Source organism: Streptomyces zaomyceticus (assembly GCF_014656215.1).
Taxonomy (GTDB): domain Bacteria; phylum Actinomycetota; class Actinomycetes; order Streptomycetales; family Streptomycetaceae; genus Streptomyces; species Streptomyces zaomyceticus.
Map to the genome: position 1 here is coordinate 1 of NZ_BNBZ01000034.1, position 56,223 is coordinate 56,223.

The 56,223-nt window shown below is 72.6% G+C and carries 53 protein-coding genes, 1 tRNA gene and 1 riboswitch (1 of these 55 only partly in view); of the genes, 33 read left to right on the top strand and 21 right to left on the bottom strand.

The features are described 5' to 3' along the window. From IE311_RS30650 to IE311_RS30665, 4 genes are all read right to left on the bottom strand, one after another. On the bottom strand, positions 1-257 hold a 257-nt coding region (locus IE311_RS30650), incomplete at its 3' end, for a hypothetical protein (RefSeq protein WP_373314009.1). A gap of 74 nt (positions 258-331) precedes the next feature. After that, complete coding sequence (locus IE311_RS30655; RefSeq protein WP_189835171.1) at positions 332-1,465, bottom strand: sensor histidine kinase; 1,134 nt, start codon at positions 1,463-1,465, stop codon at positions 332-334. A 64-nt stretch (positions 1,466-1,529) separates the two neighbouring features. Then, positions 1,530-2,276, bottom strand: a complete 747-nt coding sequence (locus IE311_RS30660) for a response regulator transcription factor (RefSeq protein WP_229902263.1) — start codon at positions 2,274-2,276, stop codon at positions 1,530-1,532. 201 nt (positions 2,277-2,477) lie between these two features. After that, positions 2,478-3,182 (bottom strand): VanZ family protein, encoded by a 705-nt coding sequence (locus tag IE311_RS30665; protein ID WP_189835111.1) that lies wholly within the window; start codon positions 3,180-3,182, stop codon positions 2,478-2,480. Positions 3,183-3,303: 121 nt separating this feature from the next. Here IE311_RS30665 and IE311_RS30670 point away from each other — a divergent pair, with 121 nt between their 5' ends. Continuing rightward, positions 3,304-3,723, top strand: coding sequence for a PPOX class F420-dependent oxidoreductase (locus IE311_RS30670; protein ID WP_189835112.1), 420 nt, complete (start codon positions 3,304-3,306; stop codon positions 3,721-3,723). Then, the gene (locus IE311_RS30675) at positions 3,720-4,226 is read left to right on the top strand and encodes a GNAT family N-acetyltransferase (RefSeq protein ID WP_373314010.1); all 507 of its coding nucleotides are present in this window, start codon (positions 3,720-3,722) and stop codon (positions 4,224-4,226) included. The genes IE311_RS30670 and IE311_RS30675 overlap by 4 nt, the downstream gene beginning before the upstream one ends. Before the next feature lie 6 nt (positions 4,227-4,232). Here the strand turns inward: IE311_RS30675 and IE311_RS30680 are convergent, their stop codons facing one another. Next, positions 4,233-4,670: a VOC family protein gene (locus IE311_RS30680; RefSeq protein ID WP_189835113.1), complete on the bottom strand. Its 438-nt coding sequence runs from the start codon at positions 4,668-4,670 to the stop codon at positions 4,233-4,235. Between the two features lie 87 nt (positions 4,671-4,757). Between IE311_RS30680 and IE311_RS30685 the strand changes: the two genes are divergently transcribed. The 6 genes from IE311_RS30685 to IE311_RS30710 all read left to right on the top strand — a co-directional run bounded on the left by IE311_RS30685 (position 4,758) and on the right by IE311_RS30710 (position 10,303). Beyond that, entirely contained in the window at positions 4,758-5,417 is a 660-nt protein-coding gene (locus IE311_RS30685) for a TetR/AcrR family transcriptional regulator (RefSeq protein ID WP_189835114.1), read from the top strand. A 307-nt stretch (positions 5,418-5,724) separates the two neighbouring features. Continuing rightward, positions 5,725-7,011 carry an enoyl-[acyl-carrier-protein] reductase FabV gene (gene fabV, locus IE311_RS30690; RefSeq protein WP_189835115.1) on the top strand — a complete coding sequence of 429 codons (1,287 nt, stop codon included), beginning with the start codon at positions 5,725-5,727 and terminating at the stop codon, positions 7,009-7,011. A 165-nt stretch (positions 7,012-7,176) separates the two neighbouring features. Beyond that, positions 7,177-8,199, top strand: coding sequence for an AraC family transcriptional regulator (locus IE311_RS30695; protein WP_189835116.1), 1,023 nt, complete (start codon positions 7,177-7,179; stop codon positions 8,197-8,199). Positions 8,200-8,328: 129 nt separating this feature from the next. After that, positions 8,329-9,057, top strand: a complete 729-nt coding sequence (locus tag IE311_RS30700) for a DUF2625 domain-containing protein (RefSeq protein WP_189835117.1) — start codon at positions 8,329-8,331, stop codon at positions 9,055-9,057. Positions 9,058-9,074: 17 nt separating this feature from the next. Then, positions 9,075-9,566: a GNAT family N-acetyltransferase gene (locus IE311_RS30705; protein ID WP_308439840.1), complete on the top strand. Its 492-nt coding sequence runs from the start codon at positions 9,075-9,077 to the stop codon at positions 9,564-9,566. A 227-nt stretch (positions 9,567-9,793) separates the two neighbouring features. Next, entirely contained in the window at positions 9,794-10,303 is a 510-nt protein-coding gene (locus tag IE311_RS30710; protein WP_189835119.1) for a hypothetical protein, read from the top strand. Here IE311_RS30710 and IE311_RS30715 read toward each other — a convergent pair. Then, a complete protein-coding gene (locus tag IE311_RS30715; protein WP_189835120.1) occupies positions 10,293-12,722 on the bottom strand; it encodes a YfhO family protein in 2,430 nt (809 codons plus the stop codon). The genes IE311_RS30710 and IE311_RS30715 overlap by 11 nt on opposite strands. A gap of 126 nt (positions 12,723-12,848) precedes the next feature. On the opposite strand from IE311_RS30715, the gene IE311_RS30720 reads away from it, so the two are divergent. The 3 genes from IE311_RS30720 to IE311_RS30730 all read left to right on the top strand — a co-directional run bounded on the left by IE311_RS30720 (position 12,849) and on the right by IE311_RS30730 (position 15,600). Next, positions 12,849-13,868, top strand: coding sequence for a glycosyltransferase family 2 protein (locus IE311_RS30720; protein WP_229902264.1), 1,020 nt, complete (start codon positions 12,849-12,851; stop codon positions 13,866-13,868). An 80-nt stretch (positions 13,869-13,948) separates the two neighbouring features. Beyond that, positions 13,949-14,593, top strand: coding sequence for a SurA N-terminal domain-containing protein (locus tag IE311_RS30725; RefSeq protein WP_189835122.1), 645 nt, complete (start codon positions 13,949-13,951; stop codon positions 14,591-14,593). Positions 14,594-14,634: 41 nt separating this feature from the next. Then, entirely contained in the window at positions 14,635-15,600 is a 966-nt protein-coding gene (locus tag IE311_RS30730) for a nucleoside triphosphate pyrophosphohydrolase (RefSeq protein WP_189835123.1), read from the top strand. A 16-nt stretch (positions 15,601-15,616) separates the two neighbouring features. On the opposite strand, the gene IE311_RS30735 is transcribed toward IE311_RS30730, so the two are convergent. After that, on the bottom strand, positions 15,617-16,816 hold the full coding sequence (locus IE311_RS30735; RefSeq protein ID WP_189835124.1) for a globin domain-containing protein: 1,200 nt from the start codon (positions 16,814-16,816) through the stop codon (positions 15,617-15,619). Positions 16,817-16,914: 98 nt separating this feature from the next. Here IE311_RS30735 and IE311_RS30740 point away from each other — a divergent pair, with 98 nt between their 5' ends. The 9 genes from IE311_RS30740 to IE311_RS30780 all read left to right on the top strand — a co-directional run bounded on the left by IE311_RS30740 (position 16,915) and on the right by IE311_RS30780 (position 27,718). Further along, the gene (locus IE311_RS30740) at positions 16,915-18,270 is read left to right on the top strand and encodes a cytochrome P450 family protein (protein ID WP_189835125.1); all 1,356 of its coding nucleotides are present in this window, start codon (positions 16,915-16,917) and stop codon (positions 18,268-18,270) included. A gap of 129 nt (positions 18,271-18,399) precedes the next feature. Then, positions 18,400-19,473: a LysM peptidoglycan-binding domain-containing protein gene (locus IE311_RS30745; RefSeq protein ID WP_189835126.1), complete on the top strand. Its 1,074-nt coding sequence runs from the start codon at positions 18,400-18,402 to the stop codon at positions 19,471-19,473. 258 nt (positions 19,474-19,731) lie between these two features. After that, positions 19,732-19,906, top strand: a riboswitch (cyclic di-AMP (ydaO/yuaA leader). Positions 19,907-19,909: 3 nt separating this feature from the next. Further along, positions 19,910-20,614 carry a LysM peptidoglycan-binding domain-containing protein gene (locus tag IE311_RS30750; RefSeq protein ID WP_189835127.1) on the top strand — a complete coding sequence of 235 codons (705 nt, stop codon included), beginning with the start codon at positions 19,910-19,912 and terminating at the stop codon, positions 20,612-20,614. Between the two features lie 480 nt (positions 20,615-21,094). Next, positions 21,095-22,381 (top strand): phosphopyruvate hydratase, encoded by a 1,287-nt coding sequence (gene eno / locus IE311_RS30755; protein ID WP_189835128.1) that lies wholly within the window; start codon positions 21,095-21,097, stop codon positions 22,379-22,381. Positions 22,382-22,471: 90 nt separating this feature from the next. Next, positions 22,472-22,942, top strand: a complete 471-nt coding sequence (locus tag IE311_RS30760) for an FtsB family cell division protein (protein WP_189835129.1) — start codon at positions 22,472-22,474, stop codon at positions 22,940-22,942. A 40-nt stretch (positions 22,943-22,982) separates the two neighbouring features. Beyond that, on the top strand, positions 22,983-23,528 hold the full coding sequence (locus IE311_RS30765) for a DUF501 domain-containing protein (RefSeq protein ID WP_189835130.1): 546 nt from the start codon (positions 22,983-22,985) through the stop codon (positions 23,526-23,528). Further along, positions 23,525-24,439, top strand: a complete 915-nt coding sequence (locus IE311_RS30770; protein ID WP_189835131.1) for a Ppx/GppA phosphatase family protein — start codon at positions 23,525-23,527, stop codon at positions 24,437-24,439. The genes IE311_RS30765 and IE311_RS30770 overlap by 4 nt, the downstream gene beginning before the upstream one ends. 369 nt (positions 24,440-24,808) lie before the next feature. Continuing rightward, positions 24,809-26,188: an NAD(P)/FAD-dependent oxidoreductase gene (locus tag IE311_RS30775; protein WP_189835132.1), complete on the top strand. Its 1,380-nt coding sequence runs from the start codon at positions 24,809-24,811 to the stop codon at positions 26,186-26,188. Positions 26,189-26,398: 210 nt separating this feature from the next. After that, on the top strand, positions 26,399-27,718 hold the full coding sequence (locus IE311_RS30780) for an SAM-dependent methyltransferase (RefSeq protein WP_189835133.1): 1,320 nt from the start codon (positions 26,399-26,401) through the stop codon (positions 27,716-27,718). A 61-nt stretch (positions 27,719-27,779) separates the two neighbouring features. On the opposite strand, the gene IE311_RS30785 is transcribed toward IE311_RS30780, so the two are convergent. Both IE311_RS30785 and IE311_RS30790 read right to left on the bottom strand, forming a co-directional pair. Next, positions 27,780-30,311 (bottom strand): ABC transporter permease, encoded by a 2,532-nt coding sequence (locus tag IE311_RS30785; RefSeq protein WP_189835134.1) that lies wholly within the window; start codon positions 30,309-30,311, stop codon positions 27,780-27,782. Between the two features lie 54 nt (positions 30,312-30,365). Continuing rightward, the gene (locus IE311_RS30790; RefSeq protein ID WP_189835135.1) at positions 30,366-31,136 is read right to left on the bottom strand and encodes an ABC transporter ATP-binding protein; all 771 of its coding nucleotides are present in this window, start codon (positions 31,134-31,136) and stop codon (positions 30,366-30,368) included. Positions 31,137-31,510: 374 nt separating this feature from the next. Here IE311_RS30790 and IE311_RS30795 point away from each other — a divergent pair. Both IE311_RS30795 and IE311_RS30800 read left to right on the top strand, forming a co-directional pair. After that, positions 31,511-31,595, top strand: a tRNA-Leu gene (locus IE311_RS30795). A 208-nt stretch (positions 31,596-31,803) separates the two neighbouring features. Then, positions 31,804-32,706: a Bax inhibitor-1/YccA family protein gene (locus IE311_RS30800; RefSeq protein ID WP_055599391.1), complete on the top strand. Its 903-nt coding sequence runs from the start codon at positions 31,804-31,806 to the stop codon at positions 32,704-32,706. 102 nt (positions 32,707-32,808) lie between these two features. Here the strand turns inward: IE311_RS30800 and IE311_RS30805 are convergent, their stop codons facing one another. Then, positions 32,809-33,039 (bottom strand): DUF4287 domain-containing protein, encoded by a 231-nt coding sequence (locus IE311_RS30805; protein ID WP_189835136.1) that lies wholly within the window; start codon positions 33,037-33,039, stop codon positions 32,809-32,811. 109 nt (positions 33,040-33,148) lie between these two features. Here IE311_RS30805 and IE311_RS30810 point away from each other — a divergent pair, with 109 nt between their 5' ends. Next, on the top strand, positions 33,149-33,478 hold the full coding sequence (locus IE311_RS30810) for a hypothetical protein (RefSeq protein WP_189835137.1): 330 nt from the start codon (positions 33,149-33,151) through the stop codon (positions 33,476-33,478). 74 nt (positions 33,479-33,552) lie between these two features. Here the strand turns inward: IE311_RS30810 and IE311_RS30815 are convergent, their stop codons facing one another. The 3 genes from IE311_RS30815 to IE311_RS30825 form a co-directional block, all read right to left on the bottom strand. Beyond that, positions 33,553-34,386 (bottom strand): hypothetical protein, encoded by an 834-nt coding sequence (locus IE311_RS30815; RefSeq protein WP_189835173.1) that lies wholly within the window; start codon positions 34,384-34,386, stop codon positions 33,553-33,555. 234 nt (positions 34,387-34,620) lie between these two features. Continuing rightward, on the bottom strand, positions 34,621-35,841 hold the full coding sequence (locus tag IE311_RS30820; protein WP_141299469.1) for an acetyl-CoA C-acetyltransferase: 1,221 nt from the start codon (positions 35,839-35,841) through the stop codon (positions 34,621-34,623). A gap of 112 nt (positions 35,842-35,953) precedes the next feature. Further along, positions 35,954-37,015, bottom strand: coding sequence for an SGNH/GDSL hydrolase family protein (locus tag IE311_RS30825; protein WP_189835138.1), 1,062 nt, complete (start codon positions 37,013-37,015; stop codon positions 35,954-35,956). 121 nt (positions 37,016-37,136) lie between these two features. Here IE311_RS30825 and IE311_RS30830 point away from each other — a divergent pair, with 121 nt between their 5' ends. Next, positions 37,137-38,528 (top strand): cystathionine beta-synthase, encoded by a 1,392-nt coding sequence (locus IE311_RS30830; RefSeq protein ID WP_189835139.1) that lies wholly within the window; start codon positions 37,137-37,139, stop codon positions 38,526-38,528. Positions 38,529-38,924: 396 nt separating this feature from the next. Next, positions 38,925-39,770: a MurR/RpiR family transcriptional regulator gene (locus IE311_RS30835; protein ID WP_189835140.1), complete on the top strand. Its 846-nt coding sequence runs from the start codon at positions 38,925-38,927 to the stop codon at positions 39,768-39,770. 45 nt (positions 39,771-39,815) lie between these two features. Here IE311_RS30835 and IE311_RS30840 read toward each other — a convergent pair whose 3' ends face one another. The 6 genes from IE311_RS30840 to IE311_RS30865 form a co-directional block, all read right to left on the bottom strand. Continuing rightward, positions 39,816-40,187 (bottom strand): hypothetical protein, encoded by a 372-nt coding sequence (locus IE311_RS30840; RefSeq protein WP_189835141.1) that lies wholly within the window; start codon positions 40,185-40,187, stop codon positions 39,816-39,818. Positions 40,188-40,244: 57 nt separating this feature from the next. Beyond that, the gene (locus IE311_RS30845; RefSeq protein WP_229902265.1) at positions 40,245-40,637 is read right to left on the bottom strand and encodes a roadblock/LC7 domain-containing protein; all 393 of its coding nucleotides are present in this window, start codon (positions 40,635-40,637) and stop codon (positions 40,245-40,247) included. A 41-nt stretch (positions 40,638-40,678) separates the two neighbouring features. Then, positions 40,679-41,455 carry a transcriptional regulator gene (locus tag IE311_RS30850; protein ID WP_189835143.1) on the bottom strand — a complete coding sequence of 259 codons (777 nt, stop codon included), beginning with the start codon at positions 41,453-41,455 and terminating at the stop codon, positions 40,679-40,681. Then, the gene (locus IE311_RS30855; protein ID WP_189835144.1) at positions 41,452-41,862 is read right to left on the bottom strand and encodes a roadblock/LC7 domain-containing protein; all 411 of its coding nucleotides are present in this window, start codon (positions 41,860-41,862) and stop codon (positions 41,452-41,454) included. The genes IE311_RS30850 and IE311_RS30855 overlap by 4 nt, the downstream gene beginning before the upstream one ends. A 139-nt stretch (positions 41,863-42,001) precedes the next feature. Further along, on the bottom strand, positions 42,002-42,481 hold the full coding sequence (locus IE311_RS30860) for an SRPBCC family protein (protein ID WP_189835145.1): 480 nt from the start codon (positions 42,479-42,481) through the stop codon (positions 42,002-42,004). A 98-nt stretch (positions 42,482-42,579) separates the two neighbouring features. Continuing rightward, a complete protein-coding gene (locus IE311_RS30865; protein ID WP_189835146.1) occupies positions 42,580-43,911 on the bottom strand; it encodes a type III PLP-dependent enzyme domain-containing protein in 1,332 nt (443 codons plus the stop codon). Between the two features lie 95 nt (positions 43,912-44,006). Here IE311_RS30865 and hutU point away from each other — a divergent pair, with 95 nt between their 5' ends. Genes hutU through hutI form a run of 4 tightly spaced genes read left to right on the top strand, consistent with a single transcriptional unit; the run spans position 44,007 to position 49,499 of the window. Then, the gene (gene hutU / locus IE311_RS30870; protein ID WP_189835147.1) at positions 44,007-45,689 is read left to right on the top strand and encodes a urocanate hydratase; all 1,683 of its coding nucleotides are present in this window, start codon (positions 44,007-44,009) and stop codon (positions 45,687-45,689) included. Positions 45,690-45,706: 17 nt separating this feature from the next. Then, on the top strand, positions 45,707-46,903 hold the full coding sequence (locus IE311_RS30875) for an allantoate amidohydrolase (RefSeq protein WP_189835174.1): 1,197 nt from the start codon (positions 45,707-45,709) through the stop codon (positions 46,901-46,903). Then, complete coding sequence (locus tag IE311_RS30880) at positions 46,894-48,234, top strand: formimidoylglutamate deiminase (protein WP_189835148.1); 1,341 nt, start codon at positions 46,894-46,896, stop codon at positions 48,232-48,234. Before IE311_RS30875 ends, IE311_RS30880 begins: the two co-directional genes overlap by 10 nt. Positions 48,235-48,251: 17 nt before the next feature. Continuing rightward, on the top strand, positions 48,252-49,499 hold the full coding sequence (gene hutI / locus IE311_RS30885) for an imidazolonepropionase (RefSeq protein WP_189835149.1): 1,248 nt from the start codon (positions 48,252-48,254) through the stop codon (positions 49,497-49,499). 33 nt (positions 49,500-49,532) lie between these two features. Here the strand turns inward: hutI and IE311_RS30890 are convergent, their stop codons facing one another. Then, positions 49,533-49,901: a VOC family protein gene (locus IE311_RS30890; protein ID WP_189835150.1), complete on the bottom strand. Its 369-nt coding sequence runs from the start codon at positions 49,899-49,901 to the stop codon at positions 49,533-49,535. A gap of 132 nt (positions 49,902-50,033) precedes the next feature. After that, positions 50,034-50,690 carry a phosphotransferase gene (locus IE311_RS30895; protein ID WP_189835151.1) on the bottom strand — a complete coding sequence of 219 codons (657 nt, stop codon included), beginning with the start codon at positions 50,688-50,690 and terminating at the stop codon, positions 50,034-50,036. Between the two features lie 166 nt (positions 50,691-50,856). Here IE311_RS30895 and IE311_RS30900 point away from each other — a divergent pair, with 166 nt between their 5' ends. From IE311_RS30900 to IE311_RS30915, 4 genes are all read left to right on the top strand, one after another. Continuing rightward, positions 50,857-51,933 (top strand): GNAT family N-acetyltransferase, encoded by a 1,077-nt coding sequence (locus IE311_RS30900; protein ID WP_189835175.1) that lies wholly within the window; start codon positions 50,857-50,859, stop codon positions 51,931-51,933. Positions 51,934-52,122: 189 nt separating this feature from the next. Then, positions 52,123-53,523 carry a glycosyltransferase family 2 protein gene (locus IE311_RS30905; protein WP_189835152.1) on the top strand — a complete coding sequence of 467 codons (1,401 nt, stop codon included), beginning with the start codon at positions 52,123-52,125 and terminating at the stop codon, positions 53,521-53,523. A gap of 50 nt (positions 53,524-53,573) precedes the next feature. Beyond that, a complete protein-coding gene (locus IE311_RS30910) occupies positions 53,574-54,329 on the top strand; it encodes a polysaccharide deacetylase family protein (protein ID WP_189835176.1) in 756 nt (251 codons plus the stop codon). Positions 54,330-54,448: 119 nt separating this feature from the next. Continuing rightward, positions 54,449-56,223, top strand: partial view of a hypothetical protein gene (locus IE311_RS30915; protein ID WP_189835153.1) — the 5' portion only. The gene runs 415 nt beyond the window's last position; only the first 1,775 of its 2,190 coding nucleotides appear in the window; its start codon is at positions 54,449-54,451; its stop codon lies off the right edge, out of view.

The following is a 56,223-nucleotide window of genomic DNA, read 5'->3' on the forward strand; positions in this document are numbered from 1 at the left end:
CGGGAGGCTCGGCCGGGAACGGCGGCGGGAGCGGGTGCGGCCGTCGGCTTCGCGACGGCCGGGGCGGGGGCGGGAGCGGCGGCCGGAGCCGGGGCCGCGTCCGGGGCGGTGACCTTCGGCGCGGCCGGGGCGGGCTTGGCGCCGGCGTCGGCGAAGGCCTGCGCGGCGAAGCCGCCGCCGAGGAGCAGCGCGACACCGGTGACGACACCCAGGACCCGGGGGCGGGGGCGGAGGTTCCGCTTGGCGTGGCTGGACATGGGGTTCTCCCGAGGTGGAACGGACACGGTCTGGTGGATCTGCTGAAGGGCGCCTTCAACCCACCAGACGTGCGTCACCCCCAGGGGTTGCGACCCGGACCGGGAAAGTTTCCGCCGGACCCCGGCGGCCGGGGACCGGCCGGAAGCCGGACCGTGACGAGAAGACCGCCGGCGGGACGGGGGACGAGGTCGAGGGTGCCGTCGTGGGCGCGGACGACGCTGTGCACGATGGCCAGACCGAGGCCGACACCGGCGTGCTCGTCGGCGCGGACGCGATCCGTTCCGCGCCGGAAGGGTTCGGTGAGGGTCGGGACCAGTTCCGGAGGAAGCGGGAGGCCCGTGTTCTCGACCCGCAGCACGCTCGTGTCGCCGTGCGTCCCGGTGCGGACCGTCACGGTGCCGTCCCCGGGAAGGTTGTGGACGACGGCGTTCTGGACGAGGTTCGTCACCATCCGGAGCAGCAGCTCCGCGGAGCCGTCGACCGGGGCCGCCCCGCCTGTGACGTCGAGGGTGATCCGGCGCCGTTCGGCGAGGGGAAGCAGCGTCTCGGCGGCCTCCTCGGCGAGGAGGGAGAGGTCGACGCCCTCCCGGGTGAAGGTGCCGCGGTCGCCGCGGCTGAGCAGCAGCAGGGCCTCGGTGAGCTCGATCGCCCGGGTGTTGACGGTGTGCAGGCGCTCGATGAGCTCGTCCCGGTCGCGGCTCGGGTCCTCGCGGGCGACGTCGAGGAGGGCCCGTGAGATCGCCAGCGGGGTGCGCAGTTCGTGGGAGGCGTTCGCGGCGAACCTCTGTTGCTCGGCCACATGGGCCTCCAGTTGCCCGAGCATCGAGTCGAACGCGTCGGAGAGCTCGCGGAATTCGTCCCGGCGGCCCCGCATCCGGATCCGGTGGGACAGCGACCCGCTCCCGGCCCGCCGCGCCGCGTCCCGGATCCGGGTGAGTGGCGCGAGCATCCGGCCGGCGAGGATCCAGCCCCCGGCGAGGCCGAACACGAGCAGGAAGGCCATCGCCACGGCCGCGGCGGGGAAGAAGGTGCGCACGAGGAGGTAGCGGTTGGGCGAGACGCCCAGCAGCCCCTGGGAGTTGTCGGGCACGTAGCGCAGCAGGAACACCCACACCACGGCGAGCAGCAGCGCACCGGCGACGGCGAGGAACCCGGCGTAGCTGAGGGCGAGCTTCAGCCGGACGCCGGGTCCCGGGCGTCTGTCCACGGGGCCTCGCTCGGAGCTGTCCACGGGGCTCTCCGCGGCGCTGTCCCTGGAGCTGTCCATGGGTCTATCCATGAGGGGGACCGGGCGGGAGGGCGCCTGCTGCGCCGGTGTCCGTACCCGTACTCGTACCAGCGCCCGTACCCGCGCCCGTACCCGCGTCGATCCGGTAGCCGACGCCGGGAACCGTGGCGATGATCCACGGTTCGCCGAGCCGTTTGCGCAGGGCGGAGACGGTGATGCGTACGGCGTTGGTGAGGGGGTCGGCGTTCTCGTCCCAGGCCCGTTCGAGCAGCTCCTCGGCGCTGACGACCCCGCCCTCGGCGGCGACGAGGACCTCCAGCACGGCGAACTGTTTGCGGGTGAGCGCGACATGGCGCCCGTCGCGGAAGACCTCCCGGCGGAAGGGGTCGACCCGCAGGCCCGCGATCTCGCGGACCGGGGGCCGGGCGTACGCGCGTCGGCGGTCGAGCGCCCTCAGCCGCAGGACGAGCTCCCGCAGCTCGAACGGTTTGGTGAGGTAGTCGTCGGCGCCGAGCTCGAACCCGGAGGCCTTGTCGTCGATCCGGTCGGCGGCGGTGAGCATGAGGATCGGGATGCCGCTGCCGGAGGCGACGATCCACCGGGCGACCTCGTCGCCGGAGGGGCCTGGGATGTCGCGGTCGAGGACGGCGAGGTCGTAGGAGTGCACGCCGAGCAGTTCCAGGGCGGAGTCGCCGTCGGCGGCGATGTCGGCGGCGATCGCCTCCAGGCGCAGACCGTCACGGACGGCCTCGGCCAGGTAGGGCTCGTCCTCGACGATCAGTACGCGCATGTGCGCAGCCTAAGCAGCACGGCGTATCGCCGGCGTATGCGACGCATTCGGCGGATACGGCGGATACGGCGGATACGGCGGATACGGCGGATACGGCGGATACGGCGGATACGGCGCTTACGGCGCGAGCGTCGAAGCGGGCGCCACGGGCGACGCGAGACACCCGGCCGTACGACGGCGCGGGCGCACCGGACGCCCGACTCAGCCCGCCGGTGCCGCGGCGGGGCGGGGCCCGTCGGACGGCTCCTGCGCCGCCGTGCGCCACCAGCGGCGCGACGCCAGCCCGGCCAGCGCGGCGCCGGCGGCGTTGACCAGGACGTCGTCCACGGAGGACACCCGGTCGAGCCGCAGGACGTACTGCGCGGTCTCGACCAGGACCGAGCAGCCCGCCCCGAGCGCCAGGATCCGCGGCACGGACGCCAGGGCCGTGAACCTCATCGGGGCGAAGAACCCCACCGCCGCGAAGACCAGCAGATTGCCGACGATCCCGAGCGCCCCCATCGTGACCAGATCCCGCAGCGGGACCAGGCTGACCCGGGCGGGGGCGATGCCGGGCGCGGCGCCGGGCATCGTCGTCAGCCACAGGAACGGCACCGTCCCGTGGACCATGCCGACCTCGGCCAGCGAGAGCCGCCACGCCGACGGGACGCCCGCGGTACGCCGTCGGTACGCCAGGGCCCAGGCCACCAGCACCGCCAACGGCACGGTCACCAGCGTCATGAGCACCACACCGTTGAAGGTGTCGAAGCAGCCGTGCCACCGCCCGGCCATGCACGTCGGCGCGGACATCATCAGCGGCCGCCGCACGACGAACAGGGCGCTCGCCAGGCCGAGGACCGCTGCACAGAGAAGCACGATCGCGCGCGTGCGGCGGGGCGGTGCCGGCAGGGATGCGTTGTCGTTCATGTCCCCATGGGAGACGACGGGCGGTTGCGGGGGCGTATGCGATTCTCCATACGCTCGCGATACACGCGGACGGACGGGTATTCCGGTGCGCCGCCCCGCGCGCCCGATTAGCCTCCCCGGCATGCCCCTTGAGATGAACGACACCGTGCGCGGCCTGCTCGATTCCCCCTACATGGCCGTCCTGGCCACCCTCAACCCCGACGGCGGGCCGCAGAGTTCGGTGGTCTGGGTCAGCCGTGACGGCGGCGACCTGCTGATCTCCACCACGCGTGGACGGCGCAAGGCGCTGAACATGCTCCGGGATCCGCGCGTCGGCCTGACCGTCTTCGACCCCGCCGACCCCGACCTGTACGTCGAGATACGCGGCACGGCCACCGTCACCGAGGACACCGGCCGGGCGGTGGCCGTCCGTATCGCCGAGGAGTACCTCGGACCGGGCGGCGGCAAGGAGTACGAGGAGGCGCCGCCGGAGGAGGTCCGCGTGGTCGCCCGCATCACGCCGGTCAAGATCCTCGGCAGCGCCACCAGGGCCGCCTCGTGACGGACGGCCTTCCCGACGCGCCCACGGACGTGCTCACCGACAGCCGTGACCGGCGCGTGGTGCTGGAGGAGATCACGGACGCGAACTGGCGTGACGTCGCCGACGTGGCCCCCGCCGACGACCAGCGCCGGTTCGTCGCCGCCCTCGGCGCCCGCTACCTCCTGCTGTCCCTGCGGGGCGGGCTCTGGAACTCCCTCGCGGTCCGCGCCGGGAACGAGGTCGTCGGCCACATCATGTGGGCGTACGACGAAGAGGACGGCACCCACTGGATCGGCGGCATGATCGTCGACGCCGCCGAGCAGGGCAGAGGCGTCGGCCGTGCCGCCCTGCGTGCCCTGACGCGGCACCTCGCCGCGCTCCCCGCCTGCCGGGAGATACGGCTCTCCTACCACCCGGAGAACATCCCCGCCGCCCGCCTCTACGCGGACCTCGGATTCGCGCCCACCGGTGACTTCGAGGACGAGGAGGTCGTGGCCGCGCTGAGCGCCGCCGCCGTCACCTAGGTCGTCCTAGGTCTCCTCCGTGCTGGAGGTGTAGCGGGCGGCGTACTCCTCGGTGGGCGGGATCGTGGTGATGACGTCGACGAGGACGCCGTCCGGGGCGCCGAGGATGAAGTGGCGCTGGCCGAAGTCCTCGGTGCGCAGGGAGAGCAGTTCGGGGAGACCGGCCTCGCCGATCAGCCGGCGGTGCTCCGCGTCGACGTCCTCGACCTCGAAGTTGAGCAGCAGACCGCCCCGGGTGGGGACGCGATGTCCCTCGGGCAGGGTCGGGTGGTCGTGGTCGAGCAGCGCGAGCTCGTAGTGCGGCGCGTCGGGGCGGTGCAGGCTCACGTACCAGTCGGCCTCGAAGGTCGTGGTGAAGCCGAGGTGGCGGGTGTAGAAGTCGCGAGCCGCGGCGACGTCGCGGGTGCAGATCACGGGGTAGAAGCCGGTGAGTCCGGTCTTCATGGGATGCCTCCTCTGTGTCGGCGCGGACGTGCGCCCGATTTCACATACCCGGGGTATGCGAACCGTCGGGACTAACATACCTCGGGTATGCGAAATGGGAAGGGTGGTGCGGCGGTGCCGGACGGGGCGACGGGCGACCGGGCGGAACAGCGGGCGGCGGGCAACCGGGCGGAACAGCGGGAGGCGACCCGGCGGGCGCTCCTCGCGGAAGGACGACGACGGTTCGCCGAGGACGGCTACCACGGAGTCGTCCTCGCGGAGGTGGCCCGGGCCGCGGGAGTCACCAAGGGCGCCGCCTACCACCACTTCGACAGCAAGGCCGGGCTCTTCCGGGCGGTGGTCGCCGAGGTCCAGGGGGAGTTGGGGGACCGGGTCGCGGCGGCGGCGGAAGAGGAGACCGACCCCTGGGAGCAGTTCCGCGCCGGATGCCGGGCCTTTCTGGCGGCCGGCGCGGACCCCGCCGTACGGCGCATCGTGCTGGTCGACGCGCCGACGGTCCTGGGGTGGGAGGAATGGCGGGCCCTGGACGAGGAGTCCTCGGCACGGCACCTCACGGAGGCGCTGGAGGGCCTGGTGGAGGCCGGAGTCGTCACCGCGCAGCCGGTCGAGCCCCTGGCGCGCCTGCTGTCCGGGGCGATGAACGAGGCGGCACTGTGGCTGGCCAGGAGCGACGAACCGGAGGCGCTGGAAAGGACGGTGGTCGCGCTGGACGGCCTGCTGGCGGGGATCCGACGCGAGAAGGAGTGAGCGGGGACGGCGGCAGGAGCGGGGGCGGAGGCGGGAACGGGGGCGGAGGCGGGAACGGGCGCGGGGTGGAGGCGCGAACGGGGGTCGGTGCGGCTCGGTGGCCCGAGCGCTTCCGCCGGGAAGGTGAACGACCCCGGACCGCTTCCCGCCGGAAACCCGGCCGCGGGTCGTGGGAACACTCCAAGACCGGCTCATGATCATTGTCGCCGGCGGGGCGACCACGCACGTGAGCGCTCGCGCAGACTGGCAGGGCGCGGGGGCCGGCCGGTCGTCGTGCCCCTGCTCCGGCGACCCAAGGACTGCCATCGTGGACGAGCGTGTTCTCACTCCCCGCAATCGGGGCTTCCTCTTTCTCGACTCCCACCCGGCCGGGTGCGGGCAGCTGGTGGCCGACATGTGGGAGGCCTGCCCCGAGCCGGTCTCCGCACCGGTCTCTGGGCCGGCCTCCGCACCGTCCTCGGCACCGGCCCCCGCGCCCGCCGACGCGGCGGAGGCCGACGGGCCCGTGGCGCTCGTCGTCGGTTCCTCCGCCGGATACGGCCTCGCCGCCACCCTCGCCGGACTCAAGCGCGCCGGCATCCGCGGGATCGGGGTCTGCTTCGAGAAGGCCCCCACCGCGCGCCGCACCGCGACCGCCGGCTGGTACCGCACCGCAGCCACCGCCGACATCGCCCGGGCCGCCGGGCGGGACCTGGTCCTCCTCAACGGCGACGCGTTCTCCGACGCGATGAAGGACCAGGTCGCCGACCTCGTCGAGAAGCGCTTCGGCGGCCGGCTGGACTACCTGATCTACTCGGTGGCCGCGCCCCGGCGTACCGACCCCGAGACCGGCACCACCTACTCCTCGGTTCTCAAGCCGATCGGCGGGGTGAACCGCACCAGGACCCTCGTCTTCGACGACGAGGGCGCTCCGGAGGTCCGCGAGGTCGAGACCGGGCCGGCCGAGGGCGACGACGTGGAGCAGACCGTGGCCGTGATGGGCGGCGCGGACTGGGAACGCTGGATCGACCACCTCGCCGCGCGGGGAGTGCTCGCCGACGGGTTCACCACCGCCGCGCTGTCGTACATCGGCTCGTCGCTGACGGCGGCGATCTACCGGCAGGGCACCATCGGCGCGGCCAAGGCCCATCTGGAGGCCACCGCCCGCACCCTGGACGAGCGGCTCGCCAGGACGGTCGGCGGACGGGCCGTGACCTCCGTCAACGGCGCCGCCGTCACCCAGTCCTCCACCGCGATCCCCGGCATCGCCCTCTACACCGGGCTGCTCCGCGGTGTCCTCGGCGAGGGCCTGGTCCCGCCGATCCACCAGCTCGCCGCCCTGTGGGACCAGCTCACCGGCGTCGCCCCGCTCGCCCTGGACGACGAGGGCCGGGTCCGGCTGGACACCTTCGAGCTGACCGACGACGTCCAGGCGGCCGTCGCCGAACGCTGGGAGGCCGCCACCACGGAGACCGTCGCCGACCTGGCCGACCTCGACTGGTTCCGTGCCGAGGTCCGGCGCCTCTACGGGTTCTCCGTGCCCGGCGTCGACTACACCGCCCCGGTCGCCACCGACGTCCCCTGGCCGGACCACACCGTGGATTCCGCCCGCTGATCGTCCCCGGGCGCCCGTCTCCCCGGGCGTCCTTCTCCAGGGATTCCGCCCGTGGATCCCGCCCGTCGCCCCCGGCGCCACGCCGGTCGCGAACCCTGTGGCAAATGGCTTCGCGCCGCTGCATTCTGACCGGCGTCGTAACGATCGGATCGGGGGAATCGAGAGATGTGGTCGGTGGTGTCGTCGGGGGAACTGCCCCGGGGGGAGCGGTTCGAGTGGTTCGCGGACATGATCTCGCGGGAGGTGATGCCCACCATGCTCACCAGCGAGCGGCCCGCCGAGTTCTCGGCCGAGGCGGCGCTCCTCGATCTGGGGGAGCTCCAGGTGTCCAAGGTCGCCTACTCGCCGCTGCGTTCGCGGCGCACACCCGCGCTGATCCGGCGGGGTGACCCCGAGCAGTACCAGCTGGGGCTGGTGACCAAGGGGGCGATGACCCTGGTCCAGAACGGGAACAGCTGCGAGGCGGAGACCGGGGACCTGGTCTTCTGGGACACCTCGCGGCCCTCGGACGCCCGGTACGTCTCCGACGGCGATCCCGGGCAGCTGGTGATCCTGCAACTGCCCCGTGACGTCCTGCCGGTTCGGGCGAGCCACCTCGACGGGCTGCTCGCCCGGCGCATGCCGGGAGGCAGCGGGGTGGCGGCGGTCCTCGTCGCCTTCCTGCGCTCGCTCGTCGCGCACGGCGGCGAGTGCGCGCCGGACGAGCTGCGCCGGCTGGGGGCCACCGCGATCGATCTCGCGGCGGCCTGCCTCGCGCAGCACACGGACACGGAGGAGCGGCTCCCCGCCGAGGTGCGGGCGCGGGCGCTGCTCCGCCGGATCCATGTCTTCATCGAGTACAACCTCGGCGACCCGGAACTGACGCCCGTCGCCGTGGCGGCCCACCACAACCTGTCGGTGCGTTCGCTCCACCAGCTCTTCTCGGGGGAGGGCGAGACCGTGCAGGCCCGTATCCGGCGCCGGCGGCTCGAACGGTGTCGCGAGGATCTGCGGAGACCCGAGTTCCTCACGTGGCCGGTGGGGGCGATCGCCGAGCGGTGGGGTTTCAGCGGTCCGGCGGTGTTCAGCCGCTCCTTCCGGCAGGCGTACGGGGTGAGCCCCACCGAGTTCCGCGCGCGGGCGCCCCGGAACCCGCGGGACGGTGCGCCGAGCGTCAAGGAAACGCGCACCGGGCGCACAGCCTGCTGATCATGACCTTCCTAGGCTCGGAGCTGTTCGTTCGAACTCGACGACCACGGGGGATCACATGAGGAAGCGGAACGATCAAGGAGTCTGGGACCTGCACTCGGGAGGCGGTGGACGTGCGAGCATGCCCGGGTGCGTGAACTGAGCGAATTGACCGAGGTCGAGGACCCGGCGTGGCCGGCCCTCGACGAGAGACTGCGAGCGGCGTCCGTCCCCGTCGAGGAGTTCGAGGCCGACGCCGGGCGCGGCGCGGCGGCGCTGTACCAGACACAGGTGACCGCGCGGTCGTTCCTGGGGGCGTTCATGCTGCACAGCGGCGGGGCACTCGTCGACGACGGCTGGCTGCGGGTGTACGGCAGCCCGGCCGACGACAACGCCCGGCGGATGCCGTCGCTCGCGCGGGTCAACGGCTACCCCGCCGAGGCCGACCCCGGCTGGCGGCCCGAGGCGGGGCTCGTCGTGGCCCATGACGTCCTGGGCGGGGTGTTCGTCCTCCAGGGCGGGCCCGCGGAGCAGGTGGGACTGCCGGGGCAGCCCGGCGAGATGGTGTACTTCGCGCCGGACTCGCTGAGCTGGGACGCGCTGGGCGCCGGGTACGCGGCCTGGCTCTCGTGGATGCTGGCGGGCGGCACGGAGGAGTTCTACGAGGGGCTGCGCTGGCCCGGCTGGCAGGACGAGGTCCGTGAGCTGGACGGCGACCGGGGCCTCACCCTGTACCCGCCGCTGTGGTCGGAGGAGGCGCACCGGGACCTGGCCGCGACCAGCCGGCGCGTCGTGACGATGGCGGAGGTCCTGGGCTTCGAGCGGGAGACGAGCACGGAGCTCGACCAGGCCGATCCCGGATTCCTGGGGAACGTGTGAGCGGGGCGGAGGCGGACGTGACCGTGCGTACGGCCCGGCTGGACCTCGAACCGCTCGTCGTCGCTCACGCCGACGAGATGGCCGGGGTCCTCGCCGATCCCGCCCTGCACGCCTTCATCGGCGGAGCCCCGCTCGCCCTGCCCGAACTGCGGGCGCGGTACGAGCGGTTGGTCGCGGGTTCGCCGGACCCGGAGACGCTCTGGTGCAACTGGGTCGTACGGCTCCGGGCCGAGGGCCGGCCGGTCGGGACCGTCCAGGCGACGGTCACGGAGGGCGGACGGGTCGCGGAGGTCGCCTGGGTGATCGGCACGGAGTGGCAGGGGCGCGGGATCGCCAGGGAGGCGGCCGAGGGTCTGGTCGGCCTGCTCGTGGAACGGGGCGCGCGGACGGTCGTGGCGCATGTCCACCCCGAGCACGCGGCCTCCGGGGCCGTCGCCCGCGCGGTCGGCCTCACTCCCACGGACCGGATGGAGGACGGCGAGATCCGGTGGGAGCGGCGGATCCTCTGACGGCCCGCGGCCCGCGGCCCGCGGCCTGTCGGGCCCGGCGGCTCGTGCCCGGCGGTGATCTGCGGACCCCGCCCGGCGGTGATCTGCGGGCCACGTCCGGCGGCGCCGGCCGGCCGGTCGCCGGTTGCTCAAGTCTTCCTCAGAGAAGCCGCGTTGGCGTCCCGCGCCCGGGAGGCGTGATCTAGCGTCGTGGATCAAGGTCGTTCACACCACGGGGAGATCAGCTGATGACCAGGCTGCGTGAGTTTCTGCTGACCGGAGCCGCACTCGGGCTTCTCGGGATCGGCGGCGTCGGATGTACCGGGCAGGGCGCGGACTCCGCCGCGGCCCCGCCCTCCGGCCCGGCGGCCACCACGCCGGCCGCACGCACCGCGTCCGCACCCTCGGACGGCGACGCGGACGCGGCGGCGCAGGAGAAGCGCGTCCGGGCCGCCCTGGACACCGCCGACCCCGACGCCCCGGAGTTCGTGGAATCCGGGACCGAGCGGGTGGCGGACGGGGTGCACCACACGTCCCATCTGACCAAGGGGGTCGCCTACCGGCTTACTCTCGTCTGCGCGGGCGAGGGGGCGGTCGTACCCGTCGTCGGCGGTGAGGAGATCCCGGCCGTGCCGTGCGACGGCGTTCCGGTGACGCACCGGATCGCGAGCGCGCCGGCCGAACTCCCCCTCTCCGTCGGCGGCCGGGCGGGCGCCTCGGGCGCGGTGGGCTGGAACATCGTCGCGGTCACGGGCTGAGCGGGGCCGGGGGCCGCGTCCTGCGGCTGGTCCGGGCGGCGAGCGCGGTGCGCAGGGCGAGCAGCAGCAGGCCGCCCGCCCCCGCCGTCAGGCCCGCCCGGAGGCCCGGGGTGCGGAACGTGCAGGTCAGGGTGGTCGTGCCCGGGGCCAGATCGATCGCGAGCAGCCCACCGTACGCACCCGCCCTCGTGTTCTCGCAGCGCCAGCCCGCGATCCGGGGAGCCGCCACCACCGCCGTGCCCGTCGTACCGGGCGGGAGCGTGGCCGTGAGACCGCCGGACGTGACCCCGACCGATGTCGCCGCCCGGGCGCGGAGCGCCGCCAGGGCCGTGCGGAGACGGTCGTGGTCCAGACAGGCGAGCTCGCCGCCGGGGGCCGGGACGAACGGTTTCGTTCCCGGCACCCGCGGGATCCCCAGGGACACCAGCGCCGCCCGCCGCTTCGGCCGACCGCCGAGCAGCCGGGTCTCGTACGTGCCCAGGCGGGCCGTGCCCGTCACGTCCGGAGCCCAGAGGAAGACCTCCGTACCGACCGGGCAGGAACCGTCCGCCGCGGGAGCCCCGTACACCCGGGAGCCGAGGAGCAGTTCCTGGTTGCGGAAGGGGGACGGGCCGTACGCCGGGGCCGGGCCCGGCGGTCGTACCGTCACCAGGGGAAGCGGCTCCGCGCGGACCAGCCGCCCGTCCCGCCATCGCGCCCCCACCCCGAACAGCGCGTCCGTCACCGGGTTGTCCAGGCTCAGCAGGTTCCGGCCCCGGGAGGTCCAGCCGCCGCCCAGCGCGGTCAGCGTCTCCGTCAGGACCGCCGGGGTGTGGCTGCTGTAGTACGCGGCACCCTGGCCGCCCAGGAGCAGCGGATCGTTCCCCGCCACCCGGGGCAGCCCCGGGTCCGTGCGGTAGGCGGGCCAGCCGTCCGCCGCGGCGAGCGCCGCCGCCCGGCGTTCCTGCTCCGCACCCCACGGCGGGTAGTCGTCGAGGCGGGCGAGCCGTTCCCGGTCCGCGTAAGCCGTCGTCGCCGCCGCCTGACCGAGCAGGGTCCCGGTCACCAGGAGCGCGGCGAGCACCCCGTACCGGCCGCGCCCCGGCAGGAGCAGCGCGCCCGCCACCGCCGCCAGGCCCACGCCGGTGAGCAGCAGCGCCCAGGGGGTGAGGAAGGGGCTCGGGAGCGATCCCGCCACCAGGGCGAGGACGACCGCCGTTCCGCCGAGGAGCGCCCGGCGGTCCGGCGGCCCGTGGGCGAGGCCCGCCCGGGCGGCCAGGACGAGGACGCCGGACAGGACGAAGGTCTGCCGGTACGGGCTGCCGTTCGGGGTGGCGAACGCGTGCCAGAGGAGGTGGGTCGGGCCCCACTGCATCGACGCCACGACCACGACGCACAGGCCGGCCCACAGCCACCGCTCCCGGCCGGGGACGTCCCGGCGGAACAGCAGCGTGCCCACGAGCAGGAGCACCGCCGTGCAGACGAAGGCCGCCGGGGTCGCGAAGCTGTACGTCACCGGGAACAGCCGGGCGAGGACGTCCGTGGCGGGCGCGGGGTCGAACTCCCGGTCCAGGCCCGGGTGGGCGTGGCGGGAGCCGAGGAGGACGGGGACGAGGACGGGGGCGGCGAGGGCGATCCCGATGCCGGTGGTGAGCCCGGCCCGCAGCATGACGCGCAGCCCTTCGCGGGCGGTGGTGCGGGTGGTGGTGCGGGCGGTGGCGGAGACGGCGGAACGGGCGGCGCCGGGGACCGTGCCACCGGTGGAGGCTCCGGCGGGGCCTCCGGCGGGGTCCGTCACCGCGAGCCGGACGAGGAGGACGAGCGCCGCGCCGAGCGTCGCCATGTACGCCGTGTCGAAGTTGGCGACCCAGCAGACCGCCACCACCAGCGGCCCGAGGAGCGGCCGCCGCCCCTCCCGCACCCACTCGCCCACTAGACAGAGCAGCGGGAAGGCGATCAGGCCGTCCAGCCACATCGGGTTGTACGCGCCCTCCGCGAGCGACCAGCCGCACAGCGCGTAGGAGGCGCCGAGGACCGATGCCCACCACCGGGCGCCGGGGCCGGGACGGCACAGCAGAAACGTCATCGCCGCGGCCGCGGCGGCCGTCTTCAGGACGGTGATCGCGTACACCGCGTACTCGATGTCCCCGCGCGGGAGGAGCGCGACCAGCGGGGCGAAGGGGCTCGACAGATAGGTGCCGTAGTCGGGGAGGAAGCTCGTGCCCCAGCCCGCCTGCCAGTCGAGCAGCGGTCCGCCGTCCGCCCGGCCGCGCAGCAGGTCCCACAGGTGCGCGTGGAACGGCACGAACTGGTTGGCGAGGTCGTTGACGGCCCGGTGGCGCGGCCCGAAGGGGAAGACCCGCGCGACGGCGTCCCCGCCGCAGACGGCGGCCGCGGTGAGGAGGGCGGCGAGCAGGTACGGGCGTTTCGTGTTCGGCATGACGGTTCGAATATGCCAGCGCCCGGCGGGGAGGACCGCGGCCCCGCAACCCCGTTCACGGAATGGCCGTCTGCAGGCCATCCCCGTGGACCGGCCGGGTCACCGCGCTCCGTTGTCGTGGGGCGCGTGCTGCTCTCGATCGTCGTCCCGTGTTTCAACGAGGAGGACGTCCTCGCCCGTTTCCATGACCATGTGGCCGACGAACTCGCCAAGCTGGAGGGTGAGTTCGAGATCGTCTACGTGGACGACGGAAGCCGGGACGGGACGCTCCCCCTCCTCCAGGAACTCGCCGCGCGCGACCCCCGACATGTCCGGTACGTCTCCTTCAGCCGTAACTTCGGCAAGGAGGCGGCGATGCTGGCCGGCCTCCGCAACGCCGCCGGCGACGCCGTCGTGATCATGGACGCCGACCTCCAGCACCCGCCGGAGCTGGTGCACCGGATGGTCGCGCTGCACGCCGAGGGGTACGACCAGGTCGTCGCCCGCCGCACCCGCGAGGGCGACCGCGTCACCCGCACCCTGACGGCCCGCGTCTACTACTGGGCGATCAACCGGCTGGTCGACGTCGAGCTCGTCGACGGCGTCGGGGACTTCCGGTTGCTCTCCCGCCGTACCGTCGACGCCGTCCTCGGCCTCGGCGAGTACAACCGCTTCTCCAAGGGCCTCTTCTCCTGGGTCGGTTTCCGGACGACGACGTTCTCGTACGAGAACGCGGTCCGTGAGCAGGGCCGCTCCAAGTGGACCTTCGGCAAGCTCCTGAACTACGGCCTCGACGGCCTCATCTCCTTCAACAACAAGCCCCTCCGGGCCGCCGTCCACCTCGGCTTCCTGCTGGTCCTCGTCGCCCTCGGCCACGCGGCCTGGATCGTCGGCGACGCCCTGGTCAACGGCGTCGACACTCCCGGCTACGTGACCCTCCTCGTCGCGATCACCGCCCTCGCCGGCGTGCAGATGGTGATGGTCGGACTGATCGGCGAGTACGTCGGCCGCATCTACTACGAGGTCAAGCGGCGGCCCCACTACCTGGTGAAGGAGACCCACGAGGGGACGAGTGGCGGGGCCTCGGAGGCGCGCGGGACGGGAGTGGTTCGGGCCGACACCCGGCGTACGGGTGAGTCGTTGTGGGAAACAGTCGCACCGAAGTAGTGGCTCCGGCCCCGGCGACTCCCTACCATCGATCACCGCAAGGTCGTTCAACTGACGCACGACCAGCCCGGGAGGCTCCTTTGCACCGCCGCACTGCGCTCACCGTCTCCGCCGCACTGCTCGCCGCGGCCCCGCTGCTCACCGCCTGCGGCAGTGACGCCCATCCAGGAGCGGCGGCCGTCGTCGGCGGTGAACGCATCGACGTCTCCAGCCTCCAGGCGCAGGTGAAGGACGTGCGCGCCGCGCAGGAGAGCTCGCCGCAGGCCGCCCAGCTCGTCCAGGCCACCGGCGACCTGCCCCGCCGCAAGCTCAACGTCATGATCTTCGACCGGGTCGTCGACAAGGTCGCCGCGGACAACGGCGTCACCGTCAGCCGCGGCGAGCTCCAGCAGACCAGGACGGCCTTCGTCCGCGAGAGCGGCGGCGAGGACCGGCTCGCCACCGTCCTGCTCCAGGAGCAGGGGGTGGCCCCCGGCCAGATCGACGACGTCGTCCGGCGCAACGTCCTCATGAACAAGATCGCCGCCAAGCTCGGCGTCACGGACACCCCCGAGGGCCAGAAGAAGCTGACGGAGGTCTTCTCCGCCGCGTCCAAGGCCCTGGCCATCGACGTGAACCCGCGCTACGGCGCCTGGGACGACGCCCAGGTCCGGCTCGCCGACAGCGACGCGCCCTGGCTGCGGCAGCTCACCCAGGACCCGGCGGCCGTCCCGGCCGGCGCGTGACCCCGTCCCGGCCGGTGCGCGGGGCGGAGTAAGTTCAAGGGGTGACTTCTGAGAGCCCCGGCCGCATCGTTCTGCTCACCGCCAGCCACCGTGTGGCGCCCGGACTGCTGTCCTGGCCCGCCTGGCAGGCGCTGCGCTCGGCGGACCGGGTGCTCTGCCCCGACGAGCACCACCCCCAGCTGCCGTACCTGCGGGAGGCCGGGGTCGCCGTCGAGCTGCTCCGGCCCACCGCCGAGGAACTCGTCGAGGCCTGCGCCGGAGGCCGGACCGTGCTGCTGCTGCCCTCCGGCGAGGGCGACCGGGCGCTGACCGACGGGCTCGCCCGGCTCGCCGGCTCGGGCCGCTTCTCGATGCCCGACCTGGAGCTGCTGCCCGGCTCGTACGACCTGCCCGGAGCCCGGCTCCTCGACCTCGTGCAGATCATGGACCGCATCCGGCGCGAATGCCCGTGGTCCTCGAAGCAGACGCACGAGGCGCTGGTGAAGTACGGCGTCGAGGAGGCGTACGAACTCGTCGAGGCGATCGAGGACGGCGACCGGGAGGCGCTGCGCGAGGAGCTCGGGGACGTCCTCCTCCAGGTCGTCTTCCACGCCCGGATCGCCGAGGAGGACCCGGAGGAGCCGTTCTCCGTGGACGACGTCGCGGGGACGCTGGCCGAGAAGCTGATCCACCGCCACCCGCACGTCTTCGGCGACGACACCGCCGAGACCCCGGAAGAGGTCAAGGCGCACTGGCTGCGGACCAAGGCGGTGGAGAAGCAGCGCGAGTCCGTCACCGACGGCGTGCCGCTCGGACAGCCGGGACTCGCGCTCGCCGCGAAGCTCGGCGGCCGGGTGCGGACGGCGGGTCTCGACGTGACCCTGCCGGCGGGGGAGGACATCGGGTACGAGCTGCTCGCCCTCGCGGTACGGGCGGAGGCGGCGGGCATCGACCCCGAGGCGGCCCTGCGCGCGGCGGCCCGGACCTACCGGGACGCGATCCGTGCGGCGGAGGGTGTCCCGGCCTGATCGGCGCGGGGACCGGCTACCGCTCGCGCGGGACCCGGTCTCCCGGGTTGTGCCAGAGCGGCGGGGGCGGGCCCAGGAGGCGTTCGGCCGCGGTGTGGGGGCGGACGGAGAAGCGGCCCACGGGCGGCAGGATGTCGTGGTGGACGCGGGCCGGATCGGTGCCGAGCTCCACGAGCACCTCGGCGACCTCGGTCAGGAAGCCGGGCGGTCCGGCGAGGTAGACGTCGTGCGAGGCCCAGTGGACGCAGGCCCGCAGCGACTGGAGGAGCCGCTCGGTCGCCTGGTCCTTGCGGTGTCCGGGCGCGGAGGTGATGTAGGTGACGCTGAGCCCACCGAGACGTTCCTTCAGCTCCTCGGCGTCCCGCCGCCCGTACAGGTACTCCTTGGCGCGCGCCACGACGAACAGCCGGCCCTTCAGCTCCGGCTCGGTCTCCGCCGCCTCCGCGAGCAGGGCCCGCACCGGCGCCCAGCCCGTACCCGCGCATATATAGGTACGGAGTCCGCCCGGCTCCGGGCGCGCGCCGAGGGCGCCGCCGGGGGAGCTGAGCCGCAGCGTCTCGCCCGGACCCGTCTCGTCGACGAGCGCCGTGCTCATCGCGCCGCCCGGGATCCGGCTCACATGGAGTTCGACGGTGCCGTCGGGGCGGGGGGCGTCCGCGAGGGAGTAGGTGCGCCAGACGCGCGGGACGCGCAGCGAGCTGACGCTGACGTACTGCCCGGGGCGGAAGGGGAACGGCTGCCGGGGCCGCAGGGTGAGGACGGCGAGATCGTCCCCGTACCTCTCGTGCCGGACCACGTCCGCGTCCCACCAGGCGGGCTCCCCGGCCCCGGCGGCCTCCTCGGCCCCCGCCAGCATGAGGTCGGCGACATGTCCGTACGCCTCGGTCCAGGCCTTCTCGGCCTCCAGCGTCCAGGCGGCCCCGGCGGCGTGGGCGAAGGCGGCGAGCAGGCTCGCCCCGACGGCGGCGTAGAGCGCGGGGGAGGCGAGGAACTTGCGGTGGTCGCGGCCGAGCCGGCCCAGGTACTCCGTGAGCCGCGGGTCCTCCAGATGGGTCACCACATGGGTGAGCGCGGCGAAGAGCCGGTCCCGCTGGGGCCGCATGTCCTCGGGGAACAGCTCGCGCATGGCGGGGTTGTTCCAGAAAAGATGCGAGTAGAAGAAGGTGACGGCGTGTTCGGCCCGTCTTTCGACGACCGCGAACGTGCTTCTGAGCATCTGAGGATCCACCGACAAGAATCTAGGGCACCGCCCCCCTCCGTGATCACAGGATCTCCACACAACTCGCCTTCCGGGTCGCCCTGTACGGTCGGGGGGTGAGCACCGCCCCCGGCACCTGCCCCGCCTCCGAGCCCGCCTCCGGACCCGCTTCCGGACCCGCCTCCGAACCCACCTCCGAGGTTCCTCCGGGCACCGGTTCCGGCCCCTCTCCCGAGTCCGCTCCCGAGCTCTTCACCTGGGAGTTCGCGAGTGATCCGTACCCCGCGTACGCCTGGCTCCGGGAGCACGCGCCCGTCCACCGGACGACGCTGCCCAGCGGGGTCGAGGCCTGGCTCGTGACGCGGTACGCGGACGCCAGGCAAGCGCTTGCCGACCAGCGGCTCTCCAAGAACCCGGCGCACCACGACGAGTCCCCGCACGCCAAGGGCAAGACGGGCATTCCGGGCGAGCGCAAGGCCGAGCTGATGACGCATCTGCTCAACATCGACCCGCCGGACCACACCCGGCTGCGCCGGCTCGTCTCGAAGGCCTTCACCCCGCGCCGGGTTGCCGAGTTCGCCCCGCGCGTGCAGGAGCTGACCGACCGGCTCATCGACTCCTTCGTGGAGAAGGGGAGCGCGGACCTCATCCACGAGTTCGCCTTCCCGCTGCCCATCTACGCCATCTGCGACCTGCTCGGCGTGCCCGAGGAGGACCAGGACGACTTCCGCGACTGGGCCGGGATGATGATCCGGCACGGCGGCGGACCGCGTGGCGGGGTCGCGCGGTCGGTCAAGAAGATGCGCGGCTATCTCGCCGAGCTGATCCACCGCAAGCGCGAGGAGCCCGGAGACGACCTGATCTCGGGGCTGATCAAGGCCTCCGACCACGGCGAGTACCTCACCGAGAACGAGGCCGCGGCGATGGCCTTCATCCTTCTCTTCGCGGGCTTCGAGACCACCGTCAACCTCATCGGCAACGGGATGTACCAGCTGCTGCGCCACCCCGGGCAGCGCGAGCGGCTCCAGGGCTCGATCGCGGCGGGGGAGACCGGGCTCCTGGAGACCGGTATCGAGGAGCTGCTGCGGTACGACGGGCCCGTGGAGATGGCCACCTGGCGGTACGCGACCGAGTCGCTCGTCATCGGCGGTCAGGAGGTCCCGGCCGGGGACCCGGTGCTCGTGGTGCTCGCCGCCGCCGACCGGGACCCGGAGCGGTTCGACGGGCCGGACACCCTCGATCTCGCCCGGCGCGACAACCAGCATCTCGGGTACGGGCACGGCATCCACTACTGCCTGGGCGCGCCGCTCGCGCGCCTGGAGGGACAGACCGCGCTGGCCACTCTGCTGACTCGCCTGCCGGACCTGCGACTTGCCGCCGATCCGGCCGAACTGCGGTGGCGCGGAGGGCTCATCATGCGTGGATTGCGCACGCTTCCGGTGGAGTTCACACCTTCCGTACGGCTCTTTTGAGGCTCCCTTGAGCTGACGAGCCATCAGAAATGTGATCTTCGCGTGATCGTGGGTCCATCGACTTGTGATGAGTGTTCGAATGCGGCTACGTTTCGCCGCAGTCTCAGCCGTCACGCGAAAGGCGCTCCTATGCGTTCCGGGAACGGACGACACCGTCGCCCCCGTCAGGCCCCCGCCATCGTCGTCGCCGCGGGCGTGACCGGATCCGCCATGGCGCTGCCTCTGCTCGCCACCGGATCCGCGTCCGCCGCCGACGCAGCCACTTGGGACCGCGTCGCCGAGTGCGAGTCCGGCGGTCAGTGGAGCGCCAACTTCGGCAACGGCATGTACGGCGGTCTCCAGTTCACCCAGGACAGCTGGGAGCGCAACGGCGGCCTTGCCTACGCCCCCAGCCCCGACCTGGCGAGCCGCGCCCAGCAGATCGCGGTGGCCGAGAAGGCCCTTGCCAAGGGCAGCACCGAGTGGGCCACCTGCGCGCCGATCGCCGGCCTGGCGAACGACGGGAAGTCCACCGGGGTGGACCCCGGCCCGACCTCCGTTCCCACGACCCCCGCGACCGCGGTCCCCGAGTCGAGCTGGAACACGGGCGTCTCCGAGGCCTCCAAGGGCCCCAAGAGCCCCGCGAGCCCCACCGAGGCCGCGCAGAAGGCCACGGGGCCGGTCTCGCCGACCGCGCCCGCCACGCCCGTCTCGCCGACCGCACCCGTCTCGCCGACGGCCCCGGTGAGCCCCACCGCGCCGACGAACCCGTCCGACTCGCTCGACCCGTCGGCGCCGACCACCCCGACCACGCCCGATACGTCCCTTACGCCCGGTACGCCGGAAGGTGACGCGACGTCGGCCACGCCCGGCACCGGCAAGCACCGGGGTGACGCAGCTCCGGAGGAATCCGGCAAGACGGACAGCTCTACCGAATCCGGTAGACATGCCTCGGGCAAGGGCAAGCTCGCGGAAACCCCCGACGTCACGCCGGTGGCTGACGAGGCGAAGAATTCGGACGCAACGGACAGTCAGGGCAACTCGGGCCCCTACACCGTGCAGCCGGGCGACAGCCTGTCCGACATTGCACAGCAGAACGAACTCCCCGGCGGCTGGACCGCGCTCTACGACGCCAACCGCCAGACCGTCGGAGTCGACCCGGACCTCATCCTCCCTGGTCAGAGCCTCGACCTGACGGACGGTTCGCTCACGAAGGCCGAGTGATTCGGGATTGAATGTCCGGTTATGGGCAAGTGAGACATGGGTCTCTTCGCCCCAACTGGCGTGTCACGTCCGCAAACTTTGCTTCCGTCACCTCTCACCTGCACAAACACACCCCGCCGGAAGGCAAGTAGGGGCGAAATTTCCGCAATACGCCTCTTTGAACTTCCGGTGGGTCTGTGTCTACGGTCATCACCGCTCGCCACCGCGGGCCCCGTCGACCGAAACGCCGAATCCTGCCGTCGGCCGATGGGAACAGTCGTCGCGCAAGCGCCGAAGGCAGGAGTGGGGGACCCAAGGTAAGTGCCGGTTCCGGCCGTTGAGACAGACGGCCGACGATCGGCTTGGGGTGAAGCCGCGTGCTAGGACACGCGGCCGGGCAACTCTTCCGGCCCGAACCCGACAGCTCACCTCACAGGCGTCGGTGAGGAGAATCTCCATGCTGTTTTCCGGTAAGGGCAAACACCGCCGTCCCTCCAAGGCCACCCAGGTCGTCACGCTCGTCGGCGTCACCGGTGTCGCCGTGGCCGCCCCGCTGATGACCGCGGGCACCGCCTCGGCCGCCACGGCCTCCGAGTGGGACCGCGTCGCCCAGTGCGAGTCCGGCGGCAACTGGTCGATCAACACGGGCAACGGCTACTACGGCGGCCTGCAGTTCTCGGCCTCCACCTGGGCCGCGTACGGCGGCACCGCCTACGCCGCGACCGCCAACCAGGCGTCGAAGTCCCAGCAGATCGCCATCGCCGAGAAGGTCCTCGCGGGCCAGGGCAAGGGCGCCTGGCCGTCCTGTGGCGTGGGCCTCTCCGGCGCCTCCTACGACGGCGGCGCCGCCGAGAGCGCGCCGAAGCCGAGCGCCCCCGAGCGGAAGGCCGAGCAGCCGACCACCCGCAGCGAGCAGCGCCAGGCCCCGAAGAAGGCCGAGCAGGCGCCCAAGGTCGCCGCCAAGAAGACCGTCACCACCCCCACGGGCAAGACGGTGAAGAAGGGTGACGGCGAGTACAAGGTCGTCGCCGGCGACACCCTCGGCAAGATCGCCCAGGCGCACGGCGTCAAGGGCGGCTGGGCCAAGCTCTTCGAGCTGAACAAGGGCGTCGTCGAGGACGCCGACCTCATCTACCCGGGCCAGCAGCTTCACCTGAAGTGAGCCCGGCGGTTCGCGTGAGTCCGGCGGCTCCCGCGATCCCTCCGACCCTCCCGCGGTGACCACCCCGACCCGGCGCGCCCTTCCCCCGTGCGCGCCGGGCCGGGGTTCCCCGTTTCCGGGGGCGGGCTCCGCCCCTCCGCGCCGGGCGGCCTTCGTCCATCCGCGTCGGGCGGCCTTCGTCCATCCGCGTCGGGAGGCCTTCGTCCATCCGCGTCGGGAGGCCTCCGTCCACCCGCGCCGGGCGGCCTCCGTCCACCCGCGCCGGGCGGGCCCCGGCCCCCGTTTCGGGAGGACTCCGTGGTTACCGTCCAGTAGATCTGGGGTCCTTCGTCCCCAGATGCGTGCCCTTGGGTCCTTTTTCGTCCCAGGGGGCGGGCGCCCGGCTGGCCGGAGCCCCCGCGCCGGTTAGGCTCTTGTCGCAAGGCCGATCGACCCTGCACCGGCCATGCGTCACATCCAGCGTCACATCCCAAAAAGGAGATGCTCGTGCCGTCCATCGACGTCGTCGTAGCCCGGGAAATCCTGGACTCCCGAGGCAACCCCACGGTCGAGGTCGAGGTCGGCCTCGACGACGGCAGCACCGGTCGTGCTGCTGTTCCGTCCGGCGCCTCCACCGGTGCGTTCGAGGCCATCGAGCTTCGCGACGGTGACCCCAACCGCTACCTGGGCAAGGGTGTCGAGAAGGCCGTCCTCGCCGTCATCGAGCAGATCGGCCCGGAGCTCGTCGGTTACGACGCCACCGAGCAGCGCCTGATCGACCAGGCGATGTTCGACCTGGACGCCACCGAGAACAAGGGCTCGCTCGGCGCCAACGCCATCCTCGGCGTCTCGCTCGCCGTGGCCCACGCCGCCTCCGAGGCCTCGGACCTGCCGCTCTTCCGCTACCTCGGCGGCCCGAACGCGCACCTGCTGCCCGTTCCGATGATGAACATCCTCAACGGCGGGTCGCACGCCGACTCCAACGTGGACATCCAGGAGTTCATGATCGCCCCGATCGGCGCGGAGTCCTTCTCCGAGGCCCTTCGCTGGGGTGCGGAGATCTACCACACGCTCAAGGGCGTGCTGAAGCGCAAGGGCCTCTCCACCGGCCTCGGCGACGAGGGCGGCTTCGCCCCGAACCTGGAGTCGAACCGCGCCGCCCTGGACCTCATCGTCGAGGCCATCAAGGAGGCCGGCTACACCCCGGGCAGCGACGTGGCGCTCGCGCTCGACGTCGCCGCGTCCGAGTTCTACAAGGACGGCAAGTACGAGTTCGAGGGCAAGTCCCGCTCGGCGGCCGAGATGACCGAGTACTACGAGGAGCTCGTCTCCGCGTACCCGATGGTCTCCATCGAGGACCCGCTGTTCGAGGACGACTGGGCGGGCTGGAAGGTCCTCACCGACAAGCTGGGCGCCAAGGTCCAGATCGTCGGCGACGACCTCTTCGTCACCAACCCGGAGCGTCTGGCCCGCGGCATCGAGGAGGGCACCGCGAACGCCCTCCTGGTCAAGGTCAACCAGATCGGCTCGCTGACCGAGACCCTCGACGCCGTCGAGCTCGCCCAGCGCAACGGCTTCAAGTGCATGATGTCCCACCGCTCCGGCGAGACCGAGGACGTCACCATCGCCGACCTCGCCGTCGCCGTGAACTGCGGTCAGATCAAGACCGGCGCCCCGGCCCGCTCGGACCGCGTCGCCAAGTACAACCAGCTGCTGCGCATCGAGGAGATCCTCGACGACGCCGCGGTCTACGCCGGCCGCAGCGCCTTCCCGCGCTTCAAGGGCTGACAGCGTCGCACCCGGTAGTTCCGTCCGTCCCCGCACTCGGTCCCGTACCGTGTGCGGGGACGTCCGCGTGAACAGGGGAGGCGACACGACATGGCCGCGAAGGACCGGGACCGGTTCTCCACCGCGACCCGGATCAGACTGCTCGGCGAGCAGACCGCCGCCCGTGTCTACCGCTCCCAGACCCGCCGCCAGGCCCGCCGCTCCCGGCTCACCGGCCGCGCGGCCTTCCTCGCCCTGGTCGTCTGCTCCCTCGTCGTGGCGCTCGCCTACCCCATGCGGAGCTATGTCTCCCAGCAGGGCGAGATCGCCGAGCAGGAGCGCAAGGCCACCGAGGCCGCCCGGCGGGTCGAGGAACTGAAGGACGAGAAGGCCCGGCTCCAGGACCCGGCCTACGTCCGCCGCCTCGCCCGAGAGCACCTCCACTACGTGCTGCCCGGCGAGACCGGCTTCACCGTGAACGACCCCGACGCGGAGCAACGGCACCGCGGCGACCAGGGTGCGGCGGACCGCCCCTGGTACGACAACCTCTGGGACGGCGTCGACCACGCCGACCGCCCCTGACCCGGCCTCCTGGTGGCCCCGACACACGATCAAGGCAGACATGGAAACGTCCCCTCCGCAGACCGCACGCACCGAGCCCACCGAGACGGACATCGCCGCCTTCGAGCTGCAGCTCGGCCGGCCGCCCCGCGGCCTGCGCGCCATCGCGCACCGCTGCCCGTGCGGGCAGCCGGACGTCGTCGAGACCGCACCCCGGCTCCCCGACGGCACGCCGTTCCCGACCACGTACTACCTGACCTGCCCCCGGGCGGCCTCGGCCATCGGCACCCTGGAGGCCAACGGTGTCATGAAGGAGATGCAGGCCCGGCTCGCCACCGACCCGGAGCTCGCCGCCGCCTACCGGGCCGCGCACGAGGACTACATCGCCCGCCGTGACGCGATCGAGGTCCTGGAGGGCTTCCCGAGCGCCGGCGGCATGCCGGACCGGGTGAAGTGCCTGCACGTCCTCGTCGGCCACTCGCTGGTCGCGGGCCCGGGTGTGAACCCGTTCGGCGACGAGGCGCTCGCGATGCTGCCGGAGTGGTGGGCGAAGGGCGCCTGTGTCACCCCGTGCGCGGACAAGGAAGAGAAGGAGTCCGCGGAATGACCCGGGTCGCCGGAATCGACTGCGGCACGAACTCCATCCGGCTCCTCGTCGCCGATGTGCACCCCGAGACGGGCGAGCTCGTCGAGCTGGACCGGCGGATGACGATCGTCCGGCTCGGGCAGGGCGTCGACAGCACGGGCCGGCTCGCCCCCGAGGCCCTGGAGCGGACCTTCGCCGCCTGCCGCGCGTACGCCGAGGTGATCGAGGAGCTGGGTGCCGAGAAGCTCCGCTTCGTCGCCACCTCCGCCTCCCGCGACGCCGAGAACCGGGAGGAGTTCGTGAACGGGGTCGTGGAGATCCTCGGCGTCGAGCCCGAGGTCATCACCGGCGACCAGGAGGCCGCGTTCTCCTTCACCGGCGCCACCGGCGAGCTGCACGGCACCGAGACCCGTCTCGTCGTGGACATCGGCGGCGGCTCCACCGAGTTCGTCACCGGCAACAAGGACGTCGAGGCCGCCCGTTCCGTGGACATCGGCTGCGTCCGGCTCACCGAGCGGCACGTCCGGCACGACCCGCCGACCGCCGAGGAGGCCGACGCGATCCGCGCCGACGTCCGGGCCGCGCTCGACCTGGCCGCCGAGACCGTGCCGATCGACACCGCGGAGACCCTCGTCGGGCTCGCCGGCTCGGTCACCACGGTCGCCGCGATGGCCCTCGGGCTCCCCGAGTACGACTCCGAGAAGATCCACCACGCCCGGATCTCCGCCGCCCAGGTCGCCGAGGTGACCGAGCGGCTGCTCGCCTCCACCCACGCCGAGCGGGCCGCGATACCCGTCATCCACCCCGGCCGGGTCGATGTGATCATCGCCGGGGCGCTCGTCCTGCGCGAGATCGTGGAGCGGGTCGGAGCCCACGAGGTCGTCGTCAGCGAGCACGACATCCTCGATGGGATCGCCCTATCCGTGGCATAGCGGGCAGCTATCGAGCCTCCTGACGACGTGCCGTCGGGAAAGTTCGTGAAGTTCTTCACAAGGAAAAGGGCCCTGGTGGCGCTCGAAGGGGGTCTTTAGGCCCTTCGGGGGGTGCCCCGGGGCCCTTTCGCAGGCGCGGAGGCCGATTCGCTCGATGTTTCCATCGTGTGAACGGGCACTCCGGTTCGGGGTTAACGGAGGCTCTCCGGGCCAGTTCACAAGGGGTGAACAACGTTCGCCCCCGCACCCCGGTTCCTTTGCAGCACCATGACATGGATCACGTGGGCGGCGGAGTGTAGCAGAGGTGCCCGGAGACCTTGTGAAGGGGCGCACGAGCACCCCCCTCGGGAGGGGTGGATACTCGATCTCATGAGCACCACGGAGCGTCCCAGGATCCTCGTAGTAGGCGGCGGGTACGTAGGCCTGTACGCAGCTCGGCGCATCCTCAAGAAGATGCGCTACGCGGAGGCGACCGTCACGGTCGTCGACCCGCGGTCGTACATGACCTACCAGCCCTTCCTCCCCGAAGCCGCCGCCGGCAGCATCTCGCCGCGCCACGTCGTCGTCCCGCTGCGACGCGTCGTGCGCGGAGCCGAGGTGCTCACCGGCCGGGTCACCACCATCGACCAGGACCGCAAGGTCGCCACGATCGCGCCGCTCGTCGGCGAGGCGTACGAGCTGCCCTTCGACTTCCTCGTCATCGCGATGGGCGCCGTCTCCCGGACCTTCCCGATCCCCGGCCTCGCCGAGCAGGGCATCGGCATGAAGGGCATCGAGGAGGCCATCGGCCTGCGCAACCACGTCCTCGAGCAGCTCGACAAGGCCGACTCGACCACCGACGAGGAGGTCCGCCGCAAGGCGCTGACCTTCGTCTTCGTGGGCGGCGGCTTCGCCGGCGCGGAGACCATCGGCGAGGTCGAGGACCTGGCCCGTGACGCCGCGAAGTACTACCAGAACGTGTCGCGCGAGGACATGCGCTTCGTCCTGGTCGACGCGGCCGACAAGATCCTTCCCGAGGTCGGCCCCAAGCTCGGCCAGTACGGCAAGGAGCACCTGGAGAGCCGCGGGATCGAGATCTACCTCGAGACCTCCATGGACTCCTGCGTCGACGGCCACGTCGTGCTGAAGAACGGCCTCGAGGTCGACTCCAACACGATCGTGTGGACCGCCGGCGTGAAGCCGAACCCGGCGCTCTCCCGCTTCGGTCTGCCGCTCGGCCCCCGCGGCCACGTGGACTGCAACGAGAAGCTCCAGATCAACGGCCTCGACTACGCCTGGGCCGCGGGCGACAACGCCCAGGTCCCGGACATGGTCGGCCGCAAGGCGGGCAACCCGAACGCCTGGTGCCCGCCGAACGCCCAGCACGCGCTGCGCCAGGCCAAGGTCCTCGGCGACAACGTGGTGGCCGGGATGCGCGGCTTCCCGCAGAAGGAGTACAGCCACGCCAACAAGGGCGCCGTGGCCGGCCTCGGTCTGCACAAGGGCGTCGCGATGATCGTCATGGGCAAGGTGAAGATCAAGCTCAAGGGCCGTCTCGCCTGGTACATGCACCGTGGCTACCACGGCATGGCGATGCCGACCTGGAACCGCAAGATCCGCGTCTTCGCCGACTGGACCCTCGCGATGTTCCTCAAGCGCGAGGTCGTCTCCCTGGGTGCCATGGAGACGCCGCGCGAGGAGTTCTACGAGGCGGCCAAGCCCGCCCCCGCGCCGGCCGCCCCGGCGCAGGAGAAGGCCAAGGCCTCCTAAGCAGCACCCGCAGTACCCGCAGTACCCGCAGCACCCGTAGTACCCGCAGTACACGCAAGGCCGTAAAAGGGCCGTCCGCCATCCGTGGTGCGGACGGCCCTTCGCGTGTTTTGCCGACTTGTTGCGCTGTGGTGGGACTGGAAACGCCTACGGACGGTGTTCCCTTGGTGACGAGCATTTCTGGGGCACGAGATCACGGAGGTGTGCACCATGGCCGACGCCGCGTCGCGGCTGACGACACTCGCCGAGGAACTCCTCGGCGGACCGCTCCCGGTCCGACTGCGAGCCTGGGACGGCAGTGAGGCCGCGCCCCCCGGCGTGAGCAGTTCGGGCCCCGTCCTGGTCGTCCGCGACCGCCGCGCCCTGCGGAGGATGATCTGGAAGCCCGGCGAACTGGGCCTGGCCCGCGCCTGGGTGGCCGGGGAACTCGATGTCGAGGGAGACCTGTACGAGCTCCTGGACGCGATCTCGGGCCTGCTCTGGGAGCGCGGGGAGGACACCAGGAGCCTGCTGGAGTCCGCGCGCGACCCCAGGCTCCGCGCCGCCGCGGCCGCCCTGCTGCGGATCGCCGGCCCGCTGCCGCCCCCGCAGCCGCCGGCCGAGGAGATGCGCGGCCGCGGCGGCGGCCGGCACACCCGGCGCCGCGACAAACGGGCGATCAGTCACCACTACGACGTGGGCAACGACTTCTACGAGCTGGTCCTCGGCCCCTCGATGGTCTACTCGTGCGCGTACTGGGCCTCCGGGGGACCCGAGGCCACCCTGGAGGACGCCCAGCGCGACAAGCTGGACCTCATCGCCCGCAAACTGAACCTCCGGGAGGGCGACCGGCTCCTCGACGTCGGCTGCGGATGGGGCTCCATGGCCCTCCACGCCGCCCGTGAGTACGGAGCCAGGGTCGTCGGCATCACCCTCTCCCGCGAGCAGGCCGCGTACGCCCGCAAGCGGATCGCCGAGGAGGGCCTGACCGACCGGGTCGAGATCCGCGTCCAGGACTACCGGGACGTCACGGACGGCCCGTACGACGCGATCTCCTCCATCGGCATGGCCGAGCACGTCGGCGCCGTCCGGTACCGGGAGTACGCCGACATCCTGTACGGGCTCCTCAAGCCCGGCGGACGGCTCCTCAACCACCAGATCTCCCGGCGTCCCGAGCCCGACGAGGAGGCCTACGAGGTGGACGCCTTCATCGACGCGTACGTCTTCCCCGACGGCGAACTCGCCCCCATGGGCCGCACCCTGAGCACCCTGGAGGACGCCGGCTTCGAGGTCAGGGACGTCGAGGCGATCCGCGAGCACTACGCCCTCACCCTGCGCCGCTGGGTCGCCAACCTGGAGCGGGACTGGGACCGGGCCGTACGGCTCGTCTCGCCCGGCAGGGCCAGGATCTGGCGGCTCTACATGGCGGCCTCCGCGGTCTCCTTCGAGCGCAACCGGATCGGCGTGAACCAGTTCCTCGCCGTGAAGACCCCGGTGTCGGGCAGGAGCGGCACGGCGCTGCGGCCGCGGGTCTGGAACGAGAAGGCCTGACGTACGCCGAAGGGCCGGGCCCCGTGGTGGGGGACCGGCCCTTCGGCGGACGACCGCTGTGCTACTCGGTCTTGATGGCGGCGAGCATGTTCAGCTTCGCCGCGCTCCGGGCCGGCCACAGGGAGGCGAGGACGCCGACCAGGGCGGCCAGGACCAGGAAGACCCCGATCCGGTCCCAGGGCAGGACCAGGGCGTAGCCCGGCAGGCTGTTCTTGAAGGTCTCGCCGATCGCCCAGCCGAGGAAGGATCCGAGGCCGATGCCGACGACCGCGCCGAACACCGAGATGACCACGGCCTCCAGACGGACCATCCGCTTCACCCGGCGCCGGTCGAGGCCGATCGCCCGCAGCATGCCGATCTCCTGCTGACGCTCGAAGACGGACATCGCCAGGGTGTTGACCACACCGAGGACCGCGATCACCAGGGCCATCGCGAGCAGACCGTAGACGATGTTCAGGAGCATGTTGATCTGGCCGCCGAAGAGGTCACGGATGTCCTTCTGGTCCATCACCGTGATCGCCGGGTTGTCACCCATGGCCTTCGACAGGGCCTTCTCGTGGGCCGCGCTCGGGCCGCCCTCCGTCGAGACGAAGATCTGCTGGATGCCCGCCTGGTCGTCGTGCGCGCTGACCAGCTCGGTGTCGATCAGGACCGGCGAGACGAACTCGCTGCCCTTGTAGACCGCGCCGACGGTCAGCTTGCCCTTCTGCTTGTCGAGCCACTCGACGGGGACGGTGTCGCCGACCTTCAGGCCGCGCTTGGCGGCGGTCTTGTCGTCGACGGCGATCCTGCCCTGGTTGAGGGAGGCCATCGAGCCGCTCACGACGTCGAGCTTGAGGACCTTCTCGATGTCGCCGGGGGTGACGCCGGAGGCCGAGACGAACGAGCCCTTGAGCTCGAAGGCGCCGTTCTGCTGCGGGGAGACCGCTGTGACGCCCGGGGTCTTCTCCAGGGCCGTCAGGGCCTCCTTGCTGAGGGCGGTGCCGCTGGCCATGGAGACCATGTAGTCGGCCTTGATCTGGTCCGTCGTCATCTTGTCCAGGGCCGCGCCGACCGTGGCGCCGAGCACCGAGAGGCCGGTGACCAGGGTCAGGCCGATGGCGAGCGCGGAGGCCGTGGCGCCGGTGCGGCGCGGGTTGCGGACCGCGTTCAGTCCGGCGAGCTTGCCGGAGACCCCGAAGACCTTCACGAAGAACGGGCGGATCACGGCGATCACGGGCCGGGACAGGAACGGGATCAGCACGATCACACCGATGAGGGTGAGGAACGCGCCGCCCGCGATGAGCATGCGGCCGTCGTCGCCGCCCTGGCCGGCGCCGAGCACGATGAGCACGGCACCGAGGGCGGTGATCGCGGCACCGATGGAGTTCCGTACGACGAGCGACTTGGTGCTCTGGGTGGCGTGGACGCTGCTCATGGCGGCGACCGGCGGGATCTTCGCGGCGCGGCGGCCGGGCAGCCAGGCGGCGAGCATCGTGATCAGCACACCGACGGTGAAGGCGATGAGGACCGGGGTGCCTTCGAGGACGAGGTCGCCGGCCGGGATCTTCAGGTCGAAGGCGTTCATGGCCGACCGGAGTCCGACCGCCAGGCCGATGCCGAGCACGTAGCCGACCGCCGAGGCGAGCAGGCCGACCAGACCGGCCTCGGCGAGGACGGAGCGGGTGATCTGCTTGCGCGAGGCGCCGACGGCGCGCATCAGCGCCAGTTCCTTGGTGCGCTGCGCGACCAGCATGGTGAAGGTGTTGGAGATCAGGAAGATGCCGACGAAGAGCGCGATGCCGGCGAAGCCGAGCAGGACCTGGTTGAGCGCGCCGAGGCCCGCCTCGATGTCCTTGGCCTGCTGCTCGGCGAGGTCGGCGCCGGTCTGGGCGGTGGCGGCCTTCGGGACGACCTTGAGGACCTCGTCGCGGAGCTTGTCCGCGTCGGCGCCGGGGGTGGCGGTGACGGTCAGGTTCTGGAAGTAGCCGGGCTTCAGGTAGAGCTTCTGCGCGACGGAGGTGTCGAAGACGACCAGGCTGCCGCCGGCGTTGACGGCGCCGTCCTCGGTGGTGAAGACGCCGGAGAGCTCGTACTCCTTCACCGGGGCGTTGGTGGCGACGCGGACGGTGTCGCCGACCTTGTAGCCGCCCTTGTCCGCGGTGTCCTTGTCGAGCGCGATCTGCCCGGCCGAGGCCGGGCCGTTGCCGGCGGTGAAGGTGTACGCGCGGTCCTTGCCGTCCTTGCCGGGGGCGAAGTTGGTGCCCTTGTTGGACCAGCCGACGCCGATGAGCTTGCCGTCCTTGTCGGGGACGCCGGCGAAGCCGTCGACGCGGGGGCCGACGGAGGCGACCCCGTCGAGCTTCGCGACCTTGTCCACGACCTGCTGGGAGAGGCCGGGGGTCTTCCGGGCCTCCTCGGCGGACGGGTACATCTCGACGGCGACGGCGACGTCGTCGTAGCTCTTCGCCGACTGGCCGCGGAAGGCGTTGGAGAGGGTGTCGGTGAAGACGAGGGTGCCGGAGACGAAGGCCACGCCGAGCATCACGGCGAGGACGGTCATCAGCAGTCTCGCCTTGTGCGCGAGCACGTTGCGCAGGGCGGTACGGAACATGGGTGTGTCCTGGAGGAGGAGGGACGGCGGGAGGGGCGGGGCTGCGCTACGGCGTCAGCTCGTACGGCCCTTGGCGTCGAAGGCCTTCATGCGGTCGAGCACGCCGTCCGCCGTCGGGTGCAGCATCTCGTCGACGACCCGGCCGTCGGCGAGGAAGATCACGCGGTCCGCGTAGGAGGCGGCGACCGGGTCGTGGGTGACCATGACGACGGTCTGGCCGAGCTCGCGGACCGAGTTGCGGAGGAAGCCGAGGACCTCGGCGCCGGAGCGGGAGTCCAGGTTTCCGGTGGGCTCGTCGCCGAAGATGATCTCGGGGCGGGAGGCCAGGGCGCGGGCCACGGCCACGCGCTGCTGCTGGCCGCCGGAGAGCTCGGTGGGGCGGTGGCTGAGCCGGGCGGAGAGCCCGAGCATGTCGATGACCTGCTGGACCCACTGCTTGTCGGCCTTGCGGCCGGCGATGTCCATGGGGAGCGTGATGTTCTCCAGGGCCGTCAGGGTCGGCAGCAGGTTGAAGGCCTGGAAGATGAAGCCGATCTTGTCCCGTCGCAGCTGGGTGAGCTGCTTGTCCTTCAGGGTGGAGAGCTCGGTCTCGCCGATCCGCACGGAGCCGGAGGAGAAGGAGTCCAGGCCGGCGACGCAGTGCATGAGCGTCGACTTGCCGGAGCCGGAGGGGCCCATGATCGCGGTGAACTCGCCCTGGCGGAAGTCGACGCTGACGTGGTCGAGCGCGACCACCTGGGTCTCGCCCTGGCCGTAGACCTTGGAGAGGTCGGTGGCGCGGGCTGCCACCGCGGTGGTGCGGGACACGGTGGGGGTGGTGGTCACGGGGGACTCCTGTCACTGCGGGGCTTCTGTGGGAACCCCTCCATCGTGTCGAGCGTTATGGCTCGGGTCGTCCGCCCACATGCCCGTTCCCGGGGCAGTCTCGAGTCGGACCGGGGGTCCCGACTCTCCTCCTGAGGTATGACGGCGCCCCCGAGAGACGGCTTCACGCCGACGTGACAGAAGTGCGGCGACTTTTCGTCATTCCAGGGGGTGCGGCTTTGCGCCTGCGACCCCTGTCACAGTTCGGCGAAACGGCTCCGACCTGCACTGACACACCCTCAGGCGTCAATAAAATAAGACAACATCGGAGCGGTGTTCCGCTGAACGAGGGAAGCGTCCGGATAGGCTCATGTGCCAACGCGGAGCTTCGCGACGCCCGGATGGTGGAATGCAGACACGGCGAGCTTAAACCTCGCTGGCCTTCGGGCCGTACCGGTTCGAGTCCGGTTCCGGGCACCACCGGGCCCCAGGTGTGACGCCTGCGGCCCGGCGAAGCCCTCCGGTCCCCTCGCGCCCCTTCCCCGCCGGCGTCACCGACGGGCGGGTGGGCTGCGAAGATCGAAAACTTACGGGAAAAGATCCTCCCCGAGCACTAGAGAGTTTCTTTTGCCTACGCATTACTCTTGACGCGAGGCCGCGCACATGCGGCACGCCATGGAGGAGTGAGATGAGGAGCAGCAACCCGGTCTTCTCGCGACGGGGGTTCAGCCGCGACAACGGCACCGCGGGCTTCAACGGCCAGCAGCCGCAGGCCGGGGGCCCCGCCGTTGGAACCAACCCGTACGCCACCGGCAACCCGTATGCCGAGGGTGCGACGAACCCGTACGCCACCAACCCGTACGCCCCGCAGGACACGCAGCTCGGCGCCCCGCAGCAGGCCCGCGGCAATGTGATGACCATCGACGACGTCGTGAGCCGTACGGCCATGACGCTCGGCACGGTCGTGCTCACCGCCGTCCTGTCCTGGCTGCTGCTGCCGGTCGACCCCGCCAACCTGGGCAAGTCCTACGGCATCGCCATCGGCGCCGCCCTGGTCGCCCTGGTGCTGTCGCTCGTGCAGTCCTTCAAGCGCAAGCCCTCGCCGGCGCTGATCCTCGGCTACGCGGCCTTCGAGGGTGTCTTCCTCGGAGTGATCTCGGCCGCCGTCTCGACGTACATCGCCGACGGTGTGGTCATCCAGGCGGTCCTGGGCACGATGGCGGTCTTCGCCGGTGTCCTGATCGCCTACAAGATGGGCTGGATCCGGGTCAACCGCCGCTTCTACGGCTTCGTGATGGCCGCCGCGATGGGCTTCATGCTCCTCATGGTGACCAACCTGCTGTTCGCGGTGTTCGCCGGCGGTGACGGCCTCGGCTTCCGCAGCGGTGGCCTCGGCATCCTCTTCGGTGTCATCGGCATCATCCTGGGCGCCTGCTTCCTCGCCCTCGACTTCAAGCAGGTCGAGGACGGCGTCACCTACGGTGCGCCGCGCGAGGAGGCCTGGCTGGCCGCCTTCGGTCTCACCATGACCCTGGTGTGGATCTACCTGGAGATGCTGCGTCTGCTGTCGATCCTGCAGGGCGACGACTGACGCGTCACGACTCGGGGGAGGGGCCCGTCCGGCATCACGCCGGGCGGGCCCTTCCGCGTTCCGGGACCTTCCGGGGCCGCGCGACCCGTCCGCGGTCCGGGCTCAGAGGAGTCTCCGGGCCGCCCGCCGCAGGTCGTACTCGTGCAGGATCGCCTTCGCGTGGCCGTACGCCAGGTCGTGCGCCCCGCGGAGCCAGCTGACCCGCTCCTCGAAGCGGAGGAGGGAGGGCCCCTCCTCGACGGTGCGCATCCAGTCGGCGATCTCACGACCGGTGCGGCGCGGGATCCGGGCCAGCATGTTGCGATGGGTCTCTTCGGAGAAAATCTGGGACATCGGCGCCTCCGGACGCGTCGTACCGTGTGCTCCTCGTACTCCTTCACGTCACCGTGCCGAAGCCTTCGCCCGTTGGCAAGGGGCCGGGGACGGCGCGTAGGGTCACGGGGTGCGCGATACGAGTGAACTGACCGCCGCCGTCGAACGCCTCGCCGACCGGCTGCGGGCCGCCCCGCAGAGCCGCCTCCAGCGCGGTGCGGCGGCCGAGGGGCTCGCCCTCGCCCGCGAGCTCGCGGTGCGCGCGCAGCGCGCCGAGGAGCCGGGCAGGGAGCCGAGGACCATGCCGGACGCGGGAGTCTTCACCGTGGCCGACCAGCTGGTCGTCGCCGGGAACGATCTGGCCGAGATCCTGCGAACGGCCCCGGCCGACTCCCGTGAGGGGGAGCTGGCGGAGGCCGTGGAACTGGTACGGAGGGCGACGGAGCGCTCGGGGCTCTAGGCTCCGGCCCGCGAGGGGCGCCGGAGCGGCCCCGTCGGTGCCCGGGGCACGGCCCCGGGAGCGCCGGCGTGGGCTTACAGGGACGCGATGACGCGGTCCGCGAGGATGTAGACGTTCTCCTCGTCCGACTCGCCGTACGAGAAGGTGAGGGCGAAGGCGCCCGAGACGCCCGAGCCGCCGAGCAGCACCGGCGTACGGCCCGCGCGCAGGGCCTCGGCGAGGCGCTCCGCGGTCTCGCGGTGCCCCGGGGTCATACAGAGGGTCGTGCCGTCCGCGAAGACGTACACGTCGAGCGTGCCGAGCGGGCCCGGGCGCACGTCCGTCAGCGCCGTGCGGGTGTCCGCCAGCTCCTCCAGACGGGCCACCGTCCGCTCGTGGTCGGTGACGACGGGGGTCTGCACCGGCACGAAGTCCGGGTGCGAGGGGTGCCGGCGGCGGGCCGCGGCCAGCTCGGCCGAGTCCTCCGGGTACTCCTCGAGCGCGTCGAAGGCGTCCAGCGGGTCGGAACCGTCGAGCGCCGCCGCCTCCGCCTCCATGGCCTCCAGGGCCATCGCCTCCAGGCCCACGAAGTCGGCCTGGCGCGGGACGAAGAAGGTGCCGTCGTCGACCGGGCCGCCGAGACCGCCGAGCAGGGACGGGGCGTCGGCCGCGTCCCGGGCCTCCTGCGCGGCCCAGAAGGCGCGCGCCTCGGCGAGCTCGCGCTCGCGCTCCTCGGCCAGCGCGTCCGCGACCGCGGCCCGTATCTCGGCGGCGGGCGTGGCGCGGGCGGCGGGGACCGTCACGCCGTGTCCGGCCGCCAGCTCGCTCCGCAGGGCGGAGACCTGCTTGCGGAGACCGTGGACTGCGTGCAGGGCGGCAGCGCCCACGGCCGTGGCAGCGGCCGTGGTCAGCAGCAGGGCAAGAGGCATGGCGCTCACTGACGTACTCCCGATTCCGAGTCGATCCCCCGACTTCCTACATCAGCTTGTCCTGAGGTGGGGCCCGCTGTCAGTGCATTACGTCACGAATTGGACAGGTATTTCTGCCAGGCGTTTAGTCCCGAAACCACTCTGACCTGCGAAAACGAACTCCCCCGGGACGTAGGTCACATCCTGGGGGAGATTCGGTCACGGCTCGGACGCGGTGGGGTTAGCCCCGGTAGGTCAGCTCAGCCGCTCGATGACCATGGCCATGCCCTGGCCGCCGCCGACGCACATGGTCTCCAGGCCGAACTGCTTGTCGTGGAACTGGAGGCTGTTGATCAGCGTGCCGGTGATCCGGGCGCCGGTCATGCCGAAGGGGTGGCCGACGGCGATGGCGCCACCGTTGACGTTCACCTTGTCCAGGTCCAGGCCGAGCTCCTGGTAGGACGGGATCACCTGGGCGGCGAAGGCCTCGTTGAGCTCCGCCAGGTCGATGTCGCCGATGGTCAGGCCGGCGCGCTTCAGGGCCTGCTTCGACGCCTCGACCGGGCCGAGACCCATGATCTCGGGGGAGAGGCCGGAGACGCCGGTGGAGACGATGCGGGCGAGCGGGGTCAGGCCGAGCTCGCGGGCCTTCGTGTCCGACATGATGACGAGCGCGGCGGCGCCGTCGTTCAGCGGGCAGCAGTTGGCGGCGGTGACCAGGCCGTCGGGGCGGAAGACCGGCTTGAGGCCCTGCACGCCCTCCAGGGTGACGCCGGCGCGCGGGCCGTCGTCCGTGGAGACGACGGTGCCGTCCGGCAGCGTCACCGGGGTGATCTCGCGCTCCCAGAAGCCGTTCTTGATGGCCTGCTCGGCGAGGTTCTGCGACCGTACGCCGAACTCGTCCATCTCCTGGCGGCTGATGCCCTTCAGGCGGGCCAGGTTCTCGGCGGTCTGGCCCATGGCGATGTACGCGTCGGGGACGATGCCGTCCTCGCGCGGGTCGTGCCACGTGGAGCCCTCGGAGGCGGCGACCTCGGCGGTACGGGCCTCGGCCTCGGCGAAGAACGGGTTGTGGGTGTCGGGCAGCGAGTCCGAGTTGCCGCGGACGAAGCTGGACACCATCTCGACACCGGCCGAGATGAAGACGTCGCCCTCGCCCGCCTTGATCGCGTGCAGCGCCATCCGGGAGGTCTGCAGCGAGGAGGAGCAGTAGCGGGTGATCGTGCAGCCCGGCAGGTGGTCCATGCCCATCCGCACGGACACGATCCGGCCCAGGTTGTTGCCCTGCTCGCCGCCGGGCAGGCCACAGCCCAGCATCAGGTCGTCGATGTCGCGCGGGTCCAGCTCCGGCACCTTCGCCAGGGCGGCCTGGACGATGGTCGCGGTGAGGTCGTCCGCCCGCAGGTCCTTGAGGGAGCCCTTGAAGGCCCGGCCGATGGGCGAGCGGGCGGTCGAGACGATCACGGCTTCGGGCATCACGGCTCCATGAGGGTGCGGAGTGGGCGGACAGAAAGGGAAGTTACCCGTACGTACCGCACGGGGTCACCGGCCTGGGCATGTGATGCGGACCTCTTTTCTAAGCGAGCGCTCAGTTGGTGGAGGTGGAGGTCTCCGCGGCGCCCTCCCCCCGGGCCTGTGCGGACCCGTCCGCCGAGCCCTCGGCGGACCCTTCCGCGGCCTCTTCCGCGGACACCGGCAGCCGCCTCCTGCGGCGGTGCTTGAGCAGGGCCCACGGCGCCCGGGCGCCCGTCACCTCGGTGCCCGCCTCCTTCGCCGCCTCGGCCGCGGCCTTCGCGACCGGCAGCATGTTCTCCCGCCGCGCCGGTTCGAGCCGGTCGGTCTCCGGCCACACGCCGAGCACCGCGCAGAGCGTCGGCAGGACGGCCATCGCCGCCGTCGCGTACCCCTCCGCCGACGGGTGGAAGTTGTCCACCCCGAACATCTCGCGCGGGTTCGCCGCGAACTCGGGGCCCAGGAGGTCGCCGAGCGAGACCGTCCGCCCGCCCTGCTCGATCACCACGATCGTCTGCGCCGCCGCGAGCTGCCGGGAGGCCCGCCGGGCCAGCCAGCGCAGCGGCTGGTAGACCGGCTCGATCGTCCCCAGGTCCGGACAGGTCCCGACGACCACCTCCGCGCCGGCCGTACGCAGCCGCCGTACCGCCGACGCCAGGAGCCGTACCGACTCGGTCGGCGGCAGCCGGTGCGTCACGTCGTTCGCGCCGATCATGATCACGCAGACGTCCGGCGGCCCGAGGGGCTGGGCGAGCAGCAGCGACACCTGGCGCTCCAGGTCGTCCGAGCGCGCTCCGGAGAGTGCCACGTTCCGCAGGACCACCGGCCGCTCCGCGACCGCCGCGAGCCCCGAGGCGAGCAGCGCGCCCGGCGTCTGCCCCGAGCGGCGCACCCCCTGGCCCGCCGCCGTGGAATCACCCAGAAGGGCCAGCCGCAGCGGCTCGTCGGGGCCGAACGCGCGCCCGTAGAGACCGTCCGCGCCCGGTGGCAGCGGGGCCGCCCAGCCACCGACCGTCCGCTTCGCGATCTGCATCTCGGCCAGCAGGACGCCCACCGCGGCCACCCCGAGCAGCCCGATGCTCCCGCCGCCGTAGGCCGCGCCCGCCGCGATCCGGCGCGCCACCCTCGCCCTCGACATGAGGCCGTCACCTCCTTCGAGCCGTAGAGGCCCTTCAAGCCGTTCAGGGTCTAACTGCCCCGTAACCCGCTCCGACTACGCATACGCTGGCCACACCATTACGGAGACCCCGGAGATTACGGTGCAATTCCACGACTCGATGATCAGCCTCGTCGGCAACACCCCGCTGGTGAAGCTCAACAACGTCACAGCGGGTATTCAGGCGACCGTCCTGGCCAAGGTCGAGTACTTCAACCCCGGAGGGTCGGTCAAGGACCGGATCGCCCTGCGGATGATCGAGGCGGCCGAGCAGAGCGGTGAGCTCAAGCCGGGCGGCACCATCGTCGAGCCCACGTCCGGCAACACCGGCGTCGGCCTGGCGATCGTGGCCCAGACGAAGGGCTACAAGTGCATCTTCGTCTGCCCGGACAAGGTGTCCCTCGACAAGATCAACGTGCTGCGGGCGTACGGCGCCGAGGTCGTCGTCTGCCCGACCGCGGTCGACCCGGAGCACCCGGACTCGTACTACAACGTCTCGGACCGCCTCGTCCGTGAGACGCCCGGCGCCTGGAAGCCCGACCAGTACTCCAACCCGAACAACCCGCGTTCCCACTACGAGACCACCGGTCCCGAGCTCTGGGAGCAGACGGAGGGGAAGATCACCCACTTCGTCGCGGGCGTCGGCACCGGCGGCACCATCTCCGGCACCGGCAACTACCTCAAGGAGGCCAGTGGCGGCTCCGTGAAGGTCATCGGCGCCGACCCCGAGGGCTCCGTCTACTCGGGCGGCTCCGGCCGGCCGTACCTGGTCGAGGGCGTCGGCGAGGACTTCTGGCCGACCGCGTACGACCGGAACGTCACGGACCGGATCGTCGCCGTGTCCGACAAGGACTCGTTCCAGATGACCCGCCGCCTGGCCAAGGAGGAGGGTCTCCTCGTCGGCGGCTCCTGCGGCATGGCCGTCGTGGCCGCCCTGGAGGTCGCCAAGGAGCTCGGCCCCGACGACGTCGTCGTCGTGCTGCTGCCGGACTCGGGCCGCGGCTACATGTCGAAGATCTTCAGCGACGAGTGGATGGCCGACTACGGCTTCCTGGAGGACACCTCCACGGCCACCGTCGCCGACGTCCTGCGCCACAAGGAGGGCGGCACCATGCCTTCCCTCGTCCACATGCACCCGGACGAGACCGTCGGCCAGGCCATCGAGGTGCTCCGCGAGTACGGCGTCTCCCAGATGCCCATCGTGAAGCCCGGCGCCGGCCACCCCGACGTGATGGCCGCCGAGGTCGTCGGCTCGGTCGTCGAGCGCGAGCTCCTCGACGCGCTCTTCAAGCAGCGCGCCTCCCTGGAGGACCCGCTGGAGCGCCACATGAGCGCGCCGCTGCCGCAGGTCGGCTCCGGCGAGCCCGTCGCCGACCTGATGTCCGTCCTCGGCGAGGCCGCCGACGCGGCGATCGTCCTGGTCGAGGGCAAGCCGACCGGCGTCGTGAGCCGCCAGGACCTGCTGGCCTTCCTGGCCAACGGCGGCGCGAAGTAGGACCCGGAGGGTGCTCGCGGGGGCGCTCGCGGACTCGTTCGCACAATCGGTACGAGCGCGACACGTACCCGCAGCACCCGCTTAACACGCGTCCGGCACATTGGTGGTTGTCGGCGTCACGGACTTCCGGAGCGGCTCCCGGACCCCTGACGACGCCACGGACGCGGAGACCGGCCCTGACCCGGGCCCGTGTCCCTCGCGGGGACCGCCGTCGTCCCGCCCCCCGGTTCGGGGGTGCGGCGGTCCCCGCGCACACTCTCCCCGCGGGCGGGCCCCCTCGGCGGCCCGCCTCTCGCGGGTTTCTCCCGTCGACGCTCCCCTTCTCTCCCGAACACCCTGCTGCATATCCTTATGCAGAGTCCATCACGGGTGAATAGACGAGAGGGGTCGGGCGGCATGACCGACAGCACGGCCGGCCGACTGCAGGCGCTCTTCGAGGGGCACCGGCTGACGCCGACACAGCGCCGGATCGCCCACTGCATGGTGCGGCGCGCCGGTGACGTGCCGTTCCTCTCCAGCGTCGAGCTCGCCGAGCTCGCCGGGGTCAGCCAGCCCTCCGTCACCCGCTTCGCCGTCGCCCTCGGCTTCGACGGCTACCCGGCGCTCCGCCGCCATCTGCGCGAGGTCGCGCCCCCCGAGCCCGACGCGGGCGGGGGCGGGGGCGAGACGCTCAACGAGTACCAGCAGGCCGTGCTCGCCGAGATCGAGAACCTCCGGCACCTGGCCGGGCTGCTCGCCGACCCCACGCCCGTCGAGCGGGCCGGCCGGCTGCTCGCCGGCTCCCGCCCGCTGCCCGTCCTCGGGCTGCGGGCCGCCTCTTCGCAGGCCCGCGGCTTCGCCTACTTCGCCGCCAAGGTGCACCCCGACGTCCGGCTCCTCGACGAGGCCGGCTCGATGCTCACGGACCGCGTCGACGCGGCCGTCCGGGCGGGGGCGACCGCCCTGCTGTGCTTCGCGCTGCCCCGGCACCCGCGGGAGGTCGTCGAGGCCCTGGAGTACGCGCGGGCGGCCGGTCTCACGGTCGTGACCGTCGCCGAGTCGGCCTTCGCGCCCGTTGCCGCGCACAGTGATCTGCTCATCCCGGCCGCCGTCGGCACCGGGCTCGCCTTCGACACCGCCTGTGCGCCGATGATGCTCGGCCGGGTCCTCCTGGAGGCCATGGCGGACGAACTCCCGGACGCGCAGGCGCGCCTGGAGGAGTTCGACACGAAGGCGGCGGCGCGGGGCCTGTTCGTCGAGTAGGCGGGTGACCCGTCCGTCGAGGGGCCCGCGCGCACGCCCGCGGGGTCAGACGTCCAGCTCGGCCTCGATCTTCTTCAGCTGGTGGCGGGCCATCGCCAGGTTCGCCCGCTCCTTGTCCAGGGCCAGGTAGAGGAAGAGGCCGTTGGCGCCGCGGCTCTTGAGCAGCCGGATCAGGTGGTAGTGCTTGCCGAGGGTGATGAGGATGTCCTCGATCTCGTCGTTGAGCCCCAGCATCTCCATCGCCCGGACCTTGGCCCGGACGACGTCGGTGTTGCCGGCCGCTGCCATGTTGAGGTCGAGCTCCTTGCCACCCCCGATCGTGCCGAGGGCCATGCCGCTCGTGTAGTCGACGAGCGCCGCGCCGATGGCGCCGTCGATCGTGGTGGCTTCCTTGAGGGCGGTCTCGGTGTTCGCCATGGGTGTCGCACTTCCTTTTCGTGTACGTGTCTTCTGCGTGGTGCGTGGTGCGTGGTGTCAGTTCAGGTCTCTGCGTTCCAGTGCGCCGTCGACGAGCTCGCCTATCCGGGCACTGGATCTGCGGGCCTCCAGATGGAGCCGCCCGACGTTGATCCGGGGTTCCGCGAGCAGGGTCAGGACGGCCGCGCCGCCCGCCGCGTACGTGGCCACGTAGCCGCTCTCGCCGCGTACGAGCAGCTCCCGGAACCGGCCCTGGCCGGTGGAGACGGCCAGCCTCTGGCCGACGCCGAGCGCCGCCGCGGTCAGCGCGGCCACGCTCTCGGCCTCTCCGTCCACGGTGTCGTGGGCCAGGACGAGGCCGTCGGCACTGGCCGCGAGCGCCCCGGTCAGCTGGGGCAGTCGGGCCCGCAGCCGTCTGAGCTCGCCGAGGACCTCGGCTTCTGCCGTCATGAGCTGTTTCCTTTCGGCGCGCAGGCGCAGGGCACGCCTCATCACAGGTGTGCCTCCAGGGCGTCACGGAGCCGGCGCAGCAGGGCGATGTCGGGATCGGCCACCGGCAGGACCGGTAACAGGGCGGGGGGCGGCGGTGGCGGCACGGGTTCGGGGTCGAGCGGGGTCTCGACGAGTCCGGCGGCGGCGAGCCGCCGGACGTCGAGAAGGGTGTGGAAGGCGGGGCGGCCGAGCAGCCGGGCGAGGTCCGCCGGGGTCAGCACCCCGTCCGCGGCGGCGAGCAGGGCGCGCTGGCGCGCCCCCATGGTCTGGCCGGGGGCGGCGGGGCGCGGCACGACCGGGGCGGTGTCCACGGAGTCGTACGGCCAGACGGCGTCGAGGAGTTCGCGGCGACGGACCGTCTCGCGCTCGACCGCCTCGGCGGAGACCGGCCGCACCGTTCCGAACCAGTGCCCCACCCCGTAGCGGAAGCGGGTCGGCCCGCTGGTGGGGGAGAGGGCGAAGAAGGCGGCGTCGAAGACGGCCCCGAGGTGGCAGATCTCCAGCTCGCCGTCGTGGAGCCGGCCGCTGTCGACGAGGAAGCGGCCGACGGCGCGGTGGGCGCCGGCCCGGTCGACGGCCTCGTCCCAGCCCTCGCGGGGCAGGCGTCCGCCGGTGGTGAGGAGGACGTCGAGGCCGGGGGCCGCGGGGCTCTCGGCGTGCACGACCCGGCCGTCGACGAGGTAGAGCGTGCCGTGGTCGCGGAGCAGGGCGCCGGTGGCCTTCTCGGCGGCGAGCCGGACCAGCATCGGGGAGACGGGGGTGGCGACGGCGCTCATCCCAGCACCAGTCTCTCTGCGAGGTCGCGGAGTCTGAGCCTGGCGAGGGCGAGGTTGCCGGAGTCGCGGTCGAGCCAGAGATGGAGGAAGACGCTGCTGTCGAAGGAGGTCTCGACGAAGCGGAGGACGTGGTAGCCGGCGCGGGTGGTGACGATGAGGTCCTCGACGGGTGGTCCGTCCTCGGCCCCCGCGCCCCCCGCGTCCGGGTCACCGGCGCTGGTGAAGGAGTCGAACTCCGCTGCTGAGCGGGCCAGTTCGGCGGTCTCGGCGGCCGTCGTCTCGTGGTCGCCGACCGGTGAATCACCCGCCGTACCGAGGGCGAGCCCACTGGTCCAGTCGACCAGGGAGGCTCCGCGAGCGCCCGGCAGGGCCATGGCCTCCATGAGGCACTCGTCGATTCCGGGCACGCGGATTCCCCTCCCGATGCGGCGTGCGAACGTGCGGCAGTGACGGTGACGTTACTGAACGCAGCGCTCCCGGGAGGGGGTTCTGGCATTTTCCATCGGAACATGCCAGTTCACTGGGATCATTGACTCCGTTTGTGTGTCAGGTCCTGGACTCCACCGCGTTCGCGATCTCGGTCAGGTCCTTCGTGAGCGCCTTGGCGACCGCCTTCGCGCCGAAACGGGCCATCAGCTTGGCGAGGAACCCCGGCCTGCGGCCGCGGACGGGCCGGGCGGAGAAGCTCATCCGCAGGACGGTGGCCCCCGTTCCGTCGGGCGTGAGGGTGATCTCGGAGGCGTAGTGCATGCCGTGGGAGTCGGCGACCGTGACGTACCGGTCGGGCGGCTCGCACTCCGTCACGGTCATCACCTCGGTGGCCTCCTTGCCGAGCATCCGCCGGGTCTCGCGCCAGCGGGTGCCCACGCCGAAGCCGCCCTCCGTGAGCACCTCGACCCTCTCGACGCCCGAGAGGACGCGGGGCATGTCCCGCAGGTCGGTGATCGACTCCCAGACCCGCCCGGGGGAGGCGTCGACCCGGCGCTCGACGACGACGGATGTGGTGTCCGTACCGGTTCCAGTCATGGCTTCATGGAAGCCGGGCGGCCCGGCCCGCGCTACCCGGAGGGGCGTCCGGGAGCCCCTCTCCGCGCTGTCCGGCGGGCCGGCCGGACGCATCCGCGTCACGCCTGCCGGACGAGCGCGTCGGCGTGGTCGCCGCCCGACTCCGCGACGATCTCGGCGACCGTCTGGGGCGTCCGCACGGTCGTGAACGCGACCTCCCCGTCCTCGCCCACCGTGAAGCCGTGGACGCCCGGCCGGGGCAGGCTGTTGTACGCGTAGTGGTGGGCGAAGTAGTACGCGCCGGTGTCCGGGACGGCCACCACGTCGCCCGGACGGAGCAGCGGCAGCTCGCGGCCCGCGGCGAGCAGGTCCCCCGCGAAGCAGGCGGGGCCCGCGACGTCCTGGACGGCGGTCTCCCCGGTGCGGGGGCGGCCCTCGGAGTCGTACGCGAGGACGCGCAGCGGCCAGGAGTCGGGGGCGTAGACCGTACGGGTGGCCAGCTGCACGCCCGCGTGGGTGACGGCGATGGGGCGGCCGCCCGAGGTCTTGGTGTACTCCACCCGGGCGAGGACCGTGCCGTGCTTGGCGAGCAGGGAGCGGCCGAACTCGGTCACCAGGCGGTAGCGGCCGTCGAAGAGCCCGGGGGCGGTGTCGGCGAGCAGCCGGGCGTACTCGGCGTACGTCGGCGTCTCCTCGTCGGAGGTGAAGTTCACCGGCAGGCCGCCGCCGATGTCGAGGGTGTCGATCTGCTGCCGGCCGGCCGCGCGGTTGATCTCCTCGGCGAGCGCGTACGCCTCCCCGACCCCTTCGGCCATCAGGGCGAGCGGGACGCCCTGGGAGCCGGTGTGGGTGTGCAGCCGGGTCAGCCAGGGGCGCTCCAGGAAGGCCTGGACGACGGTCTTGCGGGCGCCCTCGTCGCGGAGTGCCACCCCGAACTTGGAGGTGGCCGTCGCGGTCGAGAGGGCGCCGATGGAACCGGCTCCGACCTGCGGGTTCACCCGGAGGCCGAGGGGTGAGGCGGTGGGCGCGGAGGCGACGAGCGCGTCGAGCCTGGCCAGCTCCTGGAGGTTGTCGGCGTTGACGGCGATGCCGAGCGCGAGGGCCTGCCGGAGCTCCGCCGGGGTCTTGGCGGGGGAGTCGAGCACGGTGGCGGTGGGCGGGATCCCGGCGGCGCGCGCGAGGGCCAGCTCGCCGGGACTGGCGACCTCGACGCCGAGCCCGGCCTCGTGGAGGAGGCGCAGGACGGGGACGAGCGGGGTGGCCTTGACGGCGAAGGCGTGCAGCACCGGGGCGTCGGTGACGGCGGCGAAGGCGCTGGTCAGGGCGGCTGCGGAGGCGCGGATACCGGCGGTGTCGAGCAGGGCGACGACCGGTTCGGCGGGGGAGAGGAGTCCTTGATCGACGGAGGCTCGGACGGCGAGATCGCGACGGGAGGCGGCCATGCGGTCCATCCCATCACCGGGACGGGTGGCCCCGCAGCTGTTGACTACAACTATTCATAGCGCAAGGATGTGAATATCTGAACGACATTCGAGGAGGCACCGCCATGTCAGGACCCCGCCCCGTACGAGCAGCCCGCGGTACGGAACTGAGCGCCCTGGGATGGCAGCAGGAGGCCGCCCTCCGGATGCTCCAGAACAACCTCGACCCCGAGGTCGCCGAGCACCCCGACAAGCTCGTCGTCTACGGCGGCACCGGCAAGGCCGCCCGCGACTGGCGCTCCTTCGACGCCATGGTCCGCACCCTGCGCACCCTCAAGCAGGACGAGACGATGCTCGTCCAGTCCGGCCGCCCCGTCGGCGTCATGCAGACCCACGAGTGGGCCCCCCGCGTCCTCCTCGCCAACTCCAACCTGGTCGGCGACTGGGCCAACTGGGAGGAGTTCCGGCGCCTGGAGCACCTCGGCCTCACCATGTACGGCCAGATGACCGCCGGCTCCTGGATCTACATCGGCACCCAGGGCATCCTCCAGGGCACCTACGAGACCTTCGCCGCCGTCGCCGCGAAGAAGTTCGACGGCACCCTGGCCGGCACCATCACCCTCACCGCCGGCCTCGGCGGCATGGGCGGCGCCCAGCCGCTCGCCGTGACGATGAACGACGGCGTCGCCATCTGTATCGACGTCGACCCGCGCGCCATCGAGCGCCGCATCGAGCACCGCTACCTCGACGTCAGGGCCGACAACCTCGCCCACGCGCTCGCGCTGGCCACCGAGGCGCGCGACGCCCGCCGCCCGCTCTCCATCGGCCTCCTCGGCAACGCCGCCGAACTGCTCCCGCGGATGCTCGCCGAGGGCGCCCCCATCGACATCGTGACCGACCAGACCTCGGCCCACGACCCGCTGGCCTACCTGCCGATCGGCGTGGCCTTCGAGGACATGGCCGACGCCGCCGCCAAGGACCCGGCCGGCTTCACCGCCCGCGCCCGCGAGTCCATGGCCAAGCACGTCGAGGCCATGGTCGGCTTCATGGACGCCGGCGCCGAGGTCTTCGACTACGGCAACTCGATCCGCGGCGAGGCCCAGCTCGCCGGCTACGACCGCGCGTTCGCCTTCCCCGGCTTCGTCCCGGCGTACATCCGCCCGCTGTTCTGCGAGGGCAAGGGACCGTTCCGCTGGGCCGCCCTCTCCGGCGAGGCCTCGGACATCCACAAGACGGACAAGGCGATCCTGGAGCTCTTCCCGGAGAACGAGTCCCTCCACCGCTGGATCAAGATGGCCGGCGAGCGCGTCCACTTCCAGGGCCTGCCCGCCCGCATCTGCTGGCTCGGCCAGGGCGAGCGCGACAAGGCCGGCGACATGTTCAACGACATGGTCGGCAACGGCACCCTCGCCGCCCCCCTCGCCATCGGCCGCGACCACCTCGACTGCGGCTCGGTGGCCTCCCCGTACCGCGAGACCGAGGCCATGCTCGACGGCTCGGACGCCATCGCCGACTGGCCGCTGCTCAACGCCATGGTCAACGTCGCCTCCGGCGCGTCCTGGGTCTCCATCCACCACGGCGGCGGCGTCGGCATGGGCCGCTCCATCCACGCCGGCCAGGTCTCGGTCGCCGACGGCACCAAGCTCGCGGGCGAGAAGATCCGCCGCGTCCTGACCAACGACCCCGGCATGGGCGTCATCCGCCACGTCGACGCGGGCTACGACATCGCGGAGCGCGTCGCCGACGAGAAGGGCGTGCGCGTCCCGATGCGCGAGGGCGACCAGGACGCCGAGGGTGACACCGCGTGAGCGACAGCTTCCACGCCATGTGGCGGTCGCTGCGGCCCATCGGCCGCAGCGCCGCCTCCGGCGGCTACCGGCGCTACGCCTGGACCGAGGCCGACGCCGACTGCCGGCTCTGGTTCCGCATGCAGGCCGAGGCCCGCCGCCTGGACGTCGAGACCGACCGCAACGGCAACCAGTGGGCCTGGCTCGGCGACCCGACGGCCGGCGACGCCGTCGTCACCGGCTCGCACCTGGACTCCGTCCCCGACGGCGGCGCCTTCGACGGCCCCCTCGGCGTCGTCTCCGCCTTCGCCGCCCTCGACGAACTCCGCTCGCGCGGTGTCTCGTTCAAGCGCCCCCTCGCCATCACCAACTTCGGAGACGAGGAGGGCGCCCGCTTCGGCCTCGCCTGCGTCGGCTCCCGCCTCACCGCGGGCCGGCTGACGAAGGAGCAGGCGTACGAGCTCCGCGACGCCTCCGGCACCAGCCTTCCGCAGGCCATGGAGGCGGCCGGACACGACCCCTCGACCATCGGACCGGACCCCGAGCGGCTCGCCCGCGTCGGAGCGTTCGTCGAACTCCACGTCGAACAGGGCCGCGCCCTCGACCTCTCCGGCGACGCCGTCGGCATCGCCTCCTCCATCTGGCCGCACGGCCGCTGGCGGTACGACTTCGCGGGTGAGGCCAACCACGCCGGCACCACCCGGCTCGTCGACCGCCGCGACCCGATGCTCACCTACGCGGAGACGGTCCTCGCCGCCCGCCGCGAGGCCGAGCTCGCCGGGGCCGTCGCCACCTTCGGCAAGATCGCGGTCGAGCCGAACGGCGTCAACGCCATCCCGTCCCTGGTGCGCGGCTGGCTCGACGCGCGCGCCGCGGACCAGGACTCCCTGGACACGGTCGTCGCCGGAGTCGAGACGGCGGCCCGCGACTACGCCCGGCGCCACGGCATCGACCTCAACGTCGTCCAGGAGTCCTTCACCCCGGTCGTGGACTTCTCGCACACCCTGCGCGACGAGCTCTCCCGCATCCTCGGAGAGTCGGGCAAGGTGCCGGTCCTCGGCACGGGCGCGGGACACGACGCGGGTATTTTGTCCGAATCGATCCCGACCGCCATGCTGTTCGTACGGAACCCCACCGGCGTCTCGCACTCCCCGGCCGAGTTCGCGGCCGAGGACGACTGCGTGGCCGGGGTCCTCGCACTCGCCGACGTACTGGAGGAGCTGGCGTGCCGCTGACGACGTACTGGCTGGAGCACGCCTGGCTCGACACCCACGTCGAGCCGGGCGTGGCCCTCGAGGTCTCCTCGGACGGCCGCATCGCCGCCGTCCGCACCGGGGTCGACACCCCGCCGCCCGGCGCCGCCGTCCTGCGCGGCCTGACGATCCCCGGCCTGGCCAACGCCCACTCGCACGCCTTCCACCGCGCCCTGCGCGGCACCGTCCAGGTCGGCTCCGGCACCTTCTGGACCTGGCGCGAGACGATGTACACCGTCGCCCAGCGCCTCACCCCCGACAGCTACTTCGCCCTCGCCCGCGCCGTGTACGCGGAGATGGCACTCGCCGGCATCACGGCCGTCGGCGAGTTCCACTACCTCCACCACGCGCCCGGCGGCACCCCCTACGCCGACCCCAACGCCATGGGCGAGGCCCTGATCGCCGCCGCGGGCGAGGCCGGCATCCGCATCACCCTCCTCGACACCGCCTATCTCTCCGCCGGCTTCGGCGCCGCCCCCGAGCACCACCAGCTCCGCTTCACCGACGGCACCGCCGACCGATGGGCCGAGCGGGTGTCCGCGCTCAAGGAACGCGACGGCGTACGCCTGGGAGCGGCGATCCACTCCGTACGGGCCGTCCCCGCGGACCAGCTCACCACGGTGGCCCGGTGGGCCCAGGACCGTGAGGCCCCCCTCCACGTCCACCTCTCGGAGCAGACCGCCGAGAACGACGCCTGCCTCGCCGCCCACGGCCGCACGCCCACCCGGCTCCTCGCCGACCACGGTGTGCTCGGCGCACGGACGACGGGCGTCCACAACACCCACATGACCGACGCCGACATCGCGCTGATCGGCTCGACGTCCACCGGCACCTGCATGTGCCCGACGACCGAGCGGGACCTCGCGGACGGCATCGGCCCGGCGGTCGCCCTCCAGCGCGCCGGCTCCCCGCTCTCCCTCGGCAGCGACAGCCACGCCGTCGTCGACCTGCTCGAAGAGGCGCGGGCCATGGAACTCGACGAGCGCCTGCGCACCCGCACCCGCGGCCACTGGACGGCGGCCGCCCTGCTCCGCGCGGCGACGGCCGACGGACACGCGGCCCTCGGCTGGGCCGACGCGGGAACCCTGGAGGCCGGTGCGCTCGCCGACTTCACGACGATCGCGCTGGACTCGGTCAGGACAGCGGGACCGGTACCGCGTCTGGCAGCCGAGACGGCGGTATTCGCAGCGTCGGCCGCGGACGTCCGGCACACGATCGTGGGTGGCCGCCGGATCGTCCGGGACGGGATCCACCACTCCGTGCCGGACGTCGGCCAGGCCCTCGCGGACTCGATCGCCGCCCTGCGCGGCTGAAGGAGACACCCCCCACCATGAACACCGGCCCCGCGGCGACGAACAGCCCGGTGGCGACCTCCGCCCCCACGAGCGCGAACAGCGCCGTGGCGACGGCCGCCACCGCCATCGTCAACATCGCCAGTCTCGTCACCAACGACCCCTCTCTCGGTGATGGAACCCCTCTCGGCCTGATCCAGGACGCGGCCGTCGTCATCGACGGCGACCGCGTGGTCTGGGTCGGTGAATCCAGCAAAGCACCGGCCACTGACAACCGGGTCGACGCCGGCGGCCGGGCCGTGATCCCCGGCTTCGTGGACTCCCACTCGCACCTCGTCTTCGCGGGCGACCGCACGGCCGAGTTCAACGCCCGCATGTCCGGCCAGCCGTACAAGGCGGGCGGCATCCGCACCACGGTCGCGGCGACGCGAGCGGCGACCGACGCCGAGCTCTCGGCCAACGTCGCCCGCTACCTCCACGAGGCGCTCCGCCAGGGCACCACGACCTTCGAGACCAAGTCCGGCTACGGCCTCACGGTCGAGGACGAGGCCCGCGCCCTCCGTATCGCCGCCGAACACACCGACGAGGTCACCTACCTCGGCGCGCACATCGTCTCCCCGGACTACGCCGACGACCCGGCGGCGTACGTGGAGCTGGTGACCGGCGAGATGCTCGACGCCTGCGCCCCGTACGCCCGCTGGGTCGACGTCTTCTGCGAGAAGGGCGCCTTCGACGGGGACCAGGCCCGCGCGATCCTCACCGCGGGCAGGGCGAAGGGCCTCCACCCCCGGGTGCACGCCAACCAGCTCACCTACGGCCCCGGCGTCCAGCTGGCGGTCGAGCTCGACGCGGCGAGCGCGGACCACTGCACGCACCTCACGGACGCGGACGTGGACGCCCTGGCGAACGGGTCGACGGTCGCGACCCTCCTCCCCGGGGCGGAGTTCTCCACCCGCGCCCAGTGGCCGAACGCCCGCCGCCTCCTGGACGCGGGCGTGACGGTGGCCCTCTCCACGGACTGCAACCCGGGCTCCTCCTTCACATCCTCGGTCCCGTTCTGCATCGCGCTCGCGGTACGGGACATGGGCATGACCCCCGACGAGGCGGTCTGGTCGGCCACGGCCGGCGGCGCGGCGGCCCTGCGCCGCACGGACGTCGGCCGTCTGACGGCCGGCAGCCGCGCGGACCTCACGGTCCTGGACGCCCCGTCCCACGTCCACCTGGCGTACCGCCCCGGAGTTCCGCTGGTGTCGGAGGTGTGGCGGGCGGGCGTGCGGGTGGTCTGAGCACCGGAACCGGCCGGGCCGGCCGCGCCCTGCTCAGGGAGCGGCCGGGGGCGGGGTGCGGTGGCTCAGCACGTTGATCACGCGGCCGTCCGGGTCCCGGGCGAAGAAGCGGCGGACGCCCCAGGGTTCGTCCGTCAGGGGGTGGACGATCTCGGCCCCCGAGGCGCGGACCGCCGCGTACGCCGCGTCCACGTCGTCGACCTCCACGCTCAGGTCCGGGGTGACCGGCGCGGTCAGGTCGTGGGTCATCAGACTGATCTGGGCCGCCAGGGTCGACGGCGAGGCGAGGGTCGCGATCCAGCCGTGGTCCATGACCTGCTCGAAGCCGAGCAGCGCGTAGAAGTCGCGGTTCTCCCCGGGCGAGGACGTCCGGAGGTTGGGGACGGCGCGGCGGATGCTCATCGGTGGCTCCCGGACGTCGGCAGGGTCTCGGCGGGTTCGGCGGATGCGGCGGGCTGGTTCTCGCGGACGGCGATCGGCAGTGGTCCCATGAACCGCACCCTAGACGCGGGCACCCCGCCGGCGGGGGACGGCTCAGCGGGCCGCGGCCGTCACCAGCTCCGCCACCAGTTCCGCCGCCCCGTCCAGGACCGCCCGTTCCTCCTCCGTCAGATGAGGGTCCTGCGCCCGTCGGGCCCGTGCCGTGCCGATATGGGGGAGGACCGGGGTGTCGGTGGCCGACAGGAGCGCGGCCAGGGCCTCCCGCGCCCCCGGGGCGTACGGGCCGGGGGAGAGCGCGACCTCCGCGAGGAGCAGCGCCGACATCGCGTGGTCCAGGCCCGGCGGGTGCCCCTCCTCCGCCGTCTCCCAGTCGATGACGACGGGCCCCCGGTCCGTGAGGACCACGTTCCCCGGGTGCAGGTCCAGGTGCGAGGGCGGCGCTCCCGGCAGCGCGTGCAGTCCGGCCAGGAGTTCGGCGATCAGCGCGCCCGCCGGCCCCGGTTCGTACGTGCCGGCGATCAGGGCGTCCAGGAGCGTCGGTCCCGTGAGGCGCTCCATCACCAGGTCCGGGCCCTCCGCACGGCGTACCGCCGGAACCGGGTAGCCCTGCTCCGCCAGCCGGATCATGAGCTTCCCCTCGCGGGTCGTGTCGCCGCCGTCCCGGCACCGTCGCAGAACCCACCGCGCGTCCCCGGGCAGCGCGTACACGTCCGCCGTCCGGCCCCGTCCGACGATCTCCAACTCGTCCATCCCACCGATCCCTTGACCACCGCGGTTCCCCTTCGTGTCCACTCCTTCACGGGTTGGTCACGGAAAGACCCAGTATCCCTGCCACTGACGACCACGGAGCGGTACCGTCCTGTTCGGCAGCACTCAGGGGAATGACCGGGGGGTCGGCAAGGTGAGCGCTTTCCGTATGCGGATCGTGAGGCCGGGGGGGCTGAGCGAGCGCGAGATCGAGGCCTGGCGGGAGCTGCGCGTCAAAGCCGGCGGGCCCGCGAACCCCTTCATGGAGCCGGAGTTCACCCGCGCGGTGGCCGAGGTGCGCCCCCGGTCGAGGGTCGCCGTGTGGTGGGAGGACGACGAGCCGGTCGGCTTCTTCCCGTTCGAGAAGGGTCCGCTCGGCCGGGGCCGCGCCATCGGCTACGGGGTCTCCGACAGTCAGGGCGCCGTCCTGCGGCCCGGACTGCGGCCGGGCGCACGGGCGTTGCTGCGGGCCTGCGGTCTCACCGTCTGGGAGTTCGACAACCTGGAGGACGGGCAGCCCGTCTTCGAGGGCGCGGCGGCCGAGTCCTTCGCCTCGCCCGTGATCGACGTCGGCGAGGGGTACGCGGCCTACGAGGCCCTGCTGCGGGCCCAGTCGCCCAAGTTCCTCAAGACCACCCTCGCCAAGGAGCGCAGACTCGGGCGGCAGGCCGACGGGGAGGTGCGGTTCGTCTTCGACGAGCGCGATCCGGCCGCCCTGGACACCCTCATGGAGTGGAAGTCCGCCCAGTACCGCAGGACCGGGCGGGGCGACCGCTTCGCCCAGGGATGGATCACCGGGCTGGTCCGCCACCTCCACGAACTCCGCACGCCCGGCTGCTCCGGAGTGCTGTCCGTGCTCTACGTGGGGGACCGGCCGATCGCCGCGCACTTCGGGCTGCGGTCGGCGACCGTGCTGTCCTGCTGGTTCCCCGCGTACGACCCCGAGTTCGCGAAGTACTCGCCGGGCCTCGTCCTCCACCTGCGGATGGCGGAGGCCGCGGCCGCCGCCGGGATCGGGATGCTCGACCTGGGGCGCGGCGCCGCCGAGTACAAGGACTCCCTGAAGACGGGGGAGTCGACGGTCTACGAGGGTGCCGTCGTCCGCCCGGGAGCGCTGGGCGCCCTGCACTGGCTGCGGCGGGAGCCCCCGCTGCGGGTGCACCGCTTCATCCGGACCCGCCCGGCCCTCGCGGCCCGGGGGCGCGCCGCCCTCAACACGCTGGCCCGCCTGCGGGGACACCGTTAGCCACCCCGCGGTGCCGGCACCCGCGCCGGTGACCGGGCGCGTACTCCTCGGGCGGGTGCCCGCGCCGCCGGTTCGCCCGGGTGACCTCGCCGGCCGTCCACCGGCCCGGTCCGCACCCGCCACGCCGGCCCCTCAGGGGCCCGCCCCGTCCGCAGCGCCCACCCTCGTACGTCTCTGGGGAGACCCCCGATGAGCAGCACCCCCGCCCCCCGGCCCCTCTCGGTCGCCGAGCTCGATCTCGACGCGCCCGACGGACCCGTCCTCGGCTTCCGGCCCGCGCCCGGCGGACCGGACGTCGTGCCCGGTGACGTCTACGCGCTCGTACGGCTCCGGGGCCGGCCCGCGGCCACCGTCGTCGGCACCGTCGCCGAGGGCGAGGACCCCGCCGAGGTGCTCGCCGCCCTCGCCCGGCGCCGGCTCTCGGAGACCGCGAAGGCGCCCCGCACCGACGCCGAGCGCCGCGCCGAGCGCCCGGCCTCCGCCGGGCGGGAGGACGGTCGAACGGAGGGCCGCACGGAGGGCCGCGCGGACGGTCGTGCGCCGGCCGGGACGCCCGCCGCTCCGCGTACCTCCGTCGTCGTCGCCACCCGCGAGCGGCCCGAGCAGCTCGCCCGCGCCCTCGACTCGCTCCTCGCCCAGGACCACCCGGACTTCGAGCTGATCGTCGTCGACAACGCGCCCCGCACCTCCGGCACCCATGCGCTCGTCACCCGCGCGTACACCGACCGCGTCCGGTACGTCCGCGAGGACACCCCCGGGCTCGCCACCGCGCACAACACCGGCCTCGCCGCCGCCGAGGGCGCCGTCGTCGCCTTCACCGACGACGACGTGATCGCCGACCCGCACTGGCTGACCGCCCTCACCGAGCCCTTCGCCGCCGACCCGGGCCTCGGCTGCGTGACCGGGCTGATCCTTCCCGCCCGGCTCCGCACCCCCGCCCAGATCCTGCTGGAGTCGCACGGCGGCTTCGCCAAGGGCTTCGCCCCCCGCGTCTACGACCCGGCACACCCGCCCGCCGACGAGCCGCTCTTCCCCTTCACCGCCGGCAGCTTCGGATCCGGCGCCAACATGGCCTTCCGGGCGGCGGCCCTCCGGCAGGCCGGCGGCTTCGACCCGGCGACCGGCACCGGGACCGCGGCGAAGGGCGGCGACGACCTGTACGCCTTCGTCGCCGTCCTCGCCGCCGGCTTCCGCCTCCGCTACACCTCGCAGGCGCTCGTCTGGCACCACCACCGCGACACCTGGCAGGACCTGCGGAACCAGGCGTACGGCTACGGGGCCGGACTCACCGCGTACCTCACCGCGACCCTGGTCCGCAGCCCCCGTCTGCTGCCCGCCCTGCTCACCCGGCTGCCGCGCGGCCTCGCCCACGCCCGGACCATCACCGCCCGGCGCGGGGACGGGGACGGCGGCGGGGACGGCGTGCCCGGGGAGCACGGCACCCAGCAGCACCCCTGGCCCCGAAGCCTCTCCCGACTGGAGCGACGCGGCATGCTCTACGGCCCGATCGGATACGCCAAGGCCCGCTCCGCGGCGCGGGCCGCGGCACGCGGACAGGCCCGGCGCGGGAAGGGAGCCACGGCCCGGTGACGCACGCACCCGTCCCCACCCGGATACCCGTCCTCCTCTACCACGCCGTGATGGAGGACCCTCCGGACTGGATCGCCGAATTCACCGTCTCGCCCAAGGAGTTCGCCTCCCAGCTCGACGCGATCGTCGGCTGCGGCCGTACCGCGATCACCGTCGGCACCCTCGCCGCGCACTTCGCCGACGGCACCCCGCTGCCGCCCCGCCCGGTCGTCCTCACCTTCGACGACGGCTTCGCCGATCTCGTCGGGCCGACCGCCGAGGCCCTCGCCTCCCGCGAACTGCCCTCCACCGCCTACCTCACCACGGGTGCCATCACCCCCGGCCGGCCCTGTCTGCTGCCGCCCGCGCCGATGATGACCCTCGCGCAGGCGCCGCTGCTCGAGCAGTACGGGATGGAGGTCGGCGCGCACACCGTCACCCATCCCCAGCTCGACACCCTCGTGCCGCGGGCCCTGCGCCGCGAACTGCGCGAGTCGAAGCTGGTCCTGGAGGACGTCCTCGGGCACGAGGTGCTGCATCTCGCCTACCCGCACGGCTACAACAGCCCGGCCGTCCGGCGGGCCGCCGCGGCAGCTGGGTACACCTCGGCCGTCGCCGTCCGGCACGCGCTCAGCTCCGGGACCGACGAGATCTACCGCATCTCCCGGCTCATCCTCCGGCGCGGGCACACCGTCGCCGACGTCGAGCGGTGGATGGAGGGGCGGGGTGCGAAGGCGGCGCCGTTCCCGGACTCGCTGCCGACGGTGGGCTGGCGGATGTACCGCAGGGCCCGCGCCCTGCTCAGGGGACCCGAGTTCGCCGGCTGACCGGCGGACCGTCCGAAGATCGACAACTCCGGCGATCCGTCCGAGAGTTGAAAGCCCGAACAAAACCGAAGTACCTTCCTGTACTTCGCCGAAGGGGACAGTTCGTGGGGGGAGAGGCCGTGCAGCGTCAGGGGCCCGCACCGGTGACCGGGAGCGGCGTGCCGCCGCAGTCCCCTGCCACGGACCGGGAGGCGGAAGAGGCCGGGACGGCGGACAACCGTCCCGAGGAGAGGGAAGCGGAGCGGAGGGAAGCACCGACGGGGGAAGCACCGACGGGGGAAGCGGCGGCGGGGGAATCGGTCGGACCCGAGGCCGGGAAGTCCGCGTCCGCGATACCCGAGGCCGGGAAGCCCGCGTCGGCGATACCCGAGTTCAGGAAGCCGTCGCCCGCGATATCCGAGGCCGGCAAGCCCGCGCCTACGACAGCCCCGGCCGAGGCGCCCGCACCCGCCGGCCCCGAGGCCGGGACGCCCGCACCCGTCGGGTCCGCGTCCCGGCCCGTCCGGCGCGGTCGCCTCACCGCCGCCCTGCGCTCCCCCGACGCGCTCAACCTCGTCCCCCTCCTCGTCGCCGCCGCCCTCTGGCTCTGGGCCCTGCCCGGGATCGACTTCCGGGACATCGAGGAATTCGGTCTCCTCGACCGTTTCCCGCTCACCTTCTACGCCGCCCTCACCGTTCTGACCTGCGGATTCGTCCTCACCCTGCGGCGGGCGGGAACCGCCCCGCTCTGGCCCGCCACTTACTGCGCGGCCATGCTGGTCGCGCTCAAGGCGCCGCCCGCGATCCTCTACGACACCGTCCGCTACGCCTGGGCGTCCAAGCACGACGCGATCATCAGCAGGCTGCTCCACGAGGGCACCGTCCACCCCGGGCGCGAGCTCTCCGGCGGCATGGGCGCCTACGACCAGTGGCCCGGATTCTTCTCGCTCGACGCCGCTCTGGTCCGCGCCTTCGGCGTGGACGCCGCCGCCTCGTTCATCAACTGGGCCCCGGTCGCGCTCGGTCTGCTCACCGTCCCCGTCCTGATCCTCGTCTACCGCACCTTCAGCGACGACTGGCGTCTCGTGTGGACCGGTGTGTGGATCTTCCAGCTGGCGAACTGGGTGGGCCAGGACTACCTGTCCCCGCAGGGCTTCTCGTACCTGCTGTACCTCACCGTCTTCGCCGTCGTCGTCCGGCACTTCGTGCTGCCCGGTTCGGCGGGGACGCTGCGCGACCGGGGGACGCTCGACCCGGCCGCCGCGGCCGTCCCGCCGCCCACGACGACCCGGCAGCGGGCGGTCGCCGTCCTCATCCTGCTGCCGGTCGTCGCCACCATCAACGCCAGCCACCAGCTCACCCCCGTGATGCTGTGCGCGACGCTCTTCGCGCTCTGCCTCACCCGCCGCTACCGCAACATCGGACTGCTCGTCACCTCCGGCGCCGTCATGCTGGTCTGGAACCTCACCATGGGCCGGGAGCTGTTCCTGGACACCCTCGGCACCCTGCGTGAGAAGGCCGGCGACCTGCTCGGCAACTCCCGCCCCGGCTTCGCGGGCGACCCGACCGGCCCCGGACCGGAACTCGTCGGCAGCGCCAATGTGCTGATGGTGCTCGCCCTCGGCGGCCTCGCCGTCGCCGCCGTGCTCCTGCGCCGCAAGCTGGTCCGCAGCGCGCTGCCACTGGTGCTCGCCGCCGCCGCGCCGCTGCCGATGTTCGCCGTCAACGACTACGGCGGCGAGATGATCTTCCGGGTCTACCTCTTCGGACTGCCCGGCTCGGCCTTCTTCGCCGCCGCCGCGCTCGTCCCCGCCGCCGGGGCGGTGAGCCGCGGTGCCGTGATCGCCCGCCGCGCGACCGCCGTCGCCCTGCCCGTCACCCTCGTCGCCATGCTGGCCGGCTTCCTGCCCTCGTA

Coding starts and splice junctions, on each gene's coding strand:
- IE311_RS30735 (WP_189835124.1), bottom strand. CDS start 16,816: ATGCTCAGAAGCACGTTCGCGGTCGTCGAAAGACGGGCCGAACACGCC.
- IE311_RS30765 (WP_189835130.1), top strand. CDS start 22,983: ATGGAAACGTCCCCTCCGCAGACCGCACGCACCGAGCCCACCGAGACG.
- IE311_RS30850 (WP_189835143.1), bottom strand. CDS start 41,455: ATGAGCGCCGTCGCCACCCCCGTCTCCCCGATGCTGGTCCGGCTCGCC.
- IE311_RS30745 (WP_189835126.1), top strand. CDS start 18,400: ATGCGTTCCGGGAACGGACGACACCGTCGCCCCCGTCAGGCCCCCGCC.
- IE311_RS30820 (WP_141299469.1), bottom strand. CDS start 35,841: ATGCCCGAAGCCGTGATCGTCTCGACCGCCCGCTCGCCCATCGGCCGG.
- IE311_RS30840 (WP_189835141.1), bottom strand. CDS start 40,187: ATGGCGAACACCGAGACCGCCCTCAAGGAAGCCACCACGATCGACGGC.
- IE311_RS30665 (WP_189835111.1), bottom strand. CDS start 3,182: ATGAACGACAACGCATCCCTGCCGGCACCGCCCCGCCGCACGCGCGCG.
- IE311_RS30710 (WP_189835119.1), top strand. CDS start 9,794: ATGACCAGGCTGCGTGAGTTTCTGCTGACCGGAGCCGCACTCGGGCTT.
- IE311_RS30905 (WP_189835152.1), top strand. CDS start 52,123: ATGAGCAGCACCCCCGCCCCCCGGCCCCTCTCGGTCGCCGAGCTCGAT.
- IE311_RS30865 (WP_189835146.1), bottom strand. CDS start 43,911: ATGGACCGCATGGCCGCCTCCCGTCGCGATCTCGCCGTCCGAGCCTCC.
- IE311_RS30750 (WP_189835127.1), top strand. CDS start 19,910: ATGCTGTTTTCCGGTAAGGGCAAACACCGCCGTCCCTCCAAGGCCACC.
- IE311_RS30685 (WP_189835114.1), top strand. CDS start 4,758: ATGCGAAATGGGAAGGGTGGTGCGGCGGTGCCGGACGGGGCGACGGGC.
- IE311_RS30785 (WP_189835134.1), bottom strand. CDS start 30,311: ATGTTCCGTACCGCCCTGCGCAACGTGCTCGCGCACAAGGCGAGACTG.
- IE311_RS30695 (WP_189835116.1), top strand. CDS start 7,177: ATGTGGTCGGTGGTGTCGTCGGGGGAACTGCCCCGGGGGGAGCGGTTC.
- IE311_RS30670 (WP_189835112.1), top strand. CDS start 3,304: ATGCCCCTTGAGATGAACGACACCGTGCGCGGCCTGCTCGATTCCCCC.
- IE311_RS30815 (WP_189835173.1), bottom strand. CDS start 34,386: ATGCCTCTTGCCCTGCTGCTGACCACGGCCGCTGCCACGGCCGTGGGC.
- hutU (WP_189835147.1), top strand. CDS start 44,007: ATGTCAGGACCCCGCCCCGTACGAGCAGCCCGCGGTACGGAACTGAGC.
- IE311_RS30875 (WP_189835174.1), top strand. CDS start 45,707: ATGTGGCGGTCGCTGCGGCCCATCGGCCGCAGCGCCGCCTCCGGCGGC.
- eno (WP_189835128.1), top strand. CDS start 21,095: ATGCTCGTGCCGTCCATCGACGTCGTCGTAGCCCGGGAAATCCTGGAC.
- IE311_RS30660 (WP_229902263.1), bottom strand. CDS start 2,276: ATGCGCGTACTGATCGTCGAGGACGAGCCCTACCTGGCCGAGGCCGTC.
- IE311_RS30775 (WP_189835132.1), top strand. CDS start 24,809: ATGAGCACCACGGAGCGTCCCAGGATCCTCGTAGTAGGCGGCGGGTAC.
- IE311_RS30910 (WP_189835176.1), top strand. CDS start 53,574: ATGGAGGACCCTCCGGACTGGATCGCCGAATTCACCGTCTCGCCCAAG.
- IE311_RS30805 (WP_189835136.1), bottom strand. CDS start 33,039: ATGTCCCAGATTTTCTCCGAAGAGACCCATCGCAACATGCTGGCCCGG.
- IE311_RS30860 (WP_189835145.1), bottom strand. CDS start 42,481: ATGACTGGAACCGGTACGGACACCACATCCGTCGTCGTCGAGCGCCGG.
- IE311_RS30780 (WP_189835133.1), top strand. CDS start 26,399: ATGGCCGACGCCGCGTCGCGGCTGACGACACTCGCCGAGGAACTCCTC.
- IE311_RS30890 (WP_189835150.1), bottom strand. CDS start 49,901: ATGAGCATCCGCCGCGCCGTCCCCAACCTCCGGACGTCCTCGCCCGGG.
- IE311_RS30895 (WP_189835151.1), bottom strand. CDS start 50,690: ATGGACGAGTTGGAGATCGTCGGACGGGGCCGGACGGCGGACGTGTAC.
- IE311_RS30845 (WP_229902265.1), bottom strand. CDS start 40,637: ATGACGGCAGAAGCCGAGGTCCTCGGCGAGCTCAGACGGCTGCGGGCC.
- IE311_RS30770 (WP_189835131.1), top strand. CDS start 23,525: ATGACCCGGGTCGCCGGAATCGACTGCGGCACGAACTCCATCCGGCTC.
- IE311_RS30800 (WP_055599391.1), top strand. CDS start 31,804: ATGAGGAGCAGCAACCCGGTCTTCTCGCGACGGGGGTTCAGCCGCGAC.
- IE311_RS30680 (WP_189835113.1), bottom strand. CDS start 4,670: ATGAAGACCGGACTCACCGGCTTCTACCCCGTGATCTGCACCCGCGAC.
- IE311_RS30825 (WP_189835138.1), bottom strand. CDS start 37,015: ATGTCGAGGGCGAGGGTGGCGCGCCGGATCGCGGCGGGCGCGGCCTAC.
- IE311_RS30760 (WP_189835129.1), top strand. CDS start 22,472: ATGGCCGCGAAGGACCGGGACCGGTTCTCCACCGCGACCCGGATCAGA.
- IE311_RS30715 (WP_189835120.1), bottom strand. CDS start 12,722: ATGCCGAACACGAAACGCCCGTACCTGCTCGCCGCCCTCCTCACCGCG.
- hutI (WP_189835149.1), top strand. CDS start 48,252: ATGAACACCGGCCCCGCGGCGACGAACAGCCCGGTGGCGACCTCCGCC.
- IE311_RS30900 (WP_189835175.1), top strand. CDS start 50,857: ATGCGGATCGTGAGGCCGGGGGGGCTGAGCGAGCGCGAGATCGAGGCC.
- IE311_RS30835 (WP_189835140.1), top strand. CDS start 38,925: ATGACCGACAGCACGGCCGGCCGACTGCAGGCGCTCTTCGAGGGGCAC.